The sequence below is a fragment of the uncultured Abyssibacter sp. genome, assembly GCF_964000955.1.
Taxonomy (GTDB): domain Bacteria; phylum Pseudomonadota; class Gammaproteobacteria; order Nevskiales; family OUC007; genus Abyssibacter.
On record NZ_CAXFCL010000311.1, the window covers coordinates 1 to 42,218 of the forward strand.

A 42,218-nucleotide genomic window follows, 5' to 3' on the forward strand; every position below is an offset into this window, starting at 1 on the left:
AGGGCAACAACGACCTGTTGTCGCTGACTCAGCCCGACATCATCCGCGAGATTCACGGTCAGTATCTGGACGCCGGCTCGGACATCGTCGAGACCAACACGTTTTCGGCGACGACGATCGCCCAGGCCGACTACGGCATGGAGTCACTGGCCTACGAACTGAACAAGGTCTCGGCCGAACTGGCCCGCGAGGCCGCCGAGGCCCGCAGCACCGCGGACAAGCCGCGCTTTGTGCTCGGAGCCATCGGCCCGACCAATCGCACGGCATCGATCTCGCCCGACGTGAACGACCCCGGCAAGCGCAACGTGACCTTCGACGAACTGGTCGTGGCCTACAAGGAAGCGGCGACCGGCCTGCTGGACGGCGGCGTCGACGGACTGCTGATCGAGACGATCTTCGACACGCTCAACGCCAAGGCGGCGATCTTCGCCTGCAAGCGACTGCTGCGCGAACGTGGCGTGGATATCCCGCTGTTGATCTCCGGCACCATCACCGACGCGTCGGGCCGCACCCTGTCCGGCCAGACCACCGAGGCGTTCTACAACTCCATGCGCCATGCCCGCCCGCTGGCGATCGGGCTGAACTGCGCGCTTGGCCCTGACGCGCTGCGCCAGTACGTCGCCGAGATGGCCCGGATCGCCGAGGGCTACACGCTGGCCTACCCGAATGCCGGCCTGCCGAACGAGTTCGGCGAGTACGATCTGGAGCCGGAGGACATGGCCGAATACGTCGGCGAATGGGCCGAGTCCGGTCTGGTGAATCTGGTGGGCGGCTGCTGCGGCTCCACCCCGGAGCACATCGCCGCGATCGCCGGAGCGGTGGCCGGCAAGGCGCCGCGCAAGCCCGCGTCGCTGGACCCCGCCATGCGCCTGTCCGGCCTGGAACCCTTCACGGTCGCCGCCTGAACCACATCGAAAAGCAATGAAATCAACAGCAACTTTCGTCAACGTCGGCGAACGCACCAATGTCACCGGCTCCGCCCGCTTCAAGCGCCTGATCAAGGAGGGCGACTACGCCACCGCGCTGGATGTGGCCCGGGACCAGGTCGAGAACGGCGCGCAGATTATCGACGTCAACATGGACGAGGGCATGCTGGACTCGGTCCAGGCCATGCGCACCTTCCTGAACCTGATCGCCGGTGAGCCCGACATCGCCCGCGTGCCGATCATGATCGACAGCTCCAAATGGGAGGTGATCGAGGCGGGCCTGCAATGCGCCCAGGGCAAGTGCATCGTCAACTCCATCTCGCTGAAGGAAGGCGAGGACAAGTTCATCGAACAGGCACAGCTGTGCATGGACTACGGCGCCGCCGTCGTGGTCATGGCCTTCGACGAGACGGGGCAGGCCGACACCGAGGATCGCAAGGTCGAGATCTGCGAGCGCGCGTACAAGGTGCTGACGGAAACGGTCGGTTTCCCGGCCGAGGACATCATCTTCGACCCCAACATCTTCGCTGTCGCGACCGGGATCGAGGAACACAACAACTACGCCGTGGACTTCATCGAGGCGACCCGCCGCATTCGCCAGTCCTGCCCGCACTGTCACATCTCCGGTGGCCTGTCGAACGTGTCGTTCTCGTTCCGCGGCAACGAACCGGTGCGCCGGGCCATGCATTCGGTGTTCCTGTACCACGCCATCGCCGCCGGCATGGACATGGGCATCGTCAACGCCGGCCAGCTCGACATCTATGACGATCTGGCCCCCGAACTGCGCGACCTGATCGAGGACGTGATTCTCAACCGCCGGCCGGACGCCACCGAACGCCTGCTGGAGGCCGCCGAGCGCTTCCGCGGCGACGGCAAGGCCAAGGAAAAGAAGGATGACCTGGCCTGGCGCGAACAGCCGGTGGAGAAGCGGCTGGAACACGCGCTGGTCCGTGGCATCGACGCCTACGTGGTCGAGGACACCGAGGAGGCCCGGCAGCGCGCCGAACGGCCGCTGCATGTGATCGAAGGGCCGCTGATGGACGGCATGAACGTCGTTGGCGACCTGTTCGGCGCGGGCAAGATGTTCCTGCCGCAGGTGGTCAAGTCGGCCCGCGTGATGAAGAAGGCCGTGGCCCACCTGATTCCGTTCATCGAAGCGGAGAAGGCCGAGGGCGGGCGCGAGTCCGCGGGCAAGATCGTGCTCGCCACGGTGAAGGGCGATGTCCACGACATCGGCAAGAACATCGTCGGCGTCGTGCTCGGCTGCAACAACTTCGAGGTGGTCGATCTGGGCGTCATGGTTTCGGCCGACACCATTCTCGATACCGCGCAGAAGGAGAATGCCGACATCGTCGGGCTCTCCGGCCTGATCACGCCATCGCTGGACGAGATGGTCTATGTCGCCAGCGAGATGCAGCGACGCGGCATGAAGCAGCCGCTGCTGATCGGCGGTGCGACCACGTCGCGGGCGCACACGGCCGTGAAGATCGACAAGGCCTACGACGAACCGGTCGTCTGGGTGAAGGACGCCTCACGCGCCGTCGGCGTCGCCGCCAAGCTGCTTTCGGAGCAGAAGGCCGACTTTGCCGCCGAGATCACCACCGAGTTCGACAAGATTCGCGCCCGCCACAGCGGCAAGTCGAAGCAGAAGCTGCTGAAGCTGCCGGCGGCCCGCGCCAACGCCTGGTCCTGCGACTGGTCAGCCTACACGCCGCCGAAGCCGCTGGAGCCCGGCGTGACCGTGTTGCGCGACTATCCGATCGAGACGCTGATCGACACCATCGACTGGACGCCGTTCTTCATCGCCTGGGAAATGAAGGGCAAGTACCCGGAGATCCTCAACGACCCGACCAAGGGCCCCGAGGCACGCAAGCTGTTCGACGACGCCCAGGCGATGCTGAAGAAGATCGTCGACGAGGGCTGGATTCAGGCGCACGGCATCTGCGGCTTCTTCCCGGCCAATGCGGATGGCGACGACGTGATCGTCTACACCGACGAATCCCGCGAGACCGAACGCTGCAGGCTGCTGAACCTGCGTCAGCAATCCGAGCACCGCGCCGGGGTGCCGAATCACTGCCTCGGGGACTTCGTCGCGCCGGCGGGTTCGGGCCTCGCCGACTGGGTCGGCGGTTTCGCGGTGACAACGGGGGATGGCATTGAGGCGCACGTCCAGCGCTTCAAGGATGCTCACGACGATTATTCGGCCATCATGCTCGAAGCCCTGGCGGATCGGCTGGCCGAGTCCTTCGCCGAACATCTGCACAAGCGGGTCCGCACCGAACTGTGGGGTTACCAGCCCAACGAGTCGATGAGCAACGAGGACCTGATCGCGGAAAAGTATCAGGGCATCCGTCCGGCGCCCGGCTACCCGGCCTGCCCCGAGCACACGGAGAAGGACACCCTGTGGAAGCTGCTCGACGTCGAGTCGGAAATCGGCATCCAGCTCACCGAATCCCGCGCCATGTGGCCCGGCGCCTCGGTCTCAGGCTGGTACTACTCGCACCCGGACTCCCGCTACTTCGTCGTCGGCCGAGTGGGCAAGGACCAGGTCGAGGACTACGCCAAGCGCAAGGGCTGGGACCTGGCCACCGCCGAGCAGTGGCTGGGGCCGAATCTGGGGTACGAGCCGGAGGATTGACGGAAGCACGTGGCCATCTGTGGCCTGTGGCATCCCGAAAGGCGCTCGACTAGACTGACTTGATCGGCCATCTGTCCGGGTGGGGGGACTCGACAGATTCAATGACCAGACATCCAGTCACTGGCGTTGTCGGCCCGGAGCGAGGGAACGCCCGAACCATTTTGGCCGCTGCTGCCGTCGTGTTCCGCCGCTTGCCGTTCCAAGCCGGCGTCAGCCGATGCGGCTGAACGACTCGCCGATTCTGCCCGCGCTCGCGGCCCTGGTATTGGCCGTTGCCGGCGTGATCCTGTTCCGCGAATACGCCGGTCAGGCGCCACCGCCGCTGGTCACCGAGGCGTTGGTCATTCTGGCGATCCTGCTGGTTGCACTGACGTTCCAGGCCTACCGTCAGACCCGGGAGGATGGCGACCTGTCGGACAGGGCGTCCTGGGCATTCACCTGGCATGACGACACGCTGCAGCTCACACCGCGGCTGTCCTCGGAAATCGGGCTCGGCTCCACATCGTGGACCGATACCGCGCTGTATGCGCGGCTTGCTCCGAACGATCAGTCGGCCGTCAGGCGGGCGGTCAAGCAGCACCTGGAGCACGGTACCGCCTTCGCCCTGCCGCTGAGCATTCATCGCAGCAATGGCGACAGACTGGGCATGTGGATGCAGGCAGAAGCCGTCGATCGCACCACGGCGTCGGAGGCGACGATCACCGGAATTCTGCGCCCTCTGACCGACGACGAGGCGGTGCTGGCCAAGGCGCTGGAGCGGGTGAGCCTTGCCGTGAGTGGTGGCCGAGACGGCCTGTGGGACTGGGACATCGAGTCCGGCGAAACCTGGTTCTCCCCACGGTTTCTCGCACTGCTCGGATACCCGGAAGACGATGGATTCCCGTCGAATTTCCCGGGCATACAAGACCGCCTCCACCCGGCGGAGGCGCAGGAGGTGCTGGCTCGGATGGGGGCACTGCCCCGCGAGGAAACCGGCTTCGACATCGAGTTCCGGCTGCGCACGCGATCCGGCGAATACCGCTGGTTCCGGTCACGCGGCGAGGCGTTGCGAGGCGCGGACGGGCGAGCCTACCGCATGACCGGGTCCATTCAGGACATCCACGACCGCCGGGACGCGATCGCGCGCGCGAGCTCCATCAATGACGAGGCCCGGGGGCTCGCGCACCTCATGGACATCCTGGAATTTGCCCCTGACATCGCGTTCTGGTCCTGGGATATCGCAACAGGCTTCTTCTGGAACTCGGACAAGTTCTCCAGAGTGCTGGGCATCGACGACGTGCATCAGCGCATCAGCACCCGGGAGACGTTCTGCGGTTTTCTGCACAAGGATGACCGGTCTCGCGTCTACCGCGCCATGGAAACCGCGATCGAGGACGTTGCGCCGTTCCGTCAGAGCTTCCGCGTCGTGCTGCCAAGCGGAGACACGCGATCCATCGAGATGTGGGGCGCGGCACTGTCCGACCGCGACTCGCTGGTTCGCGCGCAGACCCAGGTGTTCGGCGGTGCCATCTGGAGTCGCGAAACCGCCGAACACACGGCGCGCTACCGGGACCGGCTGGAAGCTGCCGTCGCGAAGGCGCCGATCCCCTGCGTGGTGCTTGATGCCGAGCGGCATGTCGTGCTGATCAATGCCGCGGCCAGCAACGTCTACGGCCTCGATACGACCGGCTTCCCACTGGTAGGGCGATCCATGCACCGGGTGATTGAGACCGAACCCCTGGCCGACTACGCGGCCGCCTGCGAGGATTTGCTGACCGGCCGCGAGGAGACGGTCATCCTCGACGTGATCCGGACGTCCGCTGGCCGCCGGCAATCGCTGCAACTCCGGCTGGAAGCCCTCCGCAGCGAGGATTTCGGCGTCGACGGCATCGCCGAGTTCGTGAGCCGGCAGGGCGAGGGCGACATCACGGCGTAGGACTTCAGCGGTTGGCGAGGCTTCGAGCCGACCATCCGTCCATCCAGGTCATCAGTGAGTCGCTGTCCATGGGACGGGCGAAATAAAACCCCTGGACCAGATCGCAGCCAATCGCCTCGACCAGCGCGAGCTGGTCCTGGGTTTCCACGCCTTCGGCGGTGATGGTCAGCTCCAGCTGCTTGGCCAGATGCACCGTGGATTCCAGGATCGCCCGGCCCCGGTCGCTGACCATCGCCTCGACCACGAAGGAGCGGTCGAGCTTGAGTTCGGAGAACGGCAGGTCCTGCAGCTTCTGCAGGTTGGAATAGCCGGTGCCGAAATCGTCGATGGACAGGCTGAACCCGCGCAGCGCAATCCGGCTGAGCAGCTCCATGGCGGCCTTGGCGTCCGCGGCGATGCGTGACTCCGTCACCTCCAGGTAAACGGCTTCCGGCTGGATGTGCTGCTTGTCGAGAATGTCCAGCAACTTGCGGACAACCGCGTCGCCCGCGTCGCCATCACCGAGGTTGAGTATCTGCATGGACATGTTGAACGAGGTATCCACGCGATAACCGCGCGTCGCCCAGTCGGCCATGTCGTCGACGCCCTGCGACACGATCGCCAACGTCAGTTCATTGATCAGGCCGGCCGCCTCGGCCAGCGGAACGAACACGCCCGGTGAGACATGGCCGTAGGTTGGATGTTTCCAGCGCGCCAACGCCTCCACACCGCCGATCGTGCGATCGTCCAGCCGCACCTTGGGCTGGTACACGGGATAGACATGACCCTGCTCCAGCGCGTGTCTGAGATCGTCCGCCGTCGGCCGGAAGCTGGAACGGGCACCGAAGTGCCTGGGCGTACGCGCCTCCTGCTCCGCCCGCCGGAACATCCTCCTCAGATCGGCCTGCGTCACGGGCTTCTGCAATACGCCCAGGAGATGCAGCCGGTGGCTTCGGGCGAGCCGCCCCGCGGTGTCGAGAATCGCCCGGCGCTCTCCGGACACGAGGATCACACCCCCGGCGAACCTGAGATCCGCCAGCCGGCGCACGAACTCCAGACCGTCCATGTTGGGCATGTTCAGATCGCAGAGAATGGTGTTGATGTCACCGGGATGATCCGCGACCACGGACAGCGCTTCCGCCCCGTTCAGGCAGCATCGCACCTCGTCCACGCCGATTTCATGCAGCGCCCGCGTCAGCACCTGCTGGGTGATCTCGTTATCCTCCACCACCAGCACGCCACCCGTTGACGCCTTTGCCGAACCCTGGCCGCCCACGCCGTTGGTCATGACTGTGTCCTTATCCAGTCCTTCAATTGGTCTTTCGCCTCCGGCAGTTGCCCAACCAGTGGCCCGATACGGTCCATGTCACCGGCATCCGCGGCGTGTTCAATCTGTTCGAGCAGGTCACGGAGACGAATCGCCGCCACGCTCGCGGCCGCCGATTTGGAGCCGTGGGCAACCTGCTTGATCGTGTTCGGATCGGGTGGCTTGAGCGTGAGCGCCGCCCGCAATTCATCGATCGTGGACTCGAGCTGCTTCAGGTAGCTCTCGCAGAGCTGACGATGAAACACCGGGTCGTCCCCGATCGCGGCCCTGGCGGCCGCGACATCTACGACCGGCGGCGCCGCCGTGTCGTTCCCCGGCGCCGGCTGCCGCGGCGGCGAGTCGCCCATCGGTGGCGGCTCATCCTCGGTGTCACCCGGCAGCCACTTTTCCATCAACTGCTTCAGCGCGCCGATCGCAACCGGCTTGCTCACGAAGCCGTCCATGCCCGTGTCGATGCAGGCCTCCCGCTCGCCGGATATCGTCGCCGCGGTGATCGCGATGATCGGCGTACGCCGTGACGCACCGGCTTCGGCGCTCCGAATCATCGTCGTCAGCGTGAATCCGTCCACCCTGGGCATGTGCAGATCGGTCAGCAGCAGCGCGATCCGTCGCCGGCTCCAGATCTCGTACGCGTTCTGTCCGTCATCGGCGACGATCGCCGTGTAACCGAGCGAGGCCAGCTGCCGCACGATGACTTCCTGATTGATCTTGTTGTCTTCCGCCAGCAGAACCAGGCTGCCGGCGGCCTCGGCCTGGTCCTGGGTCAGCAGCGAGCGGCGCGATGCTGGCAGCGCTTCCGCATGCGCCTTAGCGGGCGCGCTGCCATTGATGCGACCGTCAGCGATGGCCAGCGCGTACAGCAGCGTGGACTGCCGTAACGGGTTGCTCGGACAGGCAACCACGCCGTTGTCCTCCCGCCGCGGCTCCTCGCCGCTGAGCACACGCAACGCGACCGTGGCCATGCCCTTCGGGTCCGACGGGGAGCGGTCGCGCAGCCATTCGAAAATCTGATCGTGATTCGGCAATTCGCTGTCGATGATCACGTGATTGACGGGGGGGCCGGCCGGCGCGTTCAGGGCCGATCGCAGTCGCGGTATCGAGTCGCAATTCACCGGCACGCCACCAGCGTGGGCGACATAACGTGATGCATAGTCCAGCAGCGTATCCCGTATCGACACGATCGCCACCGCGGCGCCGTCCAGGCGGCACTCCGGCGGAATCGCGGGTGAGGTGTCCACCGTTGCCAGCGGCAGGGCCACCGAGAACACGCTGCCGGCACCCTGCGTCGATTGCACGCGAATGGTGCCGCCCAGCAATTCGACCAGGCGCGACACGATACTCAGCCCGAGACCGGTACCCCCGAATCGGCGACTGGTCGAGGTGTCCAGCTGGGTAAAGGGACGAAACAGTTGCTGCTGCTGTTCCTGCGACATCCCGATCCCGTTATCGCGCACGTGAATGGTCACGGGCACCGTCTGGTCGGTCATCTCCCCGCAATCCACGGTGACCAGCACCATGCCAACCTGATACCGCTGACCCGCCGAGAACTTGATCGCGTTGGTGATCAGATTGCTCAGAATCTGGCGAATCTTGGCCAGATCCCCCCCGACCAGCGCCGGCAGCTCCGGCGCCACGAAGCTGTGCAGCTCGACGCGCCGCTGCGAGGCGAAACCCTGCATGGTCGCCACCTGGTCATGAACCAGTGATTCCAGATCAAAGCTGATGACTTCCCGCGCCATCTGGCCGGACTGGATTTTGGAGAAATCCAGGACATCGTTGATCACCGTCAGCAACGACTCGCCCGATCGCTGGATCAGGTGCACCAGCCGTGTCGCCTCGGCCGGCATGGGCTCCCGCGAGAGCAGGTCCGCGGTGGCCACGATCCCATTCATTGGCGTACGGATCTCGTGGCTCATCATCGCCAGGAACGCGTCCTTGGCGTTGCCGGCGGCGTCGACCTCGCCCCGGAGCGCCTCGACCTCCAGCGAGCGCGCCCGGAGCTTGTCGGCCATGCGCTGGAGTTGCTGCGCGACCTTGTTGAGAGGTTCGATGGCTCCCGCGAAGCGCCGTCTGCTGGGCACGATGGCCAGCAGGATCAGCACCGTCAGTCCGAAGATGGTCAGCAGCGCGTTGATGGTTGCGGTCAGCTGAAAGTGCTCGATCTGCTCCTTGTATGCCGCCACCTCGGTGTCGACCTGCGCGTCATAGGCGGCGATTAGCTGATCGGTGCGGCGCGCGACTTCCTGCAGGTAGTCCGCCGAGCAGGTGCCGGGTTCCTGGAGCAGGAAATTGACATGACCTTCCGTGAGACTCGCGACTTCCCGGAGGCGTGCCGCACGGTTTCCCTGCTGCACGATCGTCGATTGCGCGGTGACCAATTCCTGCATCATCTCGCTCTCGCTGGACGAAAGGCGATCCATCGAGGCGGCGCTGGGCGGCGCGCAGACACGAAACTTGCGCCGCCAGCCCAGTTCGGCCGCATGCCAGCGCTGCTTTCCCATGGTATTGACGACTTCGGTGGACGTGGTCAGCGCGCCCGCCGTCCGCGTCCTGGCGACCAGGGCGAGACACACCGTCAGCACGAAGAACAGCGCGACCACGCCAGTGGCCCGCAGAACGCCACGCCGATACCGCCGAAGCTCTGCCAGCACATCGTCGAGTTGCCGTGCGTAGTCAACGCCGTCGGCGGACGACTCTCGGCCGTGACCCGGATCCCCAGACATCGGCAACTACCCCTTGGCCTCCATCCGGTGGACGCCACTTTCCGGGAACGCACGTCAGTTGTTGGTGGTTTCCGTGCAATTCCGCATTTAAAGGTTTGATCTGTGCAGAACGGCACGAGCATGAACCAAGGCCACGCAGATTGCTACCTTTTGGGTAGTAAATCCGGCGAGGCGCTCGAAAACGGCGGAAATGCCGTCATTTCTCCCAAGGGGAGTCGAGGCGGCCCGGTTCCCGAACGTCACCGCGGGGGATGGCATCCGGCATGCCGCCGGCCCCAAACCCTCGTAGACTTGCGCCTGGCGGCGCGGATGGTTGCGACCTCTGGTCAGAGCGCGTTCCGCCTCGGCGTATCCCCTGGCGTGCATCCGGTCATCGAATGGGCAAGGTCAGCAACCTCAACAAGTTTCGCAAGCGCAAGGCACGTGAAGATGCCGCGACCCAAGCGGCGGAGAACCGGGTCCGGTTCGGGCGCACGAAGGAACAGCGGCAGCGTGATGACGCGCAGTCGGAGCGGACGAAACATCGGCTGGATCAGCATCGTCGTGAGCAGGCGCCCGACGAAGACAGCTCTGGATGAGTCAACTCACGGCGTTCCGGCCGATCTACACCCAACCGGGTAGTGAGAGCACGCCAAGCGGGTGCCGGGTCAGAGCAATGGACAGCATGAACAGATAGGTCGCAATCGCCGCGACGAAGAACGTCGCACGATGACGCCGGCTGCGCCCCTTGCGTAGCGCCCAGATTCCCAAACCGATGTAGACCAGCAGCAATGTGAGCTTCACGGCCAGCCATGACGACGTGATCGGCGATTGACGCGTGATCCACATCAACACGAGTCCGGCGAGAAGCAGCACGCTGTCGTTGGCGTAGGTCAGGCGCTTCAGACCGGGTTGCCGGCTCCAGGCGGAATCGCCCAGCATCAGCAACCCACGGAGCACGAACAACGCGCCCGACAGGAGCACGGTGGTGACGTGCAGCGTTTTGACCAGCGAATAGAACTCGGGCATTCAAGCGACCGCCATGGAGCGGTCCGCATCGTAACGCGACCACGAATCAGGTCACGCCACGCTCCGCCGCCGATCTCACACGGTGTCAGGCCACCTCGCGTGTCGGCGCGGCCATCGTTTTCCGCTCCGATGACGCCGGATATAACCGCATCGTGCCGTCCTCGATCCGGCTCAGCCGTGTCGCCGCAAGGTCCAGAATGTAGTTCTGATGCACGCGCCAGGGCGCCTCGCTGCCCTGCTGCGGCATCACCCCCCGGGCGCGCTGGATATAACCGGCGTCCAGATCGACCATCAGCTCCGGCTCGACCGATTCCCCGCGCTCCGGCAGGCAAACGTTCGCGCCTCGCTTGTCCATCCGCTTGAGCAGCCGGCAGACATACTGGGCGGTCAGATCGCATTTCAGCGTCCACGAGGCATTGGTATAGCCGAAGGCGAAGGCGAAGTTCGGCACGCCGTCGAGCATCATGCCCTTGTAGATCAGCTTGTCGGCCGTGTTGACTGGCTCGCCATCCACGCTCAGCGATGCACCGCCGAACAGCTGGATCACCAGACCCGTCGCGGTCACGACAATGTCGGCCTCGATGTCCTGGCCGGATCGCGTGCGGATGCCCGTGGGCGTGAACCGCTCGATGTGGTCGGTGACGATGGAGGCCTGGCCCTTGCGCAGCGCGCGGAACAAGTCCCCGCCCGGAGCGATGCAGAGCCTCTGATCCCAGGGCTTGTAGCTGGGATTGAAATGCGTGGCCGCATCGACCCCGCTGCCAAGCTGCTTCTGCGCGAAGTGCAGCAGCTTGGAGCGCGTGTCATCCGGGCGCCGGCGCGCGTACTGATAGAAGTACATGCTCAGCGCGATGTTCTTCCAGCGGGTCAGCGAACCGGCTGTCCGCTTGGGCAGATACCGACGCAGCTTGCCCGCCATCGCGTCGATACGCGGCAGGTTGACGACGAAGGTCGGCGAGCGCTGAAGCATGGTGACGTGCTCGGCGTCCTCCACCAGCGACGGCACCAGCGTGATGGCCGTGGCGCCGCTGCCGATGACGACGATGCGCTTGCCCGTGATGTCCAGGTCCTCGGGCCAGTGCTGCGGATGGACCCGCAGACCCTGGTAGTCCTCGACATGCGGGAAACTCGGCAGATAGCCGGCCTGGTAGTCGTAGTAACCCGAACAGGCATAGAGAAAGCGACAGGTGAACACCTGCTCGGTTCCGTCCGTCGCGCAGGTCACCGTCCAGCGCGAGGATTCGGAGCACCAGTCAGCCTTGGTCACGCGATGGCCGAAACGGATGCTCCGGTCGATGCCGTACTTGGCCGCGGTGTCCTGGATGTAGCGGCGGATCGATTCGCCGTCGGCGATGCTGACATCGCTGTCCCAGGGCTCGAAGGGAAAGCCCAGCGTGCTCATGTCCGAATCCGAGCGGATGCCCGGGTAGCGGAACAGATCCCAGGTCCCGCCGATGGCGTCACGCGCCTCGACGATGGCGTAGGTCTTGTCCGGGCATTCGGTCTGCAACCGGTACGCGGCATCGATGCCGGACAGGCCGGCACCGACGATCAGCACATCGAGGTCGCGCATCGCGCTGGACTGGCTGCCGTCAAATGCCACGAGCGCTCTCCGTGGACACGGCGGCCGCGGGGTCCTTGCGTGGGTACCGACGCAGGATCAGCGACTGGTAGCCGGACCCCAGCAGGCGGGCGATCTTGTCCAGGGCCCGGGCGTCCGGGCCTACCACCACGCGGCGGGCGTTGCGCTTGACCGCGTTCAGAATGATCTCGGCCGCGCGATCCGGCGTGGTGGTCTGAATCATCTTCTCGGCCATGCGCTTGTGGGACTCGACCGAGTCGCCGGTCAGGCGGGTCACGCTGTCGTCGATGCGACCGGACTGATTGATTCCGGTCGCCACACCACCCGGATGAACACAGGTCGCGCTCACCGGTGCGCCTTCCATGTCCAGTTCCATGCGCAGCGTCTCGGTGTACCCGCGAACCGCGAACTTGGCGGCGCAGTAGGTCGCCTGGGTGGGCATGCCCACCAGCCCGAACAGGCTGGACAGATTGACGATGTGACCCTCACCGGATGCGCGCAGATGCGGCAGAAAGGCCTGCGTGCCGTGAACGACGCCCCAGAAGTTGATGTTCATCAGCCACTGGAAGTCGTCCAGCGATGCGGTTTCCGCCGCGGCGGCATGCGCGACGCCGGCGTTGTTGAACAACAGGTTGACGCGACCATGGTTTGCGACGATGTCCTCGGCCCAGGCAAACACCGCGTCCCGATCGGCGACATCCAGCGTCGTGGTCGTCACGGTCGCACCGGCGGCCTCCGCGAGCCTGGCCGTTTCCAGCAGGTTTTCGGCGTTGATATCGCTGAGCGCCAGATCAACGCCTGCCCGTGCCAGGTTGAGTGCCAGCGCACGACCAATACCCGAACCCGCGCCGGTGATGGCGGCGACCTTGCCCTTGAACTGTTTCATCGAAAACCCGCTATGTGAAGACGAATGTCGTCACTTTACTTCTGAGGACAAGTGTCGTCAAATGTGATGATGAATGCAGCAGCCCGCCCCCGCCGGGTCTACGGGGGACAAAGTCACGAAGACCGCATGGCCGAACGGCGCAAGGCGTTCGTGGATGCCGGTTTCGAGTTGATCGGCACCGAGGGCTACCGGGCCGCGACGGTCCGGGCCGTGTGCAAGCATGCGGGGTATACCGACCGATACTTCTATCAGCTGTTCGGCAGCACGGAGGGCCTGCTGCTGGCGGTTTACTCGCAGGTCAGCGAGCAACTGAAACAGGCCCTGGTCACGGCGATGGACGGTACCGACGCCAGCATCGAGGCCCGCAGCGAGGCAGGACTTCGGGCGTTTTTCCGCTTCATGCGTGATCCGCGTAACGCCCGCATCATGATCTCGGAGGTGCTGGGCGTCAGCGACGAGATCACGGCGCTCTACATGCGAACCGTTGTGGAGTTTGCCGGGCTGCTCATGGCCGCGACGGCATCGCTGGAACCCAGCCTCGCCGAACCGAACGAGGACAACGCCATATTCGGTCAGTCGCTGATCGGAGCGGTGATCTACGCGGCCGGCGCCTGGGCCATGGGCGGCTACCGCCAGCCGGAGGAGAGCGTGATCGCCGGCTGTCGGTCCATTCTCATCGGCGCGCTGACGCAACGCCTGAAGGAAGCTCCTTAGGCCGACCCGGTGCTGCGGCGCTGCAGGGCGTCGAATTCCTGATCCAGCTGCCAGTCGCGGTCGGCGACCACGGCCTCCAGCGACGCGATGCGCTCGCGCAATGCCGTGGTCTCGCTGTCGTCCCGGTTGTCGCGGCCCATCCCGCAGGCCCAGTCATCGATACGCCAGTCGAAGCGGCGGTCCAGCCACATCATCAACGTGATGAAACCACCCAGCATCAGAAACTTGACGATCAATTCCACCGATTCCATCGCATTGCTCCAGAGGATTTACGGTGATAGTCCCGTCCTCCGACGGATTTCTTACAACACCGGAGCAACAAATTTCAGGTCATCCGTTCCACGGTCAGCGGCTGGGCGATAATCCACAGCCCGGCGATGGTGAGCATCACCATCAACACCAGCAGCGCGAGCTGGCTGACGGCGGCATCGCGGCGCGAGCGAAACACCCGTACGGCGACACGGTGGGAGACGTAAACCCCCAGCACGTGACCGATCAGGATCAGTGCGACCTGCGTGTGCCAGACCCAGGCCATGTCCGGCAGAAACGGCGCCCTGAGCTTCATCGCGGTTCCGAACAGGTTCCAGCCCCAGCCGAAGGGGTCGGACAGCAGGCTGACGATCTTCAGACCCTGCGTGAGCAGCAGGGTGGCGTAGTGGGTCATGTGGTAGACCAGCGCGATCGGCAGCAGCGGGTAGGCGAAATCCAGCGCCAGATCCCTCAGGCCGCGGTCGCTGCGCGTCAGTGCCCTGGCCACGGCGATGCAGAGCATGTAGACCCCGAAGTAGATGAACGGTGACGCGATCAGACAAAGCGTCTCCCAGCCGATGTACCACTGACGCGCCAGCAGGATGTTCTCGATCGGACGGGTACCGATCAGCTGCTCGACCCAACCGGTCGGGTCGTTCCAGAACAATCGCACCCAGAACTGGGTGGCGCGCAGCCCGTCGAACGCGGTGGTCGACAGCATCGCCATGATGAACACCACGGTGCTCAGCCGCTCCGGCCGTTCGTCCACCAGACCCGACAGCGGCGTGCGACCCAGCAGGCGCGACGGCTGCCCGCCATTGCCGCGCCGAAACGCCAGCGGCGCCATGCGACCGATGTGGCGGAAGTACACCGAGAAGAACTCGCAATGGCCGAACCAGGCCCGGACTCCGACCAGCCAGACGCCAAGCACGTTGATCCCCGTATACGCCAGCAGCAACCCGCCAAGCTGGCGCGGCACGCCACGGCCGAACAGCTCGAACCAGATGAAACCGAGCAGCAGCACCAGCGCCGGCCAGTCGCCCAGCCGCTCGTGGTAGGTGACGCGCCCGCGCACAAACTCCGGCCAGCCGCGGCCCAGTGCGGCCGCGAGCCCGCGCCAGGGGTTCAGCACGGCGTACACGTTGCCGATCAATGCCGTGACATAGGTCAGCCCCAGCACGATCACGACCCAGAAGAACGTCATGCTGAAGTTACGGTACGGATCACGGTTGCCAACCAGTGCCGTGGCGATCGTCAGCAGCAGCAGCGCCACGCTGAACCCTTGCAGGACGGGGCGGGCACGGCGCAGGCCGCGCGCCCAAACGGTCCCGGTCAAATCGCGGGCCGGCCGCATCGATCCGACCGTGGGCACGGCGACGAAATACAGCGCGATCAGAAAGGACACCACTAGCACCGCGGTGGCGCCCCAGGCATATAGCCAGAACGGGACCGGCAGGTTGTACAGGCGGCCGAACCCGTGCGCGGCGACGACGGTCGGCAGGCACAGGATCAGCCCAAGACCCGCCCGGGCGGCGCGTGTTGGCCGGCTCAGCATCCGACGGCGAAGCTCACGACCGGAATTCTCCGACGAACGCTACTCCGACGGCTGCTGGCGCGCCGATTCCGAGGCCACCAGCGTCTGCTCCCAGAGCTGCAGGTAGGTTTCGGCGGAGTTGTACAACGCGGTGACGGCGTCCTGTCCACCCTCGATGCGAATCCCTTCAACAATGTCGGCGACCAGACCGTAGTTGGACATGCCTTCCTCGTCCATGATCCAGGTCTTGCCACCCGGAATGGACAGGGCATCGACCTGCACCGGCCGGATGCCGGCGGCGGCGAACTGCGGGCCCCAGCCATCTCCGCTGAACAGGGTGAACGGATACTCGATGGGCTCGGCGCCGGCACCGCGTGATCTCGGCAGTGTGCGCAAGCCGTTGGCATCGGCGCCATAGCCAACCGACAACGGCCGGTCGGTACCGGAGGCCTCCCAGATCGGCTTGATCTGATCCAGGAACTCGACGAAGTCCGCGCCGTTGGGCAACGCCGGATAGATGATGCCGCCCTGGCGGATGATCTGCTCGGCCTGGGCGTTGGAGATGCCGCCCTGACCACCGTGACCGGACACCATGGGGTAGTTCGGCGTCAGCGCCGCACCCTTGTCGAGCATGTACTGCTTGCTCAGAAGCTCGGCGTGATCGATGTCGAGCACGAAGCCCTTCTTCATGATCTTGTCGATGGCGTACTCGCCCAGCTCGGTCACCGTCCTGGCGTTGCACTGGCGCCCCGGCGGATAGATCGGCAACTGGCCCTGGGTCAGGTCCATCAGCAGCTGGGTGACGGGATCACCGAACTGGGTGATCGCGCCGGTTTCCAGCTCCGCGCCGGCGTTGTAGAAATAGGTGTCGCCCTCACCGCCGTCCGGGCAGTCGTAAGTCTTCCAGAAGCCGCGGGTGTCCAGAAAGCCGACGTAGTTCAGCACCGAACTGAAGATGCCGGCGCCGCCGAGGGCGCTGTCCACGTCGTGGAACGGAAAGACCTGACGCACGCCCAGATCCCAGGCCTCGTCGATCTCGCGATCGATGTCCTCACGGGTGCAGTCGCTGTTCTCGCTGCCGTCGAGGTTGTAGGTCAGGCGACAGTGGAAGATGTTCGAGAACTCCAGGCCCAGGATCACCGCGAGCTTGCCGTCGGCGATGATTTCACGCGCCTCGGCCGGCGTCTTGACGATGCGGAACCAGCCCTTGCCGGGACCGCCTTCCTGGGCATCGATGTACTGCTCGATGTCGTAGAGGAAGGCGACCTGCTGCGTGCCGGTTTCCATGTCCACGCATTCGGCGGTCTTGTCGCCGTAAGTGGCGCGAGCGAGGTTGCAAAGCGCCTCGATGGTCGTGCCGTGAACCACCATGACCCGCAGCCCGGCCATGTAGGCGCGCTCCACCCAGCGGTAGTACATCTGCTGGTGGAGGAAGGAATCCTGCTTCGGCCAGTCGATGAATGACGGCCAGCCCTGGGTGTCGTGAGTCTGCAACGGATCGGCATCCAGCAGGATGTTCTCCGCGCTAAGAATGCCGTTGGGGCCGTGCATCAGAACGCAGTTCTTCAGCGCCTCGGGCGCACCGAAGCGGTTGATCGCCTGGCCGTACATGACGCCGCCGGCGGATGGCCCGACATCACCGCTGCCATCGGACAACTCGGACCCCATGCCCATGTGGGCATGCACCTCGGCGAAACCGATGACCGGCTCGCCAGCGGCCGGCCCCGTGAACGTGTCACCGACGACATTGACGGGCATGGACGGATAGGGCGTGCAGCCGGTGGTCGGCTCGAAGCTGAGCTGGGCCGGCGTGTCGCCCGGGACCAGGGTTCCGGTCTCGTCCACCATCAGCGACCGCTCCAGCGTAGTCGCCGTGAATCGGCCACTGCCGCCATCGACCGTCCAGTCCGAGCCGTCGGCCGGTGAGGTGTCCGCGCTGATCGACGACCCGCTCGCCGTCAGCAGCGTTTCATCGGCGGTATAGAACAGGTACCGGCCCAGACCGGCGGCGCGCATGAAGAAATGTTCGGCCCCGGCCGCATCGGCGGTAGTGACGAACGCCGTGCCGTCGCGGCCGATGTACTGGTTGTCGGCCCGCAGCAGGTAGCAGCCGTTGGCAAGGTCATACTTGGAAACCGGCGGCTCGCCGACATCAACCGGGCCGCCGGACGAGGACCCGGAGGATCCACAGGCCACGACCATCGCGGCCACGGTCAACATTGCGCCTGCTCGCGCGACACGAAGAATCGATCGCATGTCTGCTCCCCAGAAGCCCGATGGCCGGATTCACACGAAATTCATGTTGCCAGCGCGTCACCGCACGCGAACTGGTAAAAGTGGCTCATCTTCCCACGGCGTATCCGCATGATCGACAAGCTGGAGCGCATTCTCGCCACCGCACGCGCGATCCCGCCGGGCCGGGTGACAAGCTACGGCCGGCTGGCGATGCATGCGGGGTTTCCGCGTGGAGCGCGGCTGGCCGTGGCCGCACTGCGCGGCGCCGACGACGAGACCGTGCCCTGGCACCGGATTCTCCGCGCCGACGGCCGCATCGCGTTTCCGCCCGATCATCCCCACCACGCGGAACAGGCGCAGCGGCTGCGGGCCGAAAGCGTGATGGTTCGAAACGGCCGCGTGGACCTGGGCCGCTTCGGCTGGCGCGTGGACGCTCCGGACCTGTTGCTGCCCCCGGACTAGGCCACGGGCGCGGTGATCGGCGTGCTGGTGTTCAATCCCAGCAAGGCCGGCAGGTCATGCATGCGTTCGAAGAGATGGTGGGCGCCGGCGGCGCGCAGGCGGTCGGTCGGTACGTCGGCCGTGTAGGCGAACACGGTCATGCCCGCCGCGACGCCGGCCATGACCCCAGCCGCCGAATCCTCGATGACCGCGCAGCGCTCCGGCGCGACGCCCATGGTCTCGGCGGCCAGCAGGTAGACGTCCGGCGCGGGCTTGGACCGCTCCACGTCATCGGCGCTGAAGATGCGGCCCTCGAACCGGGGCCACAGGCCGGTCTTGCCCAGGGTCAGCTGCATCTTGGCGTGCTCGCCGGCGGAGGCGACACAGGCAGGCACCGGCAGCCGGTCGAGCACGTCGACCACGCCTTCCACGGGCGTGACCTCCTCCAGCAGCGCCATCGCGGCGCGGCGGCGCAGTTCCGGGACGAAGTCCTCCGGCGCCGGGCGGCCGAGTTCCTGGTGGATGATGTGCAGGCAGCGGTCCATGGCCTGGCCGACGAACTTCTGGAACATCGCCTCCAGCGTCAGTTCCAGCCCCAGTTCGCCCAGCATCTCGCAGAACACGCGATTGGTGATGCGCTCGGAATCGACGAGCACACCGTCGCAGTCGAAGATGACCAGGTCGTAATCCATCAGGGTTTGACGAACTTCAGCGTCATGCGATCGGACTCGCCGATGGCGGCGTAGGTCTCGCGATCGGTGTCGCCCAGCGCGAAGGAGGGCGGCAGCGTCCACACGCCCTTGGGATGATCGGTGTCGTCCTTCGGGTTGGCGTTGATCTCGCTTTTCGCCGCCAGCTTGAAACCGGCGTTACGCGCCATCCGGATCACTTCGGCCTCGGTGATGTAACCGGTGTGGCCGGACTTCAGTGCCTCGAGATCGGCACCGGCCGGCGCGCGATGGTCGACGACGCCCATCACGCCGCCGGACTTCAGCGCCGCATGCGCCGCGAGGAAGAAATCCATCGCCTGATCGTCCCACCAAAGGTTGTGCACGTTGCGGAACGTCAGCACGACATCGACGGTACCCGGCTCGGCGAAGGTCCAGTCGCCGACGTCGGAGGTCGCGATGATGGTCTTGCCATAGCGCTTCTTGTCGCTCAGCTTGCCCAGCAGCTGACCGTGCAGGCGGCGGCGGTAGCTGGGCCCGTCTCGCGGACCCACATCGTAGGCGGCCGCGATGTACTGACCATCCTCAGCGAGATAGGGCGCGAGAATCTCGGTCCAGTAACCGGCCGACGGCCAGAACTCGGCCACCGTGTGATCGGGCTGCACGCCAAAAAACGCGAGGGCCTCGGCGGGATGTCGGGCGGCATCCCTGGCCACGTAGGCCTCGGTCCGATGATCCGACGCGATGACCTCGGGCAGTGTCGGACCGGCGAACGCGTAGCCACCGACCAGCAGGCCGGCGATGAAAACGGTGATGCGATGCATGGCGGGTCTCCCTGTCAGATGCCGCGAGAGTAGACCATCCGGCGGCCCGATGCCGGGGTGAATCACAGCAGGCGGTCCCGCAGCACCGCTCGGTAGCGTCTGCTCACCGGCACCCGCGCCCCCGATCGCAGCCGCAGCTCGCCGTCCCCCGTGTCATGCACGCGAATGTCGCCAACGTGCAGCGTGATGTAGTTGCCCGCGGACTCGATCCAGTCGATGTCGCTGACCTTGACGAGAAACTCCCGGCCCAGCTTCTTGACCAGGAAACGGTCGATCACGGGCTGGGGATTCGGCGCGTCGTCGGACAGCATCCGGGCTTCGCCTGTTCGGGCTCAAGGCCCGGCGGTCATTCGATCAACCGGGCCGCCGACAGTTGGCGACGGGCCCGGTGATGTCTTCGCCTTCGGCGTAAACCCTAGTGGTCGTGACCGTCGGCATGGGCGTGGCCATGCTGCATTTCCTGCGGCGTGGCTTCACGCACCTCGGTGATTTCGATGTCGAACACCAGCGTCTGACCAGCCATCTGGTGGTTGGCGTCCACGGTCACGGTGTCGCCCTCGACCGCGGCGATCCGCACCGGGATGTCGCCCTGCTCGGTGGAGGCGCGGAACATCATGCCGGGCTCGACCTTGTCGACGCCCTGGAATGCTTCCAGCGGTACCTGCTGCACCCGCGCGGGATCATGGGGACCATAGGCCTTCTCCGGCGGGATGGTCGCCTCGAAGCGGTCACCCGCGGCCTTGCCGGCCATCTCTTCTTCCAGTCCGGCGATGATGCCGCCCGTGCCATGAAGGTAGGCCATCGGTTCGGCTTCACGGGAGGACTCCAGCACTTCACCCTCCGGGGTCTTCAGAATGTAGTGGAAGCTGGCGACGGTGTTTTCGGCAATCTGCACGGTGAATCCTGTAGAAAAAGAGGGTTCACCGTATCACAGGCCCCGTTGGCGAATCGTGACGGTCCCGATCGAGCAGACGGTCGGTTCCCCCGCGTCCGGGCGGGGACTTCAGAAATTCTCAACGAAGCGCCCGGAAACCTTCACCCGAGATCGGTTCCAAGGGCCGCGCTTTTGGCATAGCGTAGATTTTCCGCTGACAAGGAGTCCGGCCATGAGCAAGGTACTGATCGTCTACGCCACTGACTACGACCACACCAAGGTCTGCGCGGAAGCGCTGGCCAGGGGCGTGGAGTCCACCGGCGGCACCGCCATCGTCAAGGATGCCGGTGATGCCACCGGCGAGGACATCGAGGCGGCCGACGCGCTGGTGCTGGGCTCACCCGTGCACATGGGCTCGCCCGACTGGAAGATCAAGCAGTTCATCGACCAGCAATGCTCGGGGCTGTGGATGAAGAACGCCGGCATCGGCAAGGTTGGCGCGGTATTCGGCACCGGCAGTGGTTTCGGCAGCGCGGGTGGCGGCATCGAACTGACGCTGCTGGCCCTGCTGAACAACCTGGCGGAACTGGGCATGGTGCTGGTCCCGTTGCCGAAGAACACCGAGAACTACGCCGACGGCGGCCTGCAGTGGGGGCCTTACGCCCGCGTCCACAGCAAGGACACGATGGAACCGCTGGAGGTCTCGGAGGTACAGCTCGGCATCATGACCGCGCATGGCGCGAACATCGCCCGGGTCGCTGACGCCGTCGCCGGACAGGCGTTGTTCAAACCGTGAATCGCCTCTCCGCGATCCACGCGGACATCACCACGCTGAAGGTCGACGCCATCGTCAACGCCGCCAACCGCAGCCTGCTCGGTGGCGGTGGCGTGGACGGTGCGATTCATCGCGCCGCCGGTCCGGAACTGCTGGCCGAATGCCGCGGCCTGGGCGGATGCGAGACCGGGCAGGCGAAGATCACGCGCGGCTATCGGTTGCCCGCGGCCTGGGTGATTCACACGGTGGGACCGGTCTGGTCGGGAGGCGACGCCGACGAACCGTCGCTGCTGGCGGGCTGCTACCGCAACAGCCTGCGGATCGCCGCCCAGCATGGTTTCGACACGGTGGCGTTTCCGGCGATCTCCTGCGGTGTCTACGGCTATCCCGTCGACGCCGCGTTGAGCATCGCGGTGCGGGAGTGCGGGGACTGGCTGGACCAGCAGACGTTTCCGTCCCGGGTCCGGCTGGTGGGGTTCGATGCGGCGATGACCGCTCGCATGGAGGCGGCCATCGGTGCCGGATGAGACCGGATCAGCTTGCGGCGTCGAGCTCGGCGAAACGGCGGCGCAGTTCGCGCTCCTCGTTGGTCACCGCGTCCTCCAGTTCACCGACCCGGCGCTCCAGCTTCTGGATTCGCTCGACCAGCTCCTCCGGCGGGCGTTGCTGCCGACCCTTGAGGTAGGTGGTGATGACCCCGGTCGTGGTGCCGAAGACCACGATGATCGCGACCATGGTGAAAACATCCATCGGTTCGTCCCCGCATGACTGACAATGCATGACATGATTGCGCGCCGCGCACCCCGCTGCCAAGTTTCATGAGTTCAGCCACCGACTGGCGCACACCCCGGCTGTTCCTGATGCTGATGGCCGTCGCCTTGCCGCTGGGCTATGCGACGTGGAACGCGTTGCTGAACAATTTCGCCATCGAGATGGCGGCGTTCGACGGCGGCGACATCGGGCTGTTGCAGTCCATCCGCGAGGTTCCCGGCTTTCTCGCCTTCACCGCGGTATTCCTGCTGGCGGTGGTGTCGGAGCAGCGGCTGGCGCTGCTGTCGATCGCGCTGCTCGGCGGCGCCGTGGCCGTGACCGGCCTGTTCGCCACCACCACCGGGTTGCTGATCACCACCTTCATCATGTCGGTGGGTTTCCACTATCTGGAAACCCTGAAGCAATCGCTGTCCCTGCAATGGCTGAGCAAGAACGAGGCGCCGGCCGTGCTCGGCCAGCTGATCTCGGTGGCGGCGCTGACCTCGCTGATCTCCTACGGCGTGGTCTGGGTGCTGCTGGAAGTGTTCGACGCCGGTTACACGGTCGTCTACGCGACCAGCGGGCTGGCCTGCCTGGCGCTGATGATCTTCATGGCGGTGGCGTTTCCGACCTTCGAGGCGCCGAACCCGCAGCGCAAGCAACTGATCCTGCGGCGCCGCTACGGGCTTTACTACGCGCTGACCTTCCTCGCCGGCGCGCGGCGGCAGATCTTCATGGTCTTCGCCAGCTTCCTGCTGGTGCAGCGCTTCGACTATTCCGCCTCGGCCATCGCCGCGCTGTACCTGATCAACCACGGCGTCAGCTGGCTGGTCGCACCGACGATTGGTCGCTGGGTTGGCCGGTTCGGCGAACGCCGCATCCTGGTCATCGAGTACGTGGGTCTGATCGCGGTGTTTCTGGGCTATGCAATCGTGAACAGCGGCGCGCTGGCCGCCACGCTTTTCGTCGTCGACCACATCTTCTTCGCCATGGCCATCGCGCAGAAGACCTATTTCCAGAAGATCGCCGATCCCGGTGACATCGCCGGCACCGCGGGCGTGAACTTCACCATCAATCACATCGCCGCGGTGGTGATCCCGGCCAGCTTCGGCCTGATCTGGCTGGCGGCGCCGGAGTGGGTCTTCATCCTCGGGGCAATGATGGCGACGATCTCGTTGCTGCTGGCCCTTTGCGTGCCCGACGAACCGACGCAGGACACGCCGATCCGGGCGTGGTGGCGACGGGTCACGCCGGCCCGGGCGACGTGAACAAAGCGGATCACGGCACCGTACCGCTGGACGGCTTCGTGCATCGCGAGCCGGAGGATCTGGTGGAACGCGCCCGGGCGTTCGCGGATGTCCTGTCACGGCGCCGGACCGTTCGCGACTATTCCGATCGCTCCGTTCCGCGGGCGGTGATCGAACACGCGGTCCGCGCGGCCGGATCGGCACCCAGCGGCGCGAACCAGCAGCCCTGGCATTTCGTCGCCATCGCCAACCCCGACCTCAAGCGTCGCATCCGCCAGGCGGCCGAGGCCGAGGAACGCGCGTTCTACGAACACCGCGCACCGGAAGACTGGCTGGACGCGCTGGCGCCGCTGGGCACCAACGCCGACAAGCCGTTTCTGGAAACCGCGCCCTGGCTGATCGCCGTGTTCTACGAGCGCCACCGCGTGGACGAGCAGGGCCAGCGGCAAAAGACCTACTACGCCATCGACTCCGTCGGCATCGCCACCGGCATATTGATCACGGCGCTGCACCAGGCCGGGCTGGCGACACTGACCCACACACCCAGCCCGATGGGCTTTCTGACGGATGTGCTCGGCCGCCCAAAACATGAACGTCCGTTCGTGCTGCTGGTCACCGGCTATCCCGCCGACGCCGTGCGCGTGCCGGCCATCGACCGCAAGCCGGTGTCGGACATCCTGACGCTGCTCGACTGACGGGCCGCCACTGCCGTTCGGTGGATCATCTCCGGTTAAGCGGCCGCCAAACCTATAATGCGCGGATGAACGAGACCGTGACCACCACCGACCCCCGCCGCGACAAGCGCGAGGCCGACAAGCGCGCCAAGCGCCTGCGCCGCCAGGTCGGCCAGGCCATTGAAGACTTCAACATGATCGAGGCCGGCGACCGGGTCATGGTCGCGCTGTCCGGTGGCAAGGATTCCTACGCCATGCTGGAAATCCTGCGCTCGCTGCAGGCGGCCGCACCGGTGGACTTCGAACTGTTCGCGGTGAACCTTGACCAGAAGCAGCCCGGGTTTCCGGAGCATGTGCTGCCCGACTACCTGCGCGGCATCGACATGCCGTTCGAGATTCTGGAGCAGGACACCTACTCGGTGGTCACGCGGGTGATTCCGGAGGGCAAGACCTATTGCAGTCTCTGCTCGCGACTGCGTCGCGGGGCGCTTTACACCTACGCCCAGGAACACGGCTTCACCAAGATCGCGCTGGGTCACCACATGGACGACATGGTGGAAACCCTGTTCCTGAACCTGTTCCACGGCGGACGCATGGCGTCGATGCCGCCGAAGCTGAAGTCGGACAAGGGCGATCACGTGGTGATCCGGCCGCTGGCCTACTGCCGCGAGAAGGACCTGGCGGAATACGCCGAGGACAAGGCGTTTCCGATCATCCCCTGCAATCTCTGCGGCTCGCAGGACAATCTGCAACGCGTGGCGATCAAGCAGATGCTCCAGCAATGGGATCGGCTGTCTCCCGGCCGGGTGGAGACCATCTTCAAGGCCATGGGCAACATCGCGCCCTCGCAGCTCGCGGACCGTTCGCTGTTCGATTTCGCGTCACTGCGCATCGATGAACGTCCCGAGAGCGATGCCGCCGCCGGCTGGCTCGTCGGCCAGGTGAGTTCATGAACCGCCGCCTGCTGATCCGTGCCCGCGGCTGGATCGCGATGCTGGCGCTGATCGTCGTTGGCAGCGTCCATGCGGCGCCGTTGTTATGGGTGATCGAGGACAGCGACTCGAAGCTTTATCTGGCCGGTTCGCTGCATTTGCTGCCCGAGAGCGCCTATCCGCTGGACCCGGCGCTGGAGCAGGCTTACGCCGATACCGAACGGCTGGTGCTGGAGGCGGATCTCAAGCAGCTCGAGTCGCCGACCAACCAGACCATGCTGCTTGCCGCCGCCCAGGCCGACACCGATGCGACGCTACGCGAGCGGATCGGCGACGCGCTGTACGAGGATGTGCGCCGCCAGGCCGAACGCCTGGGTCTGCCGCTGTTCAGCCTGGACAGCCTCAAGCCCTGGTTCGTGGGCCTGATGCTGGAGCTCTCCGCCTACCAGCAGGCGGGCTTTCGTCCCGAGTACGGGCTGGACCAGCACTTCAGCCAGCGGGCGATCGCCGATGAAAAGCCGATTCTCGGTCTGGAAACCGTGGACGAGCACATGAGTCTGCTGGTGGGGCTGGGTGACAACGGTGTCGACAGCACAACGACGCTGGCGGCAACACTGAGCCAGTTCGACGCGTACGACGATTTGCCGAATACCGTGTACACGGCCTGGCGAACCGGCGACCTGGATGCCATGGCCGAGCTGGTCGAGACCATGCGCACCGAGCAGCCGGCTGCCTACGAACGGCTGCTGGCGAATCGCAACCAGCGCTGGGTCAGTGAACTGTCGGCGTTGCTGGACGGCGCGAGCAACGTGCTGGTCGTGGTCGGCGCCGCGCATCTGCCGGGGGAACATGGTCTGCTGGCGCTGATGCGCACCGAGGGACTGGAGCCGCGCCGGGTCGACTAGGTCGCGTCGCCGCTACTTGCCAACGCAAAAGCTCGAGAAGATCTCGCCCAGCAGTGTTTCGGTGTCCACCGGACCATTGATCTCGCCGAGAATCCGGTTGGCTTCCGACAAATCCTCGGCCAGCAGTTCCGGCGCGCCATGCACGTGGAGTTGCTCGCCCGCCCGTTGCAGCACGGCCGACGCGCGTTCGATCGCGTCCAGATGCCGCCGCCGCGCGCTGAACTCGCCAGCCAGGTTGGCCTGAAGACCGGAGCGCTCGCGGATGACCGCGATCAAATCCTCGATGCCCGCGCCGTTGAGCGCCGAAATCGCCACCGAGCCATCCTCGCGCGCGCCTGCCGCCGCACCGGACCGATCGCACTTGTTGTGCACCGGAATCACTCGCGGGTCACCAGCGAGTACTGCGAACACGGGATCGGTCTTGGCCGGATCCGGTTCGCCGTCGACGCGCAACATCAGCACCAGATCGGCATCATCAACCGCGGCCCAGGCACGGCCGACACCGATTCGCTCGACCGGATCGTCGGTTTCGCGAATGCCCGCGGTGTCGAGCAGCAGGATCGGCAGGTCGCCCAACACGATGCGTTCGCGCAGCACGTCACGCGTCGTGCCCGCGACATCGGTGACAATCGCCGCGTCCTGGCCCGCGAGCTGATTGAGCAAGCTCGATTTGCCGACGTTGGGCGCCCCGAGAATAGCCACGCGCAGACCCTCGGACAGGGCACGACCATGCCGGGTCCGTCGTTGCAGATCGAACAAATGCCCGGTCAGTCGGTCCAGCCGCGCCGCGACTTCGCCGTCGGCGAGAAAATCAATGTCCTCATCGGCGAAGTCGATCGACGCCTCCACCCAGGTCCGCAGCTCCAGCAGCTCGCGGCATAAGTCCTCGATCCGTCGGGAAAACGCGCCGGTCAATGACCGCTGGGCCGCCCTGGCGGCCGCGACGCTCTCGGCGTCGATCAGGTCAGCCACCGCTTCGGCCTGGGTCAGGTCGAGCTTGTTGTTGTCGTAGGCGCGCCGGGTGAACTCTCCGGGCGCGGCCGCACGGCAGCCCAGATTCAGCACGCAGGCCAGCAGCGCATCCAGCACCACCGGACCGCCATGACCCTGCAGTTCGAGCACGTCCTCGCCGGTGTAGGACGCCGGCGCGCGAAAGTGGATGGCGAGCCCGCTGTCGAGCACCGAACCGTCAGGGGACCGGAATTCCCGATACACCGCGCGGCGGGGTTCCGGCAGACCTCCGAGCAAGGTTGTCGCGACCGTGGAAACCGCCGGACCGGAGATGCGGATCACGCCGACGCCGCCACGACCGGGCGGGGTCGCGATGGCGGCGATGGTGTCAACGTGATCGGACATCGGGGGTGGCGGCGTTGTGGTCACGGCTCGCCATTATGGGGTGGGGACGTGGTTTGCAGGGCGGATGCGGTCGCGTCGACGTGACTTCACCGGACACCAGCCCTTCTCGTGCATCCCATCCCTGCACTCGCAGCCCCCTACCGTCCACCGGCCGGGCGCGAGCAATGCTCGCACTATTTCCGGCCAAGCCCCTCGGTTTCCAGCTTGCGGTAGATGTACCACTGCTGGGCGATGCCAACGAGGTTGGACACGAACCAGTACAGCACCAGTCCGGAGGGGAAGAAGGTGAAGAATGCGGCCAGACCGATCGGCATCGCGCTCATGATCTTCTGCTGCATCGGGTCCATGGTCATCGCCTGACCGGACAACTTCTGCTGGAAGTACATCGAGATCCCGAACAGCACGGGGAGCACGAAGTAGGGATCGGGGGCCGAGAGATCCTGGATCCAAAGGAAGAAGGGCGCCTGCCGCAGTTCCACGGATTCCAGCAGCACCCAGTACAGCGCGATGAACACCGGAAACTGCACGAGCATCGGCCAGCAGCCGGCGAAGGGGTTGAAGCCCTCCTTCTTGTACAGGTCCATCATCGCCTGCTGCATCTTCTGGCGATCATCGCCGTAGCGGTCCTTGATCGACTGGATGCGCGGCGCGAACTTGCGCATCTTGGCCATCGACCGGTACTGGGCTTCCGACAGCTTGAAGAACGCGAGCTTGATCGCGAGCGTGACCAGGATGATCGTCAGTCCCCAGTTCAGGACGACGCTGTGGACCTTGTCCATGATCCAGAACAGCGGTTCCGACAGGGGTGTCAGCAAACCGTAGTCGACGGACAGCTGCAGGCCGGGCGCGACATCCTGCATCCGTTTCTGCAGCTTCGGACCGATGTAGAGCCGCTGCGTCAGCGTCTCGCTGCCGCCGGCGGCGACCTCGGTTTTCTCGCCGATCAGCTGGGCCAGATAGCCGGTGGACGAGGACGGCTTGGTCACCAGTCGCACGGTCTGCTCGGCCGGCGGGATCACCGCGGCGATGAAATAGTGCTCCATCATCCCGGCCCAGCCACCCGTCTGGGTGACATCCAGCGGTTCTTCCTCGATCTTCTCGAAGTCGGCCTTGCGGAAGCGGTACTTCGTCTCACCGGGCTTCTGCTCGTACCAGGTGGCACCGTCGAACTGGCGGACAAAGGGTGTGCCGCCCTCGGTATCGGCCTGGGTCCGCCACACCTGGCCGTAGGCACTGACCGCCCAGGGCGCCTCGGTGGCGTTGCTCACCGCATAGTCCAGACCGATGACGTAACGACCGGGCTCGAAACGATAGATCTTGGTGACCTGACGACCCGCGCCATCGGTCCAGGTCAGCGGCACATCCAGCGCCTGTCCGTCCTGCATCGCGTAGCGGCGGCGCTCGGACCGGTAGGCCACCTTGTGCGTCGGCGCGCCCTCGCCCAGCAGGCCGGTCTGGACCACGAAAAAGCGCCGGTTGTGCTGGTGCAGCAGAGCCAGCGGTTCCTCGCTGTCGGCCTCGACGGGGTAGTCGAGCAATTCCACACGAATGAGATTGCCGCCCTGCGGGTCGATGAATGCCCGCATGACGTCGGTGGTGACGACGATGGTTTCGGTGCTCGGGGCGACCTGTTCCACCGGCGCGGATTCATCGGTCGATGACTCGGCCTGCGGTGCGTCGCTGGACGCGGTGGGCGACGCGTCCAGATCCGGCACATCATCATCACCCGCGATCTGTTCGATCGGAGACGGCGAACGCGGTTCCGGCGGGACCTGATCGGCCTTCCATGCCTGGTACATGAAAAAGCCGATCACGGCGAGCGCGGCGATCAGCGGGAAGCGTATGGATTCCATGGGATCAGTATTCCCCTAGGCATCGTGATGTCGACACAGAGTCGAATCATCAGGATGGGGCAAGTGGCAGCCGGGCACGGGATCGTGTCCACCGGGCCGCAGCGGATGGCAACGCGCCAGTCGTCGGATCGCCAGGATCCCGCCACGCAACACGCCATGCGCGTGCAGGGCCTGGACCGCATACTGCGAGCAGCTCGGCGTGTAACGGCATCGCTGCGGCAGCAGCGGACTGAGCAGGCGCTGGTAAAGCCGGATCAGCAGTATCAATGTACGTGCGATCATTGCAGCTTCCGACGGTGCAGCGCATCCAGCGAGGATCGGAGTTCAGCGGAACTCAACGCGGCCAGACCATGCTTGCCGGTCACGACCACGTCGATGCCATGCAGATCGCTGGTGCGAAACCACTCCCGCGTGACGCGCTTGATCCGGTTCCGATCCACGGCACGCTTCGCGCACTTCTTGGAGATCGCCAGCCCCAGGCGCGCGGGCGCATCGTGTGTCGACGGCGCGACCACGAGCATCCAGTGGCGATCGTGAATCCGTCGGCCACTCCGGAAGACCGCACGGTACTCCGCCGGTCTCAGCAGCCGTCGGTCGCGAGGAAATCCGAAGGGCTTACGGGGCGAGGCGCTTGCGACCCTTGGCACGGCGTGCCTTGATCACCTTGCGGCCACCAACGGTTGCCATGCGTGCGCGAAAACCATGGGTGCGCTTGCGACGCAAGGAATGCGGCTGGAACGTCTGCTTCATCGGTCTGATCTCGTGGACGGTGCCCGGACCGGGCGAAAGGGCGCGGATAGTACTGAAAAACACCGTCTTGCATCAAGCCGCACGCCTGTGGATAACTAGCCCGGCGCGATTCCCGACACCTGATCGATTCCCTACGTGACCTGGACGTCGCGGTCGGGGCTGGTCTGGCGTCGCTTCGTTCGAAGCGCTGGCCCCGGCGGGTGTCTTCGGACAGGCGGCATGGGCGCGAGGATCATCCTTCGGTCCGGGCTCGCTTGCCCGGCCCCTGAACTGACGACAACGCAGGTGTCTGTGGTGGATTCCAATGCGCTCTGGCAGCGCTGTCTTGAACGGCTCGAAACCGTGCTCTCCGAATCCGACGTCGGCACCTGGGTGCGCCCGCTGCACGCTCATTCGCAGGACGGCAATCTCGAACTCATCGCTCCCAACCGGCCGGTGATGGAGAATGTGCGCTCGCAGTACCTCGCCACCATCAGCGCCGTCTGGAGCGAAGTGGTCGACCTGGAAAGTCCCCGGGTCACGGTTCGTGTCGGCTCGGCGGAAGCCTCAAGCTCGCCGGAACCCGGTGATGCACCCGTTGCGGCGCCGACGCCCAAACCCGAATCGCCGCACAGCAGCAGCCGGCTGGATCCGCGCTACACCTTCGAGCGCTTCGTGGAAGGCAAGAGCAACCAGATCGCGCGCGCGGCGGCCCAGAAGGTAGCCGAGTCACCTGGTACCTCCTACAACCCCTTGCTGATCTACGGCGGTACCGGGTTGGGGAAAACCCATCTGATGCACAGCGTGGGCAACTACCTCAGCGCCCGCGGCGGACCGAACCGGGTGGTCTACATACCAGCCGAGCGCTTCGTCAACGACATGGTGCTTGCGGTGCGTCACAACCGCATGGACGGCTTCAAGAACTTCTACCGGACGGCGGAAGCCCTGCTGATCGACGACATCCATTTCTTCGCCGGCAAGGAGCGGTCACAGGAGGAGTTCTTCCACACCTTCAATTCGCTGCTGGAGGCGAACCGGCAGATCATCCTGACCTGCGACCGCTATCCCGCCGAGCTGGACGCTCTCGATGACCGCCTGCAGAACCGGTTCTCCTGGGGCCTGTCGGTGGCGGTGGATCCGCCCGAACTGGAAACCCGGGTCGCGATCCTGATGAGCAAGGCCGAGCAACTGGGCGCGGCAGTACCGGAAACGGTGGCCTTCTTCATCGCCAACCGGATTCGCTCGAATGTCCGCGAGCTGGAGGGCGCACTCAACCGACTGGTGCACACCGCCCAGTTCACCGGGACCGCGATCGATATCGATTTCGCCCGGTACGCGCTGCAGGACATCCTGTCGGTGCATGAACGCATGGTGACCATCGAGAGCATCCAGCGCACCGTCGCCGAGTACTTCAGCATCCGGCTGTCGGACATGACCCAGCGCAGCCGGCGGCGCTCCATCGCCCGCCCCCGGCAGATGGCGATGGCCCTGGCCAAGGAACTCACCTCGCACAGCCTGCCGGAGATCGGCGATGCCTTCGGTGGCCGGGATCACACGACGGTGCTGCATGCCTGCCGGACAATCCAGAAGCTCAAGGACTCCGATCGGGCGATCCGCGACGACTACGATGCCCTGTTGAGAACCCTGAGCCGATGATGTGGATATCTAGGGGATGGAATGTGACAATGCCGGATCGGCCGGGACACGCACATTCTGTCCACAGGAACCCAGCGGGGATACCCCGATGTTTTCAGGGGTGGTTGAGTTCTCGTAACTCTATGATTTTGAATCGAAAAACCGCTGTTGTTCACAGGTCGGCGGGCAGCCTACTACTACGACTATCTTTTAAAAGACTCTTTTATATAAGTATTGACCGAAGGAGTTCGGGGACCACGTCATGAAGTTCGAGATTGATCGCGGATCGTTCCTGCAGACCATCCAGGCTGTCATCGGTGTCATCGAGCGACGCCAGACGATGCCAATTCTGTCGAACTTTCACATCGAGGCGTCGGAGACCGGTTTGCGACTGACCGGGACCGATCTGGAGCTGGAACTCGTCAGTCACGTCCAGGCGCAGATCGACCAGCCCGGCGCGGTCACCGTGCCCGCCCGCAAGCTGTTCGACATCTGCCGCGGCCTGCCCGAAGGTTCGGTGATCCGGGCCGAGCTGAGCGATCAGAAATTCATTGTTCGCTCCGGCCGCAGCCGCTTCACGCTGGCCACGCAACCGGCGGCCGAGTTCCCCTCGTTGGGCGATATCGATTCGGCCGATCGCCACGCCATTCCCAACCTCGCCTTGCGTCAGGTGCTGAACCGCACGATGTTCGCGATGGCGCAGCAGGATGTGCGCTACTACCTCAACGGTTTGCTGCTGGCACTGCGTCGCGATCGGCTGCGCGCCGTTGCAACCGATGGCCACCGGCTGGCGATGTCCGACGTGGATGTGGATCTGGACATCGCCGAGGAGCGTCAGGTCATCGTTCCCCGCAAGGGCGTGCTGGAGCTGAACCGGCTGCTGTCCGATGACGACGAGACGGTCAGTCTCTCGCTGACCAATAACCATCTGCAGGTGGACCTGGGCACCATCCTGTTCACCACCAAGTTGATCGATGGCCGTTTTCCGGACTACGAGAAAGTCGTGCCGATTGGCGGCGACAAGATTCTCACCGGGGATCGCGAGGTGATCCGCCAGGCACTGGCGCGAGCCGCGATTCTGTCCAACGAAAAATTCCGCGGCGTGCGGCTGGTGCTCGATCCGGGGCTGCTGAAGTTGCAGACCGAGAACCCGGAGCACGAGGAAGCCGAAGAGGAGATCGAGGTCGACTACGACGGCGCTCCGCTGGAGATCGGCTTCAACGTCAACTACCTGCTCGATGCGCTGGGTGTGATGGAAGGCGACGCCTTCAAGTTCGCGATGAGTTCGCCGGACGCCGGTGGGCTGCTCACCGAAATGGGTACGGACGCGCACAAGTACGTCGTCATGCCCATGCGGCTCTGATCGCAACCAGCGAACTTCTCTCGGGTCATCTGGCTGACCCGTTTCCGACGTGCTGATTCGCTCATTGGCGCTGACCGACTTTCGTTGTCATGCCGGACTGCGTTTGTCCTTTTCGTCTGCCGCCGGCGGTGGTGCCGCGATCGTCGGCGACAACGCCACCGGCAAGACATCCATACTCGAAGCGATCTACCTGCTCAGCCGCGGGTTGTCGTTTCGGGGCAGTTCCCCCACCGACGTGATCCGGCACGGATGCGACCATGCGCTGGTGGTCGGCGAGCTCGAGTTGCCGGACGGTCCGACCCGGGTTGCGGTGCAGCGGGAACGAACGCAGATTCAGACCCGACTGGGTCGGACGAAAGAGATCCCCATCGTCGAACTGGCGCGTGCGCTGCCCATCCAGGTCATGGACCCGCGAGCGCACCGGTTGATCGACGAAGGCCCCGTACACCGCAGGCGGCTGCTGGATTGGGGAGTGTTCCACGTGGAACATTCGTTCATTCAGGACTGGCGTCAGTTCCAGCGTCTGCTGCGCCAGCGCAACGCGGCATGTCGGCAGCGCGACCGGCAGCAACTGCGTGCGTGGAATCCCTCTTACATCGAGTTGTCGCGTCGCATCGATGACGCTCGTCGCAGACATCTGGATGAGGTCGCGGGCGGATGGAGCCGCCACGTTGAGGCATTGCTCGGTTCGGATCACGCGCCGAGGATTGGCTATCGAAGTGGCTGGCCCTCAGGTGTCGACTTCGCCGAAGTACTCGATTCGGTGGAGGCGCGGGAGCTCGATGCGGGCCACAGCGTTGTCGGTCCGCACCGGGCTGATCTGCGATTGCAGCTGGATGGTCGCCAGGTCCGTCACCAGGCATCCCGGGGCCAGCAGAAGGCGCTGGTGCTTGCGTTGCTGCTGGCCCAGGTGGAAGTGGTCAGTCAGCGTCTCGGTCAAGCGCCGGTCCTGCTGATTGATGACTTTGGCGCCGAATGGGGAGAGGGCATGCGGAGGCGTGCCGTCGCGCAGCTCAACGCGAGTCCGGTCCAGTGGATCTCGACCTGGCTGGATGCGCCCGATTCCGGCTTGGACATCCGTGACATGTTCCACGTGGAACATCTGGCGGACACCACTCCGTGATACCATGAACTAGGCCACGAATGACCCTCCGATGAGCGACTCCCAACCGAAGAACTACGACTCTTCAAGTATCCGTGTCTTGAAGGGTCTCGAAGCCGTGCGCAAGCGCCCCGGTATGTACATTGGCGACACCGATGACGGGACCGGTTTGCATCACATGGTCTTCGAAGTCGTCGACAATTCCATCGACGAAGCGCTGGCCGGTCATTGTTCCGAAGTGACCGTCACCATCCATGCCGATCAGAGCGTCTCGGTCTCCGACGACGGGCGCGGTATCCCGGTGGATATCCACGAAGAGGAAGGGCGTCCGGCGGCGGAGATCATCATGACCGTCCTGCATGCCGGCGGTAAGTTCGATGACAACGCCTACAAGGTCTCCGGTGGTTTGCACGGCGTGGGCGTCTCGGTGGTCAACGCGCTGTCGAAGCGGCTTGAGTTGACCATTCACCGCGATGGTCACATCCATCGTCAGATGTACTCGATGGGCGAGCCCATGGACGAACTGGCGGTGATCGGTAGCACCGATGTCTCCGGGACCACGGTGCGCTTCCATCCCAGCGAAGAAATCTTCAGGAACATCGAATTTCATTACGACATCCTAGCCAAGCGCCTGCGTGAGCTGTCGTTCCTGAACTCCGGTGTGCGGATTCGGCTAACCGAAGAGGCGACGGATCGGGAAGACGTGTTCGAGTACAAGGGCGGTATTCGTGCCTTCGTCGAGCATTTGAATCGCAACAAGACGCCGCTGCACGAGGCAGTGTGTCATTTCGAGGGCGAGAAAGACGGCATCGTCACCGAGGTGGCCTTGCAGTGGAATGATTCCTTCCAGGAGAACGTCTTCTGCTACACCAACAACATTCCGCAGCGTGACGGCGGCACCCATCTGGCCGGGTTCCGTGCCGCGCTGACGCGCACGCTCAATGGCTATATCGAAGCCGAGGGCCTGTCCAAGCGCGAGAAGGTCGCGACCTCCGGGGATGATGCGCGCGAGGGTTTGACGGCGGTCATCTCGGTCAAGGTGCCCGATCCGAAGTTCTCGTCGCAGACCAAGGAAAAGCTGGTCTCGTCCGAGGTCAAGAGCGCCGTCGAATCGGCCATGGCCGAGCACCTGAACAACTTCCTGCTGGAAAACCCGCGGGATGCCAAGGCGGTCGCGCAGAAGATCGTCGAGGCGGCGCGGGCTCGCGAAGCGGCGCGCAAGGCGCGGGAAATGACCCGCCGCAAGGGCGCACTGGATATCGCGGGATTGCCTGGCAAGCTGGCGGATTGCCAGGAGAAGGACCCGTCCAAATGCGAGCTGTTCCTGGTGGAGGGTGATTCCGCTGGTGGTTCGGCCAAGCAGGGGCGTGACCGTCGTTTCCAGGCAATTCTGCCGCTCAAGGGCAAGATTCTGAACGTCGAGAAAGCCCGCTTCGACAAGATGCTGTCGTCCGCCGAAGTAGGCACGCTCATCACCGCGCTGGGTTGCGGTATCGGTCGCGACGAGTTTGATCCCGAAAAACTGCGCTACGAGCGGATCATCATCATGACTGATGCGGATGTGGATGGATCGCATATCCGCACCTTGTTGCTGACGTTCTTCTACCGCCAGATGTACGTGCTGGTCGAGGGCGGGCACATCTATATCGCCCAGCCGCCGCTCTACAAGGTGAAGTCCGGCAAGCAGGAGACTTACGTCAAGGACGATGCCGAACTCAACGCCTACCTGCTGAATTCGGCGCTGAACGGTGCCGAGCTGCGTGTCAGCGCCGATGCCCCGCCGGTGCAGCCCGCGGAGATGGAAAGCCTGTCCAAGGATCATCTCGCGGGCCGGGCGCTGGTCGATCGTCTGGCGCGCCGCTACGAGCGGGCCGCGCTGGAGGCGATGATGCAATTGCCGAAGCTGGCCTCGGATTCTCTGGAAAACACAGAGAAATCAGACACTTGGCTTTCCTCGATGCAGGAGCTCCTCAACGCCTTCGAGAACAGCGAGCATCGCTACGAGGCCAGAATCGTCCGTGACGGTCGTGCCTATCTGGAGGTGGTCCGGTTCAGCCATGGCGTACCGCATGCCTGCCAGTGGTTGGCGGAGTTCTTCGGATCACCGGAGTACGCGGAGCTTTGTGAACTGGGCCAGCGCTTCCAGGGGCTTGTGACGGACGGCGCGACGGTGACGCGCGGTCAGCACAGCACCGAGGTGGCGACGTTCAGCGAAGCGCTGGACTGGCTGATGAAGGAAGCACGCCGTGGTCTGCACATCCAGCGGTACAAGGGCCTGGGTGAGATGAACCCGGATCAGTTGTGGGAGACCACGATGGATCCCGAGACGCGTCGTCTGATGCAGGTTCGTATCGAGGATGTCGTGGCCTCCGACGAGATCTTCACGACCCTGATGGGCGACCATGTCGAACCGCGCCGCGATTTCATCGAGCACAACGCGTTGCTGGTGGGCAATCTGGACGTTTAGGCCCTGTCGATGCCCTGAATTGAAAAAGCCGCGTTCGTCGCGGCTTTTTCTTTATTTATCAGGAGGTTATCGATCGACTACGCGGCGTGAGACAGGATTTCGTCCGCCGGCACGTAGTCATAGTCCAGGGCTTCGGCAACGGCCTGACAGGTGATCTTGCCCCGGTGCACGTTCAGCCCGTTGCGCAAATGGCGATCCGTCTGCAGCGCCTGCTTGTGTCCCTGACTGGCGAGCTTCAGCACGAACGGCAGCGTGGCATTGGTCAGCGCGAACGTCGACGTTCTCGCAACGGCGCCGGGCATGTTGGCGACGCAGTAGTGCACGACATCGTCGACGATGTACGTCGGATTGTCATGGGTGGTGGGCTTGGAGGTCTCCGTGCAGCCGCCCTGGTCGATGGCGACGTCGACGATGACCGCCCGCGACCGCATCAGCCCGAGCATGTCCCGCGTGATGATCTTGGGTGCGGCCGCACCGGGAAGCAGCACCGCGCCAATCACCAGGTCGGCGTGGCGAATGCTGTGCTCCAGCGCGTCGGCCGTGGAGAACAGCGTCGTCATGCGTCCCTGGAACAGCTCGTCGAGCTGGCGCAGCCGTGGCAGTGAGCGATCGATGATGTTGACGTCGGCGCCCAGCCCGACCGCCATGCGCGCGGCGCTGTAGCCCACCACGCCACCACCAATGATGCAGACGTTCGCCGGGGCCACGCCCGGCACGCCGCCGATCAGCGTGCCGTTGCCGCCCTGAGCACGCTCCAGCGCATGCGCGCCGGCCTGGATGGACATGCGGCCGGCCACCTCGCTCATCGGTCGCAGCAACGGCAGCCCGCCCTGATCGTCGGTCACCGTCTCGTAGGCGATGGCCGTGCAGCCGGACTCGACCAGCAGTTCGGTCTGGGTCGGGTCCGGGGCCAGATGCAGATAGGTGAACAGCACTTGGCCGTCACGCAGGCGTTTGCACTCGACCGGCTGCGGCTCCTTCACCTTGACGATCATCTCGGCCTGCTCGAACACGCCTTCGGCGCTGCCCAGAATCTCGGCGCCGGCCTGCACATAGGCTTCGTCGCTCAACCCGATGCCGTCCCCGGCCAGCGTCTCCACGACCACGGTGTGACCGCGCGCCGTGAGTTCGCGGACCCCGGACGGGGTCAGACCCACGCGGTACTCGCGGGCTTTGATTTCCTTCGGAACACCGATTTTCATGAACAACCCCAGACGGAAAAAAGGCTGACGACCGTATAATTCCATGGCCTTGGAAACCAGGGACGGAACTTGTCCGGGAACCGGGCACCCAAGGGCATGCATGCCAGCACACAGTCTTCGATATTGTAAAGCGTTCGTCGCCGCAGGCCTTTTGTTCGCCGCGTATCCGCTGCTTGCGGCGACGGTGGACGTGCAGCTTAAGGGCATTCGCGACGACGCCATCCGCAACAACACCGAAGGCTTTCTGGCCATCAAGAAGCTGGAGGGCAACGACAGCGCCCGACCGCGAGCGATTCGCAGGCTCCACCGGCGCGCCGAACAGGACATTCAGGACGCGCTCCGACCCTTCGGCTTCTACAATCCGGTGATCCGTTCCGAGCTGGAACCGGTGGACGGTGGTTACAAAGCCACTTATGTGGTCGACACCGGGCCGCCCACGACCTTGCGTGACATCCGTATCGAGATCACCGGCCCGGGCTCCGGCGAACAGGCGTTGCGCGATACCGTGCAGGCCAGCCGCCTGCGCGCTGATGCGCCGCTTCGGCATCCGCTTTACAACGCCACCAAGTCGGCGATTCGGGACACCGCGTTCAAACTCGGTTATCTGGATGCCCGATTCACCGCGCATCGTCTGGCGGTTGATCCGTCGGTCAACCGCGCCGATGTGGAGCTGGTGCTGGAAAGCGGGGACGCCTACGAGTTCGGCGAGATTCGCATTGACCAGGATGTCCTCGATCCCGAGTTCCTCAATCGCTACGTCAATGTTCGCACCGGCGAGCGTTTCGATTCTTCCGAACTGGTGAACCTGCAACTCCACCTCGCCGATCTCGGTTACTTCGATTAGGTGCAGGTCGATGCCAACAAGGACGATGCGCAGGACCACCGGATTCCGGTGGTTGTTCGCACCACGCCGCTCGCGTCCCAGCGCTACGAGGCCGGCGTCGGCTACGGCACCGACACCGGTGCGCGGCTAACCGCCGGCGCGGAGTGGCGCCGGCTCAATCGCCAGGGCCACCAGCTGGACTTGTCGTTCCAGCTCTCCGAAGTGATCAACACGCTGACCACCCAGTACCTGATCCCGGTCGGGAGCGTACCCGGCGATTCGGTGACATTCTCGGCCGGCGCGGAGGACGAGGACCTGGAGGATGGCGAGCGCCGGACCCTGCGCCTGGAGGCGGCGCGCAACTGGCAGCTGGGCGACTGGTATCGTCGCTACTACCTGCAATTCCTGCGTGAAGACTACGAGCTGTCGGACGAGCAGCGTCTCAGCATCCTGTTGACGCCCGGCGTGAGCTTCACGCGCACGGAGGTGTCCGACCCGGTGTTCGCCCGTAGCGGCTGGAGTACCTTCTTCGACGTGCATGGCGCGGTGCGCGACGTGTTGTCCGACACCAGCTTCATCCAGTCCCGGCTCCGCCTGCAGGGGGTGCTGCCGGTGTTCAGCCGCGGCCGCCTGCTGCTTCGGACCGAGGTCGGCGGCAGCTGGACCGAGGAATTCTCCGACCTGCCAGCCTCGGAACGATTCTTCGCCGGCGGGGACAGCAGCGTGCGCGGTTACGCCTACGAATCCCTGGGTCCGGAGGATGACGAGGGTCGCGTGATCGGCGGGGAGTTCCTGCTCACCGGTTCCGTCGAATACGAGCAGATCATCTGGCGTGGCATGGGCGCCGCCGTGTTCGTCGACGCCGGCAACGCCGCCGACGCGGGCATCCCCGAACCTGTCTACGGGGCCGGCATCGGGTTTCGCTACCGCTCTCCGGTGGGTGTGATTCGCATTGATGTGGCCCATCCCTTCGACGATCCCGAGCGCGCCGCACGGCTGCATATCGGCGTGAGGGCGGGCCTGTGAAGCGAACCTGGGTGCGCTGGCTGAAGTGGATACCGGTCGGGCTGACGGCAACCGTCGCGCTCATCGTGCTCATTGCGCTGACCACGGAGATTGGCGTCGCGATCGCATGGTCGCTGGCGCGCGACCGCCTGCCGGCCGGAGTGCAGATCGACGATGTCCAGGGGCGCCTCGTCGGTCCGCTGACGGTGACCGGCGTCAATGTCGAGACCGAGGCCATGAGCCTGCGAGTTGACCGCGCCGTGCTGGACTGGCGCGCCAGCCGCCTGCTGATGGCGCAGGTCCAGATCGCGGAACTGGCGGTCGACGGCGTGGACATCGTGCTGCGACCCACCCACTCACCGCCGCCGCCCGAAACCGACGAACCGCCGTCTCTCGATTTCCGCGCGCCGATCACGCTGGTGATCGAGCAGGCCGGCCTGAGCGATTTCAGCCTCAAAACCGCGCCCGACGCTGAGCCGCTGATCGTCGAATCGCTGGAACTCGCCGGGGTCTGGGACCGCAACAGCCTGCAGGTCTCCGAACTGGATGTCCGCTCGCCGCTGACCGGACACCTCAGCGCCAGCACGCTGGTGCTGCTGGAACGTGGCGGCCTGCGTGTCCAGTCACTGAAACTCGCCGAAGTCGATGCCGCGCTGGAGGCCCGGCTCTCGGGGCACTTCCATCGCGCCTTCGGCCGCTACGCCGTGAAACTGACCGGTGACTGGACAGCTTTGCGCTGGCCGTTACAGGGCGATCCGATGCTGCGTTCCCCGCGCGGCAGCATCGATGTGGTGGGCACGCTGCCCGAACTCGCCGGTGAATTGCAGGCGCAGTTGCGCTCACGTGGCGACACCGTGTCGGTCGCCGCAAGCGGCGGTCTCGAGGACGAACGGGTCGATGTCACGCTGAGCTGGGACGCCCTGGCCTGGCCGCTGGAGGAGTCCGCCGGTCCGGTTCAGGTCAGCGTGGATGGCGGCCAGCTCACCGGCAAGGGGCCTGTCGACGCCGTGCGTCTGCGCGGCGGCACGCGCGTGATCCCGACGGAGTTCAAGCCCATCCGCATCGATCTGGAGGGGATTGCCAGTACCGAACGCGTGGAGCTCAAGCCGCTGCGGATTGGTGTCGCCGGCTCGGAGACCAGCCTGACCGGCGGCCTGCGCTGGCAGCCCGCGCTGGCCGCCGACCTGCAACTGGTCACGCGCACACTGGACCCGTCGGCCCTGTCCGAGCAGCTGTCGCAATGGCCCGGACAGATCGCCGCGAACGCGGCACTCGAAGTCAGGACGGTCGACGATACGATCCAGGTGCGGATACCGCGCCTGCATGCCGAGGGTTCGCTGCGCGAACAGCCCCTGCAGGTCGATGCCGCGGCCACCGCCAGCCCGGATGCCGTGCGCGTGAGGCAGCTGCAGCTGCGGGCACTGGGTGGGTCGATAACCGGGGAGGCCGACCTGTCGCTGCGCCAGCAGCTCGCTGGATCAGCCACGTTGACCGCCCGCGATCTGGACCCGTCCCTGCTGCTGGAACAATGGCCCGGCGAGATCGACGCCGATGTCACATTGCAGCTGGCGGGCACGCGCGCCTCACCGATCGTCCGGGTGCCGACGCTGACCGTGGAAGGCCGCTTGCGCGAGCGGCCGTTGCGGCTGGACGCCGCGCTCCGCTATGCCAACGACACCGCCGACATCGAGCGGCTGACGCTGGCCTCCGGCCAGTCCGAACTGCATGTGGATGGCCAGGCATCCGCCAGCAGCCTGGCGGTGGACTGGGACATCAGCAGTCCGGATCTCGCCGATTTCTACCCCGGCCTGACCGGGAGCCTGAAAGCGGACGGCCGCGTCGAGGGTCCCGTCAGGACACCGCGCGTAATCGCGAGCCTGCGGGGTGAATCGCTTGGCTATCAGCGCTACTCGCTGGCCGGTATCGATGCCGAGGCCGACATCAATATCGCTGACGGCAGCACCCTGCTGCTGGACGCGCGGGTGGCCGATGCGCAGATCGAGGCGACGGGTATTCGCACGCTGGTGCTGGAGACCCGGGGCAGCGCGGACGATCTGACGCTGGAACTGGAAACCCAGACCACCGAGGGCGATCTGACGCTGGGCCTGTCCGGCCAGGTCGATCTCGACAGTCTGGCCTGGACCGGCGACCTGACCCGGCTGATCATCGATCCGGTGGACTTTCCGCCCTGGACGCTGGAGTCGCCGACGCCGGTGTCGTTCCACGCACCGGACTGGTCCGTGGGCGATGCCTGTCTTGCCGCGGAGCCCAACGTCAAGCGCCGTCCCTCGATGAGCCGGCGTCGCAGCCGCCTGTGCCTGCGTGCCGGGTCCGATGACCAGGGCCTGAGCGCGCAGACCGACATTGAATTCTTTGATCTGGCGTATCTCACGCCGCTGCTGCCGCCGGCCACTCGACTGAGCGGTTCGCTCAGCGGCAACGCGACCTACTCCCGGGGTGAGGGGCGCGAAGCGGTGACCGCCGATCTCAGAACATCGGCGATCGAACTTGCCGGCACCCGCTCGCCGGACGATCCGCTGGATGTCGCCTTCGCGCCGGGCGAGCTGACCATCGCCAATGAAGGCGAACAGACGATCCTCACCGTTCGTCTGCCGCTGGAGGATGAGCCCGCCGCGGGTCTGGCGCTGGACGCCACGCTGCAAGGCCAGGGACCACTGGTTGAGCGGCCCCTGGAGGGGCGTCTGACCGCGGAGCTCACCAATCTCGACTTCATCGCGTTGATCCTGGATGCGTTGACTGACGTGACCGGCCGGTTCGATGCCGACATGCGGCTGGCCGGTCGTCTCGGCGCTCCCGAGATCGGCGGCGAAATGCACCTGCGCAACGCGGCCGCGTCAGTGGATGTGGCCGGTGTCG

General features: G+C 65.1%; 36 protein-coding genes and 1 pseudogene. 18 read left to right on the forward strand and 19 right to left on the reverse strand.

From position 1 onward, the window contains the following. Positions 1 to 3,564: pseudogene (gene metH, locus ABNS06_RS14775) on the forward strand (methionine synthase); the annotation flags it as partial. A gap of 217 nt (positions 3,565 to 3,781) precedes the next feature. Beyond that, positions 3,782 to 5,479 (forward strand): PAS domain-containing protein, encoded by a 1,698-nt coding sequence (locus ABNS06_RS14780; protein WP_348675359.1) that lies wholly within the window; start codon positions 3,782 to 3,784, stop codon positions 5,477 to 5,479. A gap of 4 nt (positions 5,480 to 5,483) precedes the next feature. Here ABNS06_RS14780 and ABNS06_RS14785 read toward each other — a convergent pair whose 3' ends face one another. Next, the gene (locus ABNS06_RS14785; protein WP_348675360.1) at positions 5,484 to 6,746 is read right to left on the reverse strand and encodes an EAL domain-containing response regulator; all 1,263 of its coding nucleotides are present in this window, start codon (positions 6,744 to 6,746) and stop codon (positions 5,484 to 5,486) included. Continuing rightward, complete coding sequence (locus ABNS06_RS14790; RefSeq protein ID WP_348675361.1) at positions 6,743 to 9,508, reverse strand: ATP-binding protein; 2,766 nt, start codon at positions 9,506 to 9,508, stop codon at positions 6,743 to 6,745. Before ABNS06_RS14790 ends, ABNS06_RS14785 begins: the two co-directional genes overlap by 4 nt. A 377-nt stretch (positions 9,509 to 9,885) precedes the next feature. Between ABNS06_RS14790 and ABNS06_RS14795 the strand changes: the two genes are divergently transcribed. Further along, positions 9,886 to 10,086, forward strand: coding sequence for a DUF4169 family protein (locus ABNS06_RS14795; protein WP_348675362.1), 201 nt, complete (start codon positions 9,886 to 9,888; stop codon positions 10,084 to 10,086). 25 nt (positions 10,087 to 10,111) lie between these two features. Here ABNS06_RS14795 and ABNS06_RS14800 read toward each other — a convergent pair whose 3' ends face one another. From ABNS06_RS14800 to ABNS06_RS14810, 3 genes are all read right to left on the reverse strand, one after another. After that, a complete protein-coding gene (locus ABNS06_RS14800; RefSeq protein ID WP_348675363.1) occupies positions 10,112 to 10,516 on the reverse strand; it encodes a SirB2 family protein in 405 nt (134 codons plus the stop codon). Positions 10,517 to 10,601: 85 nt separating this feature from the next. Beyond that, positions 10,602 to 12,119 carry an NAD(P)/FAD-dependent oxidoreductase gene (locus tag ABNS06_RS14805; protein WP_348675364.1) on the reverse strand — a complete coding sequence of 506 codons (1,518 nt, stop codon included), beginning with the start codon at positions 12,117 to 12,119 and terminating at the stop codon, positions 10,602 to 10,604. Next, positions 12,109 to 12,984, reverse strand: a complete 876-nt coding sequence (locus ABNS06_RS14810) for an SDR family oxidoreductase (protein ID WP_348675365.1) — start codon at positions 12,982 to 12,984, stop codon at positions 12,109 to 12,111. Before ABNS06_RS14810 ends, ABNS06_RS14805 begins: the two co-directional genes overlap by 11 nt. 126 nt (positions 12,985 to 13,110) lie before the next feature. Between ABNS06_RS14810 and ABNS06_RS14815 the strand changes: the two genes are divergently transcribed. Then, a complete protein-coding gene (locus ABNS06_RS14815; RefSeq protein ID WP_348675366.1) occupies positions 13,111 to 13,698 on the forward strand; it encodes a TetR/AcrR family transcriptional regulator in 588 nt (195 codons plus the stop codon). Here ABNS06_RS14815 and ABNS06_RS14820 read toward each other — a convergent pair. From ABNS06_RS14820 to ABNS06_RS14830, 3 genes are all read right to left on the reverse strand, one after another. After that, positions 13,695 to 13,949 (reverse strand): hypothetical protein, encoded by a 255-nt coding sequence (locus ABNS06_RS14820; protein WP_348675367.1) that lies wholly within the window; start codon positions 13,947 to 13,949, stop codon positions 13,695 to 13,697. The two genes, ABNS06_RS14815 and ABNS06_RS14820, sit on opposite strands and share 4 nt — an antisense overlap. Before the next feature lie 74 nt (positions 13,950 to 14,023). After that, positions 14,024 to 15,502 (reverse strand): hypothetical protein, encoded by a 1,479-nt coding sequence (locus tag ABNS06_RS14825; RefSeq protein WP_348675368.1) that lies wholly within the window; start codon positions 15,500 to 15,502, stop codon positions 14,024 to 14,026. 39 nt (positions 15,503 to 15,541) lie between these two features. Continuing rightward, positions 15,542 to 17,737: a hypothetical protein gene (locus ABNS06_RS14830; protein ID WP_348675369.1), complete on the reverse strand. Its 2,196-nt coding sequence runs from the start codon at positions 17,735 to 17,737 to the stop codon at positions 15,542 to 15,544. Positions 17,738 to 17,845: 108 nt separating this feature from the next. Between ABNS06_RS14830 and ABNS06_RS14835 the strand changes: the two genes are divergently transcribed. After that, positions 17,846 to 18,178 carry an MGMT family protein gene (locus ABNS06_RS14835; RefSeq protein ID WP_348675370.1) on the forward strand — a complete coding sequence of 111 codons (333 nt, stop codon included), beginning with the start codon at positions 17,846 to 17,848 and terminating at the stop codon, positions 18,176 to 18,178. Here ABNS06_RS14835 and ABNS06_RS14840 read toward each other — a convergent pair. From ABNS06_RS14840 to ABNS06_RS14855, 4 genes are all read right to left on the reverse strand, one after another. Continuing rightward, positions 18,175 to 18,849 (reverse strand): HAD-IA family hydrolase, encoded by a 675-nt coding sequence (locus ABNS06_RS14840; RefSeq protein ID WP_348675371.1) that lies wholly within the window; start codon positions 18,847 to 18,849, stop codon positions 18,175 to 18,177. The genes ABNS06_RS14835 and ABNS06_RS14840 overlap by 4 nt on opposite strands. After that, entirely contained in the window at positions 18,849 to 19,649 is an 801-nt protein-coding gene (locus ABNS06_RS14845; protein ID WP_348675372.1) for a methyltransferase, read from the reverse strand. Before ABNS06_RS14845 ends, ABNS06_RS14840 begins: the two co-directional genes overlap by 1 nt. Positions 19,650 to 19,711: 62 nt before the next feature. Next, a complete protein-coding gene (locus ABNS06_RS14850) occupies positions 19,712 to 19,960 on the reverse strand; it encodes a LytTR family DNA-binding domain-containing protein (RefSeq protein WP_348675373.1) in 249 nt (82 codons plus the stop codon). A 104-nt stretch (positions 19,961 to 20,064) separates the two neighbouring features. Continuing rightward, positions 20,065 to 20,544, reverse strand: a complete 480-nt coding sequence (locus ABNS06_RS14855; protein WP_348675374.1) for a peptidylprolyl isomerase — start codon at positions 20,542 to 20,544, stop codon at positions 20,065 to 20,067. A gap of 211 nt (positions 20,545 to 20,755) precedes the next feature. On the opposite strand from ABNS06_RS14855, the gene ABNS06_RS14860 reads away from it, so the two are divergent. Both ABNS06_RS14860 and ABNS06_RS14865 read left to right on the forward strand, forming a co-directional pair. After that, positions 20,756 to 21,319, forward strand: coding sequence for a flavodoxin domain-containing protein (locus ABNS06_RS14860; protein ID WP_348675375.1), 564 nt, complete (start codon positions 20,756 to 20,758; stop codon positions 21,317 to 21,319). Further along, the gene (locus ABNS06_RS14865) at positions 21,316 to 21,825 is read left to right on the forward strand and encodes an O-acetyl-ADP-ribose deacetylase (RefSeq protein ID WP_348675376.1); all 510 of its coding nucleotides are present in this window, start codon (positions 21,316 to 21,318) and stop codon (positions 21,823 to 21,825) included. Before ABNS06_RS14860 ends, ABNS06_RS14865 begins: the two co-directional genes overlap by 4 nt. 7 nt (positions 21,826 to 21,832) lie before the next feature. Here the strand turns inward: ABNS06_RS14865 and ABNS06_RS14870 are convergent, their stop codons facing one another. Beyond that, the gene (locus ABNS06_RS14870; RefSeq protein WP_348675377.1) at positions 21,833 to 22,048 is read right to left on the reverse strand and encodes a hypothetical protein; all 216 of its coding nucleotides are present in this window, start codon (positions 22,046 to 22,048) and stop codon (positions 21,833 to 21,835) included. Positions 22,049 to 22,116: 68 nt separating this feature from the next. Here ABNS06_RS14870 and ABNS06_RS14875 point away from each other — a divergent pair, with 68 nt between their 5' ends. From ABNS06_RS14875 to ABNS06_RS14890, 4 genes are all read left to right on the forward strand, one after another. After that, positions 22,117 to 23,316 carry an MFS transporter gene (locus ABNS06_RS14875; RefSeq protein WP_348675378.1) on the forward strand — a complete coding sequence of 400 codons (1,200 nt, stop codon included), beginning with the start codon at positions 22,117 to 22,119 and terminating at the stop codon, positions 23,314 to 23,316. Next, on the forward strand, positions 23,313 to 23,990 hold the full coding sequence (locus tag ABNS06_RS14880; protein ID WP_348675379.1) for a nitroreductase family protein: 678 nt from the start codon (positions 23,313 to 23,315) through the stop codon (positions 23,988 to 23,990). Before ABNS06_RS14875 ends, ABNS06_RS14880 begins: the two co-directional genes overlap by 4 nt. A 65-nt stretch (positions 23,991 to 24,055) precedes the next feature. Continuing rightward, entirely contained in the window at positions 24,056 to 24,922 is an 867-nt protein-coding gene (gene ttcA / locus ABNS06_RS14885; protein ID WP_348675380.1) for a tRNA 2-thiocytidine(32) synthetase TtcA, read from the forward strand. Then, positions 24,919 to 25,806 (forward strand): TraB/GumN family protein, encoded by an 888-nt coding sequence (locus ABNS06_RS14890; protein ID WP_348675381.1) that lies wholly within the window; start codon positions 24,919 to 24,921, stop codon positions 25,804 to 25,806. Before ttcA ends, ABNS06_RS14890 begins: the two co-directional genes overlap by 4 nt. A 12-nt stretch (positions 25,807 to 25,818) precedes the next feature. On the opposite strand, the gene mnmE is transcribed toward ABNS06_RS14890, so the two are convergent. From mnmE to rpmH, 5 genes are all read right to left on the reverse strand, one after another. Then, complete coding sequence (gene mnmE, locus ABNS06_RS14895; RefSeq protein WP_348675382.1) at positions 25,819 to 27,162, reverse strand: tRNA uridine-5-carboxymethylaminomethyl(34) synthesis GTPase MnmE; 1,344 nt, start codon at positions 27,160 to 27,162, stop codon at positions 25,819 to 25,821. A 173-nt stretch (positions 27,163 to 27,335) separates the two neighbouring features. Continuing rightward, the gene (yidC, locus tag ABNS06_RS14900; protein ID WP_348675383.1) at positions 27,336 to 29,015 is read right to left on the reverse strand and encodes a membrane protein insertase YidC; all 1,680 of its coding nucleotides are present in this window, start codon (positions 29,013 to 29,015) and stop codon (positions 27,336 to 27,338) included. A gap of 15 nt (positions 29,016 to 29,030) precedes the next feature. Further along, positions 29,031 to 29,297 (reverse strand): membrane protein insertion efficiency factor YidD, encoded by a 267-nt coding sequence (yidD, locus tag ABNS06_RS14905; RefSeq protein WP_348675384.1) that lies wholly within the window; start codon positions 29,295 to 29,297, stop codon positions 29,031 to 29,033. Beyond that, positions 29,294 to 29,662 (reverse strand): ribonuclease P protein component, encoded by a 369-nt coding sequence (gene rnpA, locus ABNS06_RS14910; RefSeq protein ID WP_348675385.1) that lies wholly within the window; start codon positions 29,660 to 29,662, stop codon positions 29,294 to 29,296. The genes yidD and rnpA overlap by 4 nt, the downstream gene beginning before the upstream one ends. Continuing rightward, positions 29,631 to 29,765 (reverse strand): 50S ribosomal protein L34, encoded by a 135-nt coding sequence (gene rpmH, locus ABNS06_RS14915; protein ID WP_348675386.1) that lies wholly within the window; start codon positions 29,763 to 29,765, stop codon positions 29,631 to 29,633. The genes rnpA and rpmH overlap by 32 nt, the downstream gene beginning before the upstream one ends. Before the next feature lie 294 nt (positions 29,766 to 30,059). On the opposite strand from rpmH, the gene dnaA reads away from it, so the two are divergent. The 4 genes from dnaA to gyrB all read left to right on the forward strand — a co-directional run bounded on the left by dnaA (position 30,060) and on the right by gyrB (position 36,311). After that, entirely contained in the window at positions 30,060 to 31,400 is a 1,341-nt protein-coding gene (gene dnaA, locus ABNS06_RS14920; protein ID WP_348675387.1) for a chromosomal replication initiator protein DnaA, read from the forward strand. A gap of 241 nt (positions 31,401 to 31,641) precedes the next feature. Continuing rightward, positions 31,642 to 32,742, forward strand: coding sequence for a DNA polymerase III subunit beta (gene dnaN, locus ABNS06_RS14925; RefSeq protein ID WP_348675388.1), 1,101 nt, complete (start codon positions 31,642 to 31,644; stop codon positions 32,740 to 32,742). 49 nt (positions 32,743 to 32,791) lie between these two features. Then, entirely contained in the window at positions 32,792 to 33,865 is a 1,074-nt protein-coding gene (gene recF / locus ABNS06_RS14930; RefSeq protein ID WP_348675389.1) for a DNA replication and repair protein RecF, read from the forward strand. 31 nt (positions 33,866 to 33,896) lie between these two features. Continuing rightward, positions 33,897 to 36,311, forward strand: a complete 2,415-nt coding sequence (gyrB, locus tag ABNS06_RS14935; RefSeq protein ID WP_348675390.1) for a DNA topoisomerase (ATP-hydrolyzing) subunit B — start codon at positions 33,897 to 33,899, stop codon at positions 36,309 to 36,311. A 77-nt stretch (positions 36,312 to 36,388) separates the two neighbouring features. Here the strand turns inward: gyrB and ald are convergent, their stop codons facing one another. Next, positions 36,389 to 37,513, reverse strand: a complete 1,125-nt coding sequence (gene ald / locus ABNS06_RS14940) for an alanine dehydrogenase (protein WP_348675391.1) — start codon at positions 37,511 to 37,513, stop codon at positions 36,389 to 36,391. Between the two features lie 184 nt (positions 37,514 to 37,697). Between ald and ABNS06_RS14945 the strand changes: the two genes are divergently transcribed. The 3 genes from ABNS06_RS14945 to ABNS06_RS14955 all read left to right on the forward strand — a co-directional run. Further along, the gene (locus ABNS06_RS14945) at positions 37,698 to 38,357 is read left to right on the forward strand and encodes a POTRA domain-containing protein (RefSeq protein ID WP_348675392.1); all 660 of its coding nucleotides are present in this window, start codon (positions 37,698 to 37,700) and stop codon (positions 38,355 to 38,357) included. Further along, positions 38,358 to 39,362, forward strand: a complete 1,005-nt coding sequence (locus tag ABNS06_RS14950) for a BamA/TamA family outer membrane protein (protein WP_348675393.1) — start codon at positions 38,358 to 38,360, stop codon at positions 39,360 to 39,362. It begins immediately after the preceding gene. Next, positions 39,359 to 42,218 (forward strand): hypothetical protein (locus ABNS06_RS14955; RefSeq protein WP_348675394.1); only part of this gene is annotated, 2,860 nt, incomplete at its 3' end. The genes ABNS06_RS14950 and ABNS06_RS14955, both read left to right, overlap by 4 nt.

Coding starts and splice junctions, on each gene's coding strand:
- ABNS06_RS14780 (WP_348675359.1), top strand. CDS start 3,782: ATGCGGCTGAACGACTCGCCGATTCTGCCCGCGCTCGCGGCCCTGGTA.
- ABNS06_RS14785 (WP_348675360.1), bottom strand. CDS start 6,746: ATGACCAACGGCGTGGGCGGCCAGGGTTCGGCAAAGGCGTCAACGGGT.
- ABNS06_RS14790 (WP_348675361.1), bottom strand. CDS start 9,508: ATGTCTGGGGATCCGGGTCACGGCCGAGAGTCGTCCGCCGACGGCGTT.
- ABNS06_RS14795 (WP_348675362.1), top strand. CDS start 9,886: ATGGGCAAGGTCAGCAACCTCAACAAGTTTCGCAAGCGCAAGGCACGT.
- ABNS06_RS14800 (WP_348675363.1), bottom strand. CDS start 10,516: ATGCCCGAGTTCTATTCGCTGGTCAAAACGCTGCACGTCACCACCGTG.
- ABNS06_RS14810 (WP_348675365.1), bottom strand. CDS start 12,984: ATGAAACAGTTCAAGGGCAAGGTCGCCGCCATCACCGGCGCGGGTTCG.
- ABNS06_RS14815 (WP_348675366.1), top strand. CDS start 13,111: ATGGCCGAACGGCGCAAGGCGTTCGTGGATGCCGGTTTCGAGTTGATC.
- ABNS06_RS14820 (WP_348675367.1), bottom strand. CDS start 13,949: ATGGAATCGGTGGAATTGATCGTCAAGTTTCTGATGCTGGGTGGTTTC.
- ABNS06_RS14825 (WP_348675368.1), bottom strand. CDS start 15,502: ATGCTGAGCCGGCCAACACGCGCCGCCCGGGCGGGTCTTGGGCTGATC.
- ABNS06_RS14830 (WP_348675369.1), bottom strand. CDS start 17,737: ATGCGATCGATTCTTCGTGTCGCGCGAGCAGGCGCAATGTTGACCGTG.
- ABNS06_RS14835 (WP_348675370.1), top strand. CDS start 17,846: ATGATCGACAAGCTGGAGCGCATTCTCGCCACCGCACGCGCGATCCCG.
- ABNS06_RS14840 (WP_348675371.1), bottom strand. CDS start 18,849: ATGGATTACGACCTGGTCATCTTCGACTGCGACGGTGTGCTCGTCGAT.
- ABNS06_RS14845 (WP_348675372.1), bottom strand. CDS start 19,649: ATGCATCGCATCACCGTTTTCATCGCCGGCCTGCTGGTCGGTGGCTAC.
- ABNS06_RS14850 (WP_348675373.1), bottom strand. CDS start 19,960: ATGCTGTCCGACGACGCGCCGAATCCCCAGCCCGTGATCGACCGTTTC.
- ABNS06_RS14860 (WP_348675375.1), top strand. CDS start 20,756: ATGAGCAAGGTACTGATCGTCTACGCCACTGACTACGACCACACCAAG.
- ABNS06_RS14870 (WP_348675377.1), bottom strand. CDS start 22,048: ATGGATGTTTTCACCATGGTCGCGATCATCGTGGTCTTCGGCACCACG.
- ABNS06_RS14875 (WP_348675378.1), top strand. CDS start 22,117: ATGAGTTCAGCCACCGACTGGCGCACACCCCGGCTGTTCCTGATGCTG.
- ttcA (WP_348675380.1), top strand. CDS start 24,056: ATGAACGAGACCGTGACCACCACCGACCCCCGCCGCGACAAGCGCGAG.
- ABNS06_RS14890 (WP_348675381.1), top strand. CDS start 24,919: ATGAACCGCCGCCTGCTGATCCGTGCCCGCGGCTGGATCGCGATGCTG.
- mnmE (WP_348675382.1), bottom strand. CDS start 27,162: ATGTCCGATCACGTTGACACCATCGCCGCCATCGCGACCCCGCCCGGT.
- yidC (WP_348675383.1), bottom strand. CDS start 29,015: ATGGAATCCATACGCTTCCCGCTGATCGCCGCGCTCGCCGTGATCGGC.
- yidD (WP_348675384.1), bottom strand. CDS start 29,297: ATGATCGCACGTACATTGATACTGCTGATCCGGCTTTACCAGCGCCTG.
- rpmH (WP_348675386.1), bottom strand. CDS start 29,765: ATGAAGCAGACGTTCCAGCCGCATTCCTTGCGTCGCAAGCGCACCCAT.
- dnaN (WP_348675388.1), top strand. CDS start 31,642: ATGAAGTTCGAGATTGATCGCGGATCGTTCCTGCAGACCATCCAGGCT.
- gyrB (WP_348675390.1), top strand. CDS start 33,897: ATGAGCGACTCCCAACCGAAGAACTACGACTCTTCAAGTATCCGTGTC.
- ald (WP_348675391.1), bottom strand. CDS start 37,513: ATGAAAATCGGTGTTCCGAAGGAAATCAAAGCCCGCGAGTACCGCGTG.